This is a genomic window from Streptomyces inhibens, from assembly GCF_003389455.1.
GTDB classification, from domain to species: domain Bacteria; phylum Actinomycetota; class Actinomycetes; order Streptomycetales; family Streptomycetaceae; genus Streptomyces; species Streptomyces inhibens.
This window is the reverse complement of the sequence record NZ_QUAC01000486.1, coordinates 1-56561: the sequence shown is the minus strand read 5'-3', so window position 1 is coordinate 56561 and position 56561 is coordinate 1. Positions and strand designations below refer to the sequence as shown.

Annotated in this window: 50 protein-coding genes and 7 pseudogenes (1 of these 57 running past the window's edge); 22 read left to right on the top strand and 35 right to left on the bottom strand. The window is 70.2% G+C overall.

The features are described from left to right. Window positions 1-101 carry the 5' end (the start) of a Gfo/Idh/MocA family protein gene (locus tag DY245_RS43795; protein ID WP_128512691.1) on the bottom strand. The gene continues 808 nt to the left of window position 1, outside the view, so 101 of the gene's 909 nt are visible here — the first part of the coding sequence; its start codon is at window positions 99-101; its stop codon lies off the left edge, out of view. Further along, window positions 98-1396, bottom strand: coding sequence for an FAD-dependent monooxygenase (locus tag DY245_RS43790; protein ID WP_128512690.1), 1299 nt, complete (start codon window positions 1394-1396; stop codon window positions 98-100). Before DY245_RS43790 ends, DY245_RS43795 begins: the two co-directional genes overlap by 4 nt. A gap of 116 nt (window positions 1397-1512) precedes the next feature. On the opposite strand from DY245_RS43790, the gene DY245_RS43785 reads away from it, so the two are divergent. Then, entirely contained in the window at window positions 1513-2157 is a 645-nt protein-coding gene (locus DY245_RS43785; RefSeq protein ID WP_128512689.1) for a TetR/AcrR family transcriptional regulator, read from the top strand. A gap of 44 nt (window positions 2158-2201) precedes the next feature. Here the strand turns inward: DY245_RS43785 and DY245_RS43780 are convergent, their stop codons facing one another. The 9 genes and pseudogenes from DY245_RS43780 to DY245_RS47415 all read right to left on the bottom strand — a co-directional run. Then, complete coding sequence (locus DY245_RS43780; RefSeq protein WP_128512723.1) at window positions 2202-2741, bottom strand: hypothetical protein; 540 nt, start codon at window positions 2739-2741, stop codon at window positions 2202-2204. Between the two features lie 164 nt (window positions 2742-2905). Then, entirely contained in the window at window positions 2906-3574 is a 669-nt protein-coding gene (locus tag DY245_RS43775; RefSeq protein ID WP_128512722.1) for a uracil-DNA glycosylase, read from the bottom strand. A gap of 123 nt (window positions 3575-3697) precedes the next feature. After that, entirely contained in the window at window positions 3698-4663 is a 966-nt protein-coding gene (locus DY245_RS43770) for an aldo/keto reductase (RefSeq protein ID WP_128512688.1), read from the bottom strand. 140 nt (window positions 4664-4803) lie between these two features. Continuing rightward, entirely contained in the window at window positions 4804-5574 is a 771-nt protein-coding gene (locus tag DY245_RS43765) for an SDR family oxidoreductase (RefSeq protein WP_128512687.1), read from the bottom strand. A gap of 29 nt (window positions 5575-5603) precedes the next feature. Further along, window positions 5604-6365 carry a 3-oxoacyl-ACP reductase FabG gene (fabG, locus tag DY245_RS43760; protein WP_128512686.1) on the bottom strand — a complete coding sequence of 254 codons (762 nt, stop codon included), beginning with the start codon at window positions 6363-6365 and terminating at the stop codon, window positions 5604-5606. A gap of 253 nt (window positions 6366-6618) precedes the next feature. Then, window positions 6619-7014, bottom strand: coding sequence for a DUF3037 domain-containing protein (locus DY245_RS43755; RefSeq protein WP_128512685.1), 396 nt, complete (start codon window positions 7012-7014; stop codon window positions 6619-6621). After that, entirely contained in the window at window positions 7011-7835 is an 825-nt protein-coding gene (locus DY245_RS43750) for a HipA family kinase (protein WP_128512684.1), read from the bottom strand. Before DY245_RS43750 ends, DY245_RS43755 begins: the two co-directional genes overlap by 4 nt. Before the next feature lie 107 nt (window positions 7836-7942). Then, entirely contained in the window at window positions 7943-8494 is a 552-nt protein-coding gene (locus DY245_RS47420) for a tyrosine-type recombinase/integrase (protein ID WP_244943651.1), read from the bottom strand. Window positions 8495-8727: 233 nt separating this feature from the next. Further along, a pseudogene (locus tag DY245_RS47415) lies at window positions 8728-8873 on the bottom strand (IS5/IS1182 family transposase); the annotation flags it as partial. 183 nt (window positions 8874-9056) lie between these two features. Between DY245_RS47415 and DY245_RS43735 the strand changes: the two are divergent. After that, window positions 9057-9239, top strand: coding sequence for a hypothetical protein (locus DY245_RS43735; protein WP_128512683.1), 183 nt, complete (start codon window positions 9057-9059; stop codon window positions 9237-9239). Between the two features lie 96 nt (window positions 9240-9335). Here the strand turns inward: DY245_RS43735 and DY245_RS43730 are convergent, their stop codons facing one another. Next, on the bottom strand, window positions 9336-11345 hold the full coding sequence (locus DY245_RS43730; RefSeq protein ID WP_128512682.1) for an NACHT domain-containing protein: 2010 nt from the start codon (window positions 11343-11345) through the stop codon (window positions 9336-9338). A 237-nt stretch (window positions 11346-11582) separates the two neighbouring features. Between DY245_RS43730 and DY245_RS43725 the strand changes: the two genes are divergently transcribed. Continuing rightward, a complete protein-coding gene (locus DY245_RS43725) occupies window positions 11583-12359 on the top strand; it encodes a 2OG-Fe dioxygenase family protein (protein ID WP_181924123.1) in 777 nt (258 codons plus the stop codon). A gap of 171 nt (window positions 12360-12530) precedes the next feature. Continuing rightward, window positions 12531-12806 carry a hypothetical protein gene (locus DY245_RS43720; protein ID WP_244943650.1) on the top strand — a complete coding sequence of 92 codons (276 nt, stop codon included), beginning with the start codon at window positions 12531-12533 and terminating at the stop codon, window positions 12804-12806. A gap of 190 nt (window positions 12807-12996) precedes the next feature. Here the strand turns inward: DY245_RS43720 and DY245_RS43715 are convergent, their stop codons facing one another. The 4 genes from DY245_RS43715 to DY245_RS43700 all read right to left on the bottom strand — a co-directional run bounded on the left by DY245_RS43715 (window position 12997) and on the right by DY245_RS43700 (window position 18007). Next, entirely contained in the window at window positions 12997-13944 is a 948-nt protein-coding gene (locus DY245_RS43715; protein WP_244943649.1) for an erythromycin esterase family protein, read from the bottom strand. A gap of 15 nt (window positions 13945-13959) precedes the next feature. Then, on the bottom strand, window positions 13960-14274 hold the full coding sequence (locus DY245_RS47410; RefSeq protein WP_244943648.1) for a hypothetical protein: 315 nt from the start codon (window positions 14272-14274) through the stop codon (window positions 13960-13962). Window positions 14275-14843: 569 nt separating this feature from the next. Further along, the gene (locus DY245_RS43710; RefSeq protein WP_128512679.1) at window positions 14844-15503 is read right to left on the bottom strand and encodes a YceI family protein; all 660 of its coding nucleotides are present in this window, start codon (window positions 15501-15503) and stop codon (window positions 14844-14846) included. 1559 nt (window positions 15504-17062) lie between these two features. Next, the gene (locus DY245_RS43700) at window positions 17063-18007 is read right to left on the bottom strand and encodes a DMT family transporter (RefSeq protein ID WP_128512678.1); all 945 of its coding nucleotides are present in this window, start codon (window positions 18005-18007) and stop codon (window positions 17063-17065) included. Between the two features lie 81 nt (window positions 18008-18088). Here DY245_RS43700 and DY245_RS43695 point away from each other — a divergent pair, with 81 nt between their 5' ends. The 5 genes and pseudogenes from DY245_RS43695 (at window position 18089) to DY245_RS43675 (ending at window position 21405) form a co-directional block, all read left to right on the top strand. Then, on the top strand, window positions 18089-19003 hold the full coding sequence (locus DY245_RS43695; RefSeq protein ID WP_128512677.1) for a LysR family transcriptional regulator: 915 nt from the start codon (window positions 18089-18091) through the stop codon (window positions 19001-19003). After that, window positions 18952-19612 (top strand): annotated as a pseudogene (locus DY245_RS43690) (transposase); the annotation flags it as partial. The gene DY245_RS43695 and the pseudogene DY245_RS43690, both read left to right, overlap by 52 nt. Window positions 19613-19663: 51 nt before the next feature. Then, window positions 19664-20146 carry a WapI family immunity protein gene (locus tag DY245_RS43685; protein WP_128512675.1) on the top strand — a complete coding sequence of 161 codons (483 nt, stop codon included), beginning with the start codon at window positions 19664-19666 and terminating at the stop codon, window positions 20144-20146. Between the two features lie 414 nt (window positions 20147-20560). Next, window positions 20561-20923 (top strand): annotated as a pseudogene (locus tag DY245_RS47400) (transposase); the annotation flags it as partial. Between the two features lie 122 nt (window positions 20924-21045). Beyond that, window positions 21046-21405, top strand: coding sequence for a transposase (locus tag DY245_RS43675; RefSeq protein ID WP_244943647.1), 360 nt, complete (start codon window positions 21046-21048; stop codon window positions 21403-21405). A 455-nt stretch (window positions 21406-21860) separates the two neighbouring features. On the opposite strand, the gene DY245_RS43665 is transcribed toward DY245_RS43675, so the two are convergent. Together DY245_RS43665 and DY245_RS43660 are read right to left on the bottom strand one after the other, a co-directional pair. Continuing rightward, window positions 21861-22295 carry a hypothetical protein gene (locus DY245_RS43665; RefSeq protein WP_128512673.1) on the bottom strand — a complete coding sequence of 145 codons (435 nt, stop codon included), beginning with the start codon at window positions 22293-22295 and terminating at the stop codon, window positions 21861-21863. 83 nt (window positions 22296-22378) lie between these two features. After that, a pseudogene (locus tag DY245_RS43660) lies at window positions 22379-23104 on the bottom strand (citrate/2-methylcitrate synthase); the annotation flags it as partial. Window positions 23105-23247: 143 nt separating this feature from the next. Between DY245_RS43660 and DY245_RS43655 the strand changes: the two are divergent. Beyond that, complete coding sequence (locus tag DY245_RS43655) at window positions 23248-24150, top strand: aminoglycoside phosphotransferase family protein (RefSeq protein WP_128512672.1); 903 nt, start codon at window positions 23248-23250, stop codon at window positions 24148-24150. A 113-nt stretch (window positions 24151-24263) separates the two neighbouring features. On the opposite strand, the gene DY245_RS43650 is transcribed toward DY245_RS43655, so the two are convergent. The 4 genes from DY245_RS43650 to DY245_RS43635 all read right to left on the bottom strand — a co-directional run bounded on the left by DY245_RS43650 (window position 24264) and on the right by DY245_RS43635 (window position 27297). Continuing rightward, complete coding sequence (locus DY245_RS43650; protein ID WP_181924122.1) at window positions 24264-24926, bottom strand: transposase; 663 nt, start codon at window positions 24924-24926, stop codon at window positions 24264-24266. Further along, on the bottom strand, window positions 24923-25918 hold the full coding sequence (locus DY245_RS43645) for an ISL3 family transposase (protein ID WP_280525063.1): 996 nt from the start codon (window positions 25916-25918) through the stop codon (window positions 24923-24925). The genes DY245_RS43650 and DY245_RS43645 overlap by 4 nt, the downstream gene beginning before the upstream one ends. Window positions 25919-26127: 209 nt before the next feature. Further along, window positions 26128-26487 (bottom strand): nuclear transport factor 2-like protein, encoded by a 360-nt coding sequence (locus tag DY245_RS43640; protein ID WP_128512669.1) that lies wholly within the window; start codon window positions 26485-26487, stop codon window positions 26128-26130. Between the two features lie 24 nt (window positions 26488-26511). Then, a complete protein-coding gene (locus DY245_RS43635; protein WP_128512668.1) occupies window positions 26512-27297 on the bottom strand; it encodes an SDR family oxidoreductase in 786 nt (261 codons plus the stop codon). A gap of 99 nt (window positions 27298-27396) precedes the next feature. On the opposite strand from DY245_RS43635, the gene DY245_RS43630 reads away from it, so the two are divergent. Further along, the gene (locus tag DY245_RS43630) at window positions 27397-27912 is read left to right on the top strand and encodes a winged helix-turn-helix transcriptional regulator (protein ID WP_181924120.1); all 516 of its coding nucleotides are present in this window, start codon (window positions 27397-27399) and stop codon (window positions 27910-27912) included. A gap of 181 nt (window positions 27913-28093) precedes the next feature. Next, a pseudogene (locus tag DY245_RS43625) lies at window positions 28094-28246 on the top strand (IS5/IS1182 family transposase); the annotation flags it as partial. Between the two features lie 20 nt (window positions 28247-28266). Here the strand turns inward: DY245_RS43625 and DY245_RS43620 are convergent. Both DY245_RS43620 and DY245_RS43615 read right to left on the bottom strand, forming a co-directional pair. Beyond that, a pseudogene (locus DY245_RS43620) lies at window positions 28267-29270 on the bottom strand (IS5 family transposase). Between the two features lie 72 nt (window positions 29271-29342). Next, a complete protein-coding gene (locus DY245_RS43615) occupies window positions 29343-30209 on the bottom strand; it encodes a GNAT family N-acetyltransferase (protein WP_128512667.1) in 867 nt (288 codons plus the stop codon). 675 nt (window positions 30210-30884) lie between these two features. Between DY245_RS43615 and DY245_RS47395 the strand changes: the two genes are divergently transcribed. The 4 genes from DY245_RS47395 (at window position 30885) to DY245_RS43600 (ending at window position 34805) form a co-directional block, all read left to right on the top strand. Further along, entirely contained in the window at window positions 30885-31754 is an 870-nt protein-coding gene (locus DY245_RS47395; RefSeq protein WP_244943645.1) for a P-loop NTPase family protein, read from the top strand. Then, on the top strand, window positions 31711-33126 hold the full coding sequence (locus tag DY245_RS43610) for a M16 family metallopeptidase (RefSeq protein WP_244943653.1): 1416 nt from the start codon (window positions 31711-31713) through the stop codon (window positions 33124-33126). Before DY245_RS47395 ends, DY245_RS43610 begins: the two co-directional genes overlap by 44 nt. Further along, window positions 33119-34027, top strand: coding sequence for a nucleoside-diphosphate kinase (locus DY245_RS43605; RefSeq protein WP_128512665.1), 909 nt, complete (start codon window positions 33119-33121; stop codon window positions 34025-34027). The genes DY245_RS43610 and DY245_RS43605 overlap by 8 nt, the downstream gene beginning before the upstream one ends. A 91-nt stretch (window positions 34028-34118) precedes the next feature. Then, window positions 34119-34805, top strand: coding sequence for a sulfotransferase family protein (locus DY245_RS43600; protein WP_181924119.1), 687 nt, complete (start codon window positions 34119-34121; stop codon window positions 34803-34805). Window positions 34806-34843: 38 nt separating this feature from the next. On the opposite strand, the gene DY245_RS43595 is transcribed toward DY245_RS43600, so the two are convergent. From DY245_RS43595 to DY245_RS43550, 10 genes are all read right to left on the bottom strand, one after another. Beyond that, a complete protein-coding gene (locus tag DY245_RS43595; protein WP_128512663.1) occupies window positions 34844-35863 on the bottom strand; it encodes an alcohol dehydrogenase catalytic domain-containing protein in 1020 nt (339 codons plus the stop codon). Beyond that, window positions 35856-36932: an MDR/zinc-dependent alcohol dehydrogenase-like family protein gene (locus DY245_RS43590; RefSeq protein WP_128512662.1), complete on the bottom strand. Its 1077-nt coding sequence runs from the start codon at window positions 36930-36932 to the stop codon at window positions 35856-35858. The genes DY245_RS43595 and DY245_RS43590 overlap by 8 nt, the downstream gene beginning before the upstream one ends. Then, window positions 36929-39079 carry an ROK family protein gene (locus tag DY245_RS43585; protein ID WP_128512661.1) on the bottom strand — a complete coding sequence of 717 codons (2151 nt, stop codon included), beginning with the start codon at window positions 39077-39079 and terminating at the stop codon, window positions 36929-36931. Before DY245_RS43585 ends, DY245_RS43590 begins: the two co-directional genes overlap by 4 nt. Then, window positions 39076-40359, bottom strand: a complete 1284-nt coding sequence (locus tag DY245_RS43580; RefSeq protein WP_128512660.1) for an aspartate aminotransferase family protein — start codon at window positions 40357-40359, stop codon at window positions 39076-39078. The genes DY245_RS43585 and DY245_RS43580 overlap by 4 nt, the downstream gene beginning before the upstream one ends. 67 nt (window positions 40360-40426) lie before the next feature. Further along, window positions 40427-41239, bottom strand: coding sequence for an ABC transporter permease (locus DY245_RS43575; RefSeq protein ID WP_128512659.1), 813 nt, complete (start codon window positions 41237-41239; stop codon window positions 40427-40429). After that, window positions 41232-41987, bottom strand: coding sequence for an ABC transporter permease (locus tag DY245_RS43570; protein ID WP_128512658.1), 756 nt, complete (start codon window positions 41985-41987; stop codon window positions 41232-41234). Before DY245_RS43570 ends, DY245_RS43575 begins: the two co-directional genes overlap by 8 nt. Then, window positions 41987-42928 (bottom strand): ABC transporter ATP-binding protein, encoded by a 942-nt coding sequence (locus DY245_RS43565; protein WP_128512657.1) that lies wholly within the window; start codon window positions 42926-42928, stop codon window positions 41987-41989. The genes DY245_RS43570 and DY245_RS43565 overlap by 1 nt, the downstream gene beginning before the upstream one ends. A gap of 14 nt (window positions 42929-42942) precedes the next feature. Then, window positions 42943-44061, bottom strand: coding sequence for a hypothetical protein (locus DY245_RS43560; protein WP_128512656.1), 1119 nt, complete (start codon window positions 44059-44061; stop codon window positions 42943-42945). Beyond that, on the bottom strand, window positions 44058-44906 hold the full coding sequence (locus tag DY245_RS43555; protein ID WP_128512655.1) for a hypothetical protein: 849 nt from the start codon (window positions 44904-44906) through the stop codon (window positions 44058-44060). Before DY245_RS43555 ends, DY245_RS43560 begins: the two co-directional genes overlap by 4 nt. Further along, window positions 44903-46105 carry a M16 family metallopeptidase gene (locus DY245_RS43550; RefSeq protein WP_128512654.1) on the bottom strand — a complete coding sequence of 401 codons (1203 nt, stop codon included), beginning with the start codon at window positions 46103-46105 and terminating at the stop codon, window positions 44903-44905. Before DY245_RS43550 ends, DY245_RS43555 begins: the two co-directional genes overlap by 4 nt. A 280-nt stretch (window positions 46106-46385) precedes the next feature. Here DY245_RS43550 and DY245_RS43545 point away from each other — a divergent pair, with 280 nt between their 5' ends. From DY245_RS43545 to DY245_RS43525, 5 genes are all read left to right on the top strand, one after another. Beyond that, window positions 46386-46727, top strand: coding sequence for a hypothetical protein (locus DY245_RS43545; RefSeq protein WP_128512653.1), 342 nt, complete (start codon window positions 46386-46388; stop codon window positions 46725-46727). Further along, complete coding sequence (locus tag DY245_RS43540) at window positions 46728-49727, top strand: AfsR/SARP family transcriptional regulator (RefSeq protein WP_128512652.1); 3000 nt, start codon at window positions 46728-46730, stop codon at window positions 49725-49727. A 77-nt stretch (window positions 49728-49804) separates the two neighbouring features. Then, window positions 49805-50740: a sulfate adenylyltransferase subunit CysD gene (gene cysD, locus DY245_RS43535; protein WP_128512651.1), complete on the top strand. Its 936-nt coding sequence runs from the start codon at window positions 49805-49807 to the stop codon at window positions 50738-50740. 2 nt (window positions 50741-50742) lie between these two features. Beyond that, window positions 50743-52026 (top strand): sulfate adenylyltransferase subunit 1, encoded by a 1284-nt coding sequence (locus DY245_RS43530; RefSeq protein WP_128512650.1) that lies wholly within the window; start codon window positions 50743-50745, stop codon window positions 52024-52026. Then, on the top strand, window positions 52019-53464 hold the full coding sequence (locus tag DY245_RS43525; protein WP_128512649.1) for an FAD/NAD(P)-binding protein: 1446 nt from the start codon (window positions 52019-52021) through the stop codon (window positions 53462-53464). The genes DY245_RS43530 and DY245_RS43525 overlap by 8 nt, the downstream gene beginning before the upstream one ends. A gap of 291 nt (window positions 53465-53755) precedes the next feature. Here DY245_RS43525 and DY245_RS48605 read toward each other — a convergent pair. Next, window positions 53756-53860: pseudogene (locus DY245_RS48605) on the bottom strand (HipA family kinase); the annotation flags it as partial. A 263-nt stretch (window positions 53861-54123) separates the two neighbouring features. On the opposite strand from DY245_RS48605, the gene DY245_RS43520 reads away from it, so the two are divergent. Then, window positions 54124-56286 carry a S9 family peptidase gene (locus DY245_RS43520; RefSeq protein ID WP_128512648.1) on the top strand — a complete coding sequence of 721 codons (2163 nt, stop codon included), beginning with the start codon at window positions 54124-54126 and terminating at the stop codon, window positions 56284-56286. The last annotated feature ends 275 nt before the right edge of the window (window positions 56287-56561 follow it).

Below are 56561 nucleotides of genomic sequence, written 5' to 3'. Positions count from 1 at the left end.
GTGCGGGTGTGCAGATGCAGTTCGAGCCCCGGTTGCGCGCCCAGTACGGGGAGGTACGCCTTCTGGGCGATGTCGCCGAGTCCGATGCAGCCGACCTTCACTCATGCTCCTTGGGTAGCGCCGCGGCCCCGGTGCCCCGCGCCCGGGCAGCATACGTGGCGCCCGGCGGCCGCCAGTCGGCGATACCGTCCAGCGCTCGTAGCGCGAGATCCGGTGCGAGACAGGCGGTGGTGGCCATCAGAACGGCGCGCAGCGCACAGGCCGGCCGGGAGCGCCAGGTGGTGAGCCGGCCGATCCGCTCGGCCCGGCGTACGACGTCCATGGTGCGCGGCAGCCGCTGCCGGGTGTACGCGGTGAGCGCGGCGGCGAGATGGGCATCCGGCGCGGCGATGTCCGCCAGCACGACGGCGTCCTCGACGGCCTGGCAGCCGCCCTGTCCGAGGTTGGGGGTCATGGGGTGGACGGCGTCGCCGAGCAGGGCGACCCGGCCGCGGTGGAAGGCGGGCGGCGCGGCGGCCGCGGTGTGGACGTCGTTGCGGAGCACGGCGGCGGGGTCGGCGGCGGCGAGGAGGGCGGGGACGGGGTGGTGCCAGGTGCCGAAGCGGCGCAGCAGTTCGGACCGCTCGTCGTCGGCGGCCCGCCCGCCGGGCGGTACGGCCGCGGTGGCGTAGGCGTACACCCGCCCGTCGTGCAGCGGCACGGTGCCCCACAGGCCACCGGGGCCCCAGGTCTCGTGTGCGACGTAGGGGCGGGCGGGGGCCGGGACGACGAGACGCCAGGCGGTGAAGCCGGCGTAGCGGGGTTCGGGGTGGCCGGGGAAGAGCGTGCGGCGGACGGCGGAGTGGATGCCGTCGGCGGCGACCACGAGGTCGGCGGTCAACTCCTCTTCACGGCCGTCGGCGGCCCCTTCGATCCGTACGCGGGCCGGGCGGCCGGCCGCGCGCGGGTCGCCCGCGTCGACGAGCGAGGCCGCGGCCCGGGTGCGTACCGCGCCTTCGGGCAGCCGGGCGGCGAGCAGGGCGACCAGCTCAGCGCGGTGCGCGACCACGACCGGGCCGCCGAAGCGCCGGACGGCGGCGGCGTTGTCCGTACGGGCCAGTCGGCGGCCGCCGGGGAGGCGGATCTCGCCGGTGGCCTGCCAGGCGGCCATGGCGCGTACGGCGTCGCCCACGTCGAGGGTGTCCAGGGCGCGCTGGGCGTTGGGCGCGAGGCCGATGCCCGCGCCGCTCGGCTGCGCTCCGCCTCCGCCTTTTGCCGGGTAACCGGATGCGGAGCCCGGCTCCAGCCCGGATGCGCGCTCCAGGACGGTGACCGACCAGCCGCGGCGGTCCAGTGCCACCGCGGCGGTGAGTCCGCCGATCCCGCCGCCGATCACGATCGCGGTGCGCTGCCGCATGACGCCTCCCACCTTCCCCAGGATGCGACCACAGGCGCGGCCGCGGGCAACTACAGGTGTAGTTGCCCTGGAGATCTGAGACTACACCTGTAGTCGGCGCGATAGGCTCACCTGCCATGACCGTCCGCAATGGCCGCACCCCGGCGCCCGCCCCCGCTCCTCGCCATGAGCTGATCGCCGATGCGGCGCTGAAGCTGCTCGCCGAGCGCGGTATGCGCGGCCTGACCCACCGGGCCGTCGACGAGGCGGCCGGGTTGCCCCAGGGCTCCACGTCGAATCTCGCGCGCACCCGGGCGGCGCTGCTGGAGACGGCGGTACGCCGGCTGGCCGAGCGGGAGGCGGCGGTGCTGTCACCGGGCGAGATGCCGGCGGCCCCGGCGGCCCTCACGGAGGGGGCGGGGTCCGCGGCCGATGAGGCTGTGGGGGCGGTCGCCGATGCGCTGTCCCTGGCGTTGCACCGCTATCTCTCCCGGCACCGGCAGCTGCTCATCGCCCGTTACGAACTGGCCCTGGAGGCCACCCGCAGGCCCGAGCTGCGGGCGGTCTACGACCGGGCCGGCCGGGCCTTCCGGGAGCCGATGGTGGCGATGCTGGCGGCGGCCGGCTCCGCCGAGCCCGAGCGGCATGCGCTCAGCATGGTCGCCTGGTGCGACGGCGTGCTCTTCTCCTGCACCGCGGGACAGTTCCATGCGGCCGTCCCCGGCCGCGCCGCGCTGCGCGCCTCCTGCGCGGAGCTCCTCACCGGGATGCTGCGGCGGTGAGACCGCCGCTCAGCGGCCTGTCCCCGAGGTGTGCCGCGACCGTGCTACGACGCATGTCCCGCGGCGCCGTCGATCCGCAGCTGCAGACGGTCGATCGCATCCCTGAGCCCTTGGCGGTACTCGCCGTCGGCGAGCGCGTTGACCGACGCCCGGGCCCGCCGCAGCTGGGCGCGCGCATCGGCCGGACGGTCGAGAGCGGCGTAGTCGGCCGCGATGTTGAGATGCAGTGAGGGGAAGAACGCCCGCAGCGCGACGAGGGGGTGGCGGGGGCCGGGGCCGTCGGCGACGGCCGACTCCGCGGGGGCGGTTCCGGGGCCCTCGGGCCGCTCGGTGACAAAGCCCTCGGCCGCCTCCAGGGCTCTGAGGTCCCAGTCGAGTTCGTCCCTGGGGTCGTCCTGGGTGTCGGCCATGTAGTGGGCGAGGGTGCAGCGGTGGAAGGCGTCTCCCTGTGGCCCGATCTCGTGCCACAGCGCCGAGAGACGGTTGCGGGCCTCTTCCCGGTCACCGGCGCGATGCAACATGATCGCTTGGCCGATCCGGGTCAGCACACCGTCCTCGGGCGTTGCCTTCCGCCGCTTCTCCACCACCGCGCACTCCCCGTATTCGCTCACCACCGTCACTGCTGTTCCCTCGACGCTAACCGCCGCAGGGGACCTTCGCTCGGTGTGCGCGACGCGCCGGTCGGCCGGGCCCGTCCCGCGGATCGCGCCGCGGACCCGGGCCCGATCCGCCGGCCGGACCCTCCGGCTCAGCCCAGGTCAGGGATGCGCCAGTCGATCGGGGCATGGCCCTGAGCGGCGATCGCCGCGTTGATCTGGGTGAAGGGCCGGGAGCCGAAGAACTTCTTCGCCGACAGCGGTGAGGGGTGCGCGCCCTGCACCACGGCATGCCGCTCCTCGTCGATCAGCGGCAGCTTCTTCTTGGCGTAATTCCCCCACAGCACAAAGACGGCCGGGTCGGGCCGGGAGGCCACCGCGCGGATCACCGCGTCGGTCACCTTCTCCCACCCCTTGCCCTTGTGCGAATTGGCCTCGGCCTCGCGGACCGTGAGGACCGCGTTCAGCAGCAGAACACCCTGCTGGGCCCAGGGCATGAGATAGCCGTTGTCCGGGACCGGGTGGCCCAGCTCCTCCTTCATCTCCTTGTAGATGTTCCGCAGCGACGGCGGCGTCTTCACCCCGGGCTGCACGGAGAAGCACAGGCCGTGGCCCTGCCCCGCGCCGTGATACGGGTCCTGGCCGAGGATGAGCACCTTCACCTGGTCGTAGGGCGTCGCCTCCAGCGCCGCGAAGACCTGCTCGCGGGGCGGGTAGACCGGGCCGTCGGCCCGCTCCTGCTCGACGAAGTCGGTCAGCTCCTTGAAGTAGGGCTTCTCCAACTCGTCGCCGAGTACCCCGCGCCAGGACTCGGGCAGCATGTCGGTCACCACGTCAACAACCTCCGGTGTGTGTTGCGTTCTCCGTCACAAAACCTACCGGCGACCACTGACAACGCCGTCCGCGGGCCGATTTCCCGGGCCCGGAGCGCGCCACCGCCCCGCTCAGGCGGTGTCGAGCCGGGCACGCTGGACGGGATCCAGCCGCAGATCCAGCGCCGCCAGACTCTCGTCCAGCTGCCCCACCGAGCTCACGCCGAGCACAGGCACGACCGGTACCGGGCCGCCCATCAGCCAGGCCAGCACCACCTGGTTCACGGTGGCCCCGCACTCCGCCGCGACCTCCGCCAGCACCCGCAGCCGCGCCACCGAGCCGGGATGGTCGTAGCGCTCCGGCAGCGGCCGGTCCGCACGCGAGTAGGCGCCCCCCATCAGTGTCCCGTAGCCGACCGGCGTCAGATCGGGGTGCGCCGCCGCGTAGTCGAGGAGCTCCTCGTCGGTCTCCACCTGGAGGTCGGGCGGCAGGCCCCGGCGCGGCCGCAGATAGGTGTGCCGCTGCTGTACGGCGCGGAAGCCGGGCAGCCCGCGCCCGGCGGCGGTGTGCCGGGCCTCGGCGAGCCGCCAGGTCCGGTGGTTACCGGCCCCGAGCGTGCCCACCACGCCGTCCTGGACGAGTCCGGCCAGCGCCTCGACGGTCTCCTCCAGGGGGATGCCGCGGTCCTCGATATGTGCGTAGTAGAGGTCCACCCGGTCGGTGCCCAGGCGGCGCAGGCTGCCCTGGAGGGCGGCGCGTACGGTCGGCGCGCCCAGGCCCTCGGCATTGGCGGGCCATTCGGGGCCGCGGGCCGGGTCGGGCCGGGCGCCGACCTTGGTGGCCAGGACCGTGCGGCCGGCCGCGCCCCGGCTGCGCAGCCAGCGGCCGAGCAGCAGCTCGCTCTCGTCGCCGGTGGCGCCGGGCACCCAGCAGGCGTAGGTGTTCGCGGTGTCGAGGAAGGTGCCGCCGGCCTCGGCGAAGCGGTCCAGGATGGCGAACGAGGTCCGTTCGTCAACCGTGGTGCCGAACGGCAGCGCCCCCAGGCACACGGCGCTGATCCGGGGCCCCTGACCGCCGCCGAGTATGCGGTAGTGCATGGCGTGTCTCCCTCTCTTCTGGCAGTCCGCCGACGCGGGTGGTGCCGGCCCCCTGGGGACCGGCACCACGGACTCTGCCTCTTGGAGCGCACACCAAGGCAAGGCCCTCAGGGCCCCGCCCGGCCGTCGGACCCCGGCGTTCAGACCCCGGCGTTGAGGAACAGACCGCCGTCGACGACCAGCGTCTGGCCGGTGATCCAGCCCGAGGCGTCGGACAGCAGGAAGGCCGCGGCCCCGCCGATGTCCTCCGGGACGCCGAGCCGCGCCATCGGGTAGGCGGCCGCCGCCTCCTCCTCGCGGTTCTCGTACAGCGCTGCCGCGAACTTGGTCTTGATCACCGCGGGCGCGATGGAGTTGACCCGTACCACCGGGGCGAACTCGTGGGCGAGCTGCAGCGTCAGGTTCACCATCGCGGCCTTGCTCATCCCGTACGCACCGATGAAGGGCGAGGGTGCGAGGCCGGCGATCGAGGCGATGTTGACGATCGCGCCGCCGTTGTCCTTCTGCCATGCGTGCCAGGTGCGCTGCGCGAAGCCGAGCGCCGAGACGACGTTGGTCTCGAACACCTTGCGCGCGACGCCCAGGTCGAGGTCGGCGATGGGGCCGAACACCGGGTTCGTACCGGCGTTGTTGACGAGGTAGTCGACCCGGCCGAAGGCCTCCATCGCCCGCTCGACGGCGACGGCCTGGTGGGCCTCGTCGTGCGCCTTGCCGGCGACGCCGATCACCCGGTCCGCGCCCAGCTTCTCGGCGGCCTCCTTGAGGGCTTCCTCGTTGCGGCCGGTGATGACGACCCGGTCGCCGCGGGCGACCAGGGCCTCGGCGATGCCGTAGCCGATGCCGCGGCTGGCGCCGGTGACCAGCGCCACCTTGCCGGTGAGCTCGGGGAGCCCGCTGTCCTGCTCGGTCATGTCTGGTACTCCTGGAGTCGGTGGGGCGGTCAGTTGAGCGGGCCGCCGGCGACGTACATGACCTGGCCGGAGACGAAGCCGGCCGCCTCGCCGGTGAAGAAGGCGATGGCGTTGGCGATGTCCTCGGGGCGGCCGACGCGCTGCACCGGGATCTGGGTGGCGGCCGCGGCCTGGAACTCCTCGAAGCCCATGCCCACGCGCTCGGCGGTGGCGGCGGTCATGTCGGTGACGATGAAGCCGGGGGCGACGGCGTTGGCGGTGACGCCGAACTTGCCGAGCTCGATGGCGAGGGTCTTGGTGAAGCCCTGCAGACCGGCCTTGGCGGCCGAGTAGTTGACCTGGCCGCGGTTGCCGAGCGCCGAGCTGGAGGAGAGGTTGACGATCCGGCCGAACTTGGCGTCCACCATGTGCTTCTGGCAGGCGCGGGACATCAGGAACGCACCCCGCAGATGCACGTTCATGACCGTGTCCCAGTCACTTTCGCTCATCTTGAACAGCAGGTTGTCGCGGAGCACACCGGCGTTGTTGACGAGGACGGTCGGCGCGCCGAGCTCGGAGGCGATCCGGGTGACCGCCGCCTCCACCTGCTCCGCGTCCGAGACGTCACAGCCGACCGCGATGGCCGTGCCGCCGGCCGCGGTGATCTTCTCGACGGTGTCCTTGCACGCCGCCTCGTCGAGGTCGAGTACGGCGACGGCGCGGCCCTCGGCGGCCAGGCGTACGGCGGTGGCCGCGCCGATACCGCGGGCCGCGCCCGTCACAATGGCGACGCGCTGCTCGGTGGTGGACATGCGGGTTCTCCTCACCCTCGAAACCTCGACAAGCGGTCCGCCGCACCGATCCCGTGGGTGAGCAACCGCTTAGTAGCCTGAGCAGGGCTGACGCTAGAAGCCCGGCAACCCGCTGTCAACGCCCCACCACCGCGCGGTCGCCGACCTCACCTGCGGTGCGCGCCGGAACTGGCGCGATCGCATCGCACGAAGGGGCGCCCGTCCACGGCCGACGGCCAGGACGGGCGCCCCTTCGGCCGGTCGGGTCCCGGCCTCAGCGCACCAGCAGTTCCAGCAACCGCTCCGCCTCCGCGGCGGGATCGGCGGTCAGACCGGTGTGTACCGGTCCCGGCTGGACGATGGTGCTGCGCGGCGCGATCAGCCAGCGGAACCGGCGCCCCGCGTCGTCCCCCGCGGCCTGTCCGGCCCGTTCGCCGCCCTCGCAGATGCCCTCCACGGCGCCGAGCGCGGCCCGTACGCCGGCCACGTCGACCGTCGGGTCCAGGGCCAGCAGCCGGGCCTCGTCCAGATACGTCCTGGCCTCGACGAAGCGGCGGGCGTGGCAGTACACGACCACACCGGCATTGATCATCTCGCCGCGCTCGACCCGGGGCACGACCTTCAGCAGGGCGTACTCGAAGACATCGCGCCCGTTGTGCAGACCGGTCACTTCACTGCCCTCCGCGGCGGCTTGCCCGCCAGCCACTGCGGTGCCTGCGAAGGCTTGTCCTTGGTGGGCTCACCGATGGTGATCTGGTCACTGATCGTCCGGGCGCGGGCCAGCAGCGTGTTCACATACGCCTGGCGCAGCGTGTCCGGCGAGTCGAAGCCGGGCTCGTCGGCCAGCCATTCATCCGGGACCTCGGCCGCGATCTCGGTCAGCAGCTCCTCCGTGATCAGCGGCGCGAACTCCTCGGCCGCCGCCGCGAGATCCGGCCCGAAGGTGGCGAGCACATGGTCGGAGGCGTTGTACGGCCTGACCGAGGCCTTCTCCGCACTCGGCCAGTTGTGGTGCCAGATCATCGCTGCGCCATGGTCGATCAGCCACAGTTCGCCGTGCCAGACCAGCAGATTGGGGTTGCGCCAGGACCGGTCGACGTTGTTGATCAGCGCGTCGAACCACACCACACGGCCCGCCTCACGGGCACCCACCTCGAAGGCGAGCGGGTCGAAGCCCAGCGATCCGGGGAGGTAATCCATCCCGAGATTCAGCCCGCCGCTGGACTTCAGCAACTCCTGGACCTCCTGGTCGGGCTCGCTCAGCCCGATGACGGGGTCGAGCTGCATCTGCACCAGCTCCGGCACCCGCAGCCCGAGCCGACGCCCCAGCAGTCCGCAGATGATCTCGGCGACGAGGGTCTTGCGGCCCTGTCCGGCGCCGGTGAACTTCATGATATAAGTACCGAGATCGTCCGCTTCCACGATTCCCGGGAGCGAGCCGCCCTCACGCAAGGGCGTGACATAGCGGGTCGCGGTGACTTCAGTCAGCATTTTCCCAGGCTATCTAACCCAGTGGCCTTACAAACAACGATTAAATCGAGACGCGCACAAGCTGGGAATTCCGCCGCGATCAGCCCTGGAGAGAATCTGGGGAGTTTCTACCGGCACGGTGGATCCCCCATCCGCTCAAGCAGTCCGTCAATGGCGGTGCGCCCCTTGCTTCCGGCCTCCGGCATGAAGTGAGCATAGTAACCGAGCGTGACAGCCGGCGAGGAGTGCCCGAGCCACCGCGCCACAGCCACCACGGACTCCCCCGCCTCCAGCATGATCGAGGCGTAGGTGTGCCGCAGCGCGTGGAATCCGTCCTTTGGGCGCCGCCTCCCACCGCCACTTCTTCGCCCCCTTGGCCGCGGAGGGATGATGCCGGCCTCGGCCAGCGCCGGTTTCCAGGTGTAGGTGTTCCATGTGTTCACGGCCACGGCGTTACCGAACCGCGCGGTAAGCAGAAAGGAGAACTTCCTCCGCGACCTGTCCGGCCCCGGTTTCTCCCACGGAAGCTCCACCTCCACCGGCGAGAACATGCCGACATGGCGCTTCAGCTCCTCGGCCACCGAGGAGGGCATGTCGGCGGTACGCGTCTTCGCCCCTTTCGGAAGGGCAAAGGACAATTTCCCGTTGATCGCCCGGACTTGACGACGGACGTGCAGCACGCCTCTCGCATAGTCGATGCCCTCCGGACTCTCAATCCGAACACTTCACCCTGACGAAGCCCGCAGCCCAGACCGAGCACGACAGCCACCCGGTTTCGTGGACTGATCACGTCTCGGACTTGGAGCGCCGTCTCCAACGACCACGCCTCTCGGCGCTCCCGCGGCGCCTTGGGCCACCTCACGGACTTCGCATGCAGGATGCCGCGCCGGTAATCGACCGAGGAGACGGTGGACAAGGGCAGACTCCACGGCCGGCCCCGGCGGACCGGGTCCGCGCCCTCGCGGCGCAAGGCGGTGATCAGCCTGCCGAACTGCCGCGGGCTCAGCCGGTGAACGGGGCTATCCAGGACGGCTCCGACGCCGTGATCACACCAGCCACAGCAAGACCATCCAACCCGCGACCAGCAGTTACGGGACAGCCCTTAAAGAGCGTCTTGTCCCGGTGATGGTGTTTGGTTGGGGCGGTTTCTTGCCTGCGACGGCTGGGCGCTGAGGGCGAGCGGCTGCGCCGGACGGGGACGCTGCCATGAGGTTCAGGCTGCTCGGCAGGTTCCATGCGTGGATGGACGATTCTCTGTGGGGCCGGCTCCCGACCGAGGCGCCATCAGAAGTGGACCGCCTTGTTTCCTTCGGGCACAACGTGCAGGCCATCGTGGTGATGCGTGAGCACGCCTGTCTGCCGCAACCCGGTCTCAGAGAGTGCGTCGACCTCCTCAATCGGCGTTTCGCCGCCCTGCGGGAGTAACCGGTAGCGCGCGATGGTGCCGCAATGTTGATCAGATGCCGCGTCAGTTTTGGGTGGAGTCTCGGGTGAGGCGTATGGGGTGACGTGTCGGCACGTTCACCGGGCCGACGGCCCGGCAGGTGCCGAGCCATTCACGGCACGGGCGTGCAGAGCCGCGAAGTGGTCGAGGAACAGGCCGTGAACGAACATGTAGCCGCCGCCGACCCGGCGGAGCAGGATACGGTCGCTCGCGTACTGCAGGAACCGCACCCACCTCAGCGGGATGCGGCTCTGTAGCGCCAGCATCGCCCGCAGGGTGTAGTGGTGCAGCCACGCACGTCCTCCGGTGTGCAACGCCGTCAGAACGAACACGGAAATGCCGCACGTCAGCCCATCGATCAAGCCGAACAGCAACGTCATCCGTGCCCCGAACGCCACTCCTGCCAGGACGCCGATGGCCGTTCCTCCGGGCAGACCGACGGCGACAGCGTTCATCAGAGAGCGGCGCATTCCTTCGTTCGGACTGATGCGGGCCTCTCGAAGCTGCGGCGACACCCCACCGACCACCACGTAGAAGGTGATCGGCAAGACCATGAAGAAGGCCGCAAAGACCACGGTGGTGGTCAGGCCCCACACGTGCATGATGGTCCCAACGATGGCTGAGAGCGCAACGCCCCAGGGCAGGGCCGAGCGCAGTTGCCGGCCGGCGTTCTGCCGCAGGGAGTGCAACGACCAAGAGATGATCTCGGCTGGACGGATCGCTCTGTCGAACGCAAAGACGCAGACCAGCCCCCCGATCGCTGCACCTGTGAGCCAGCCCGTCGACATGCCCGCCACATAGACGTCGTTCCCCAAGCCGAAGAGCCTGGCACCGAGGGTGTTGGCGTGGTCGATTGCGTACCCGGTCGCCAGAGCCATCGCCACCCCGAGGAGAAGAGGGGAGAAACACGCCGTCATGATCCTCAGCAGCGGGCTCGACAACCACACAGGCTGCATCCACTCCACGTGGAACACAGTCTGGTCGTCCTGGCTCATCTGATACGCGAGTTCACCGAGCCAGCGAACGACGCGTTCGTCATCGTAGGTACGGCCGGTCGGCCTGCGGCGCAGCGTGTGCTGGATATAGCTGTCGATCAGGTGTGAACGTCGGTCCGCAACCCGGCCATCGGCCTCCAGTTCCTCTGCGGACAAGCCCCGATAGACCAGGGAGGCCACATTCAGCAGCAGCGGAGAGGACAGCAGTGACAGCAGCTGATCGTCATGCTCAATAGCCGTGTGTAGCCCAGCGAGCTGAGCTCCGGCGCCGGCAAGGTGGGTGAGCACCTGGCTTTGCGTCAGGTCCCGAATCAGGACAGCCCTGTTCAGGCGGAGCCGCGAGCCGATGGCGTCGTAGTCCGCGACCCGCGAGCAGACGACGATTTGCAGTGGGCCGTTCGCGCCAAGGAAGTCATTGATCGCCCTGACGCAGCCATCGCGGCGGTCGACTCTGACCTCGTCGAGACCGTCCAGAAGGGGCAGGATCATCTCGTCGTGGAGCCACTGCCGGGCCAGTTTTCGCGGAACGGTGTACCGGCGATGCAGCTCGTCCTCGAGCCATTGGTCGAGCGGGCTTTCGGACTTCCCCCACGAGGAGAGGTTGAAGACGACGGGCATCGGCTGTTCGCAGTCGGACTGCGCCCGCTGAAGCAGCTCCGCGGCTGTCTCAAGCAATAACGTCGTCTTGCCGGACCCGGGCATGCCAAGGATCAGCAGGGAGCCTCCGGACTGGTCGAAAACATCGATGGCGGATGTTCCCGGCGGAAGTGCACGCGGCCGGTCCGGATCGTCATACACCACTACGTTCCACGGGCGCTCGACGGCGTCCGAGCGGGTCTCCAGCCCCAGCTCGAGCCTCGTCACCACCTCCAGTGACTGGTTCAGGACCCCGTCGATCCAAAAGTCCCGCTGGCGCTGGAGCATCAGTCTCCGGTGCTGCTGCTGAACCGGAGCAACGGGTGCGGGATCCTCCTGCGGCTCGATCCATGCCTGCCATGCCGCGACCCCGAGACACAGCAGTGCCGTGATGCTGAAGGCGGCCCAGGCGAGCGCGGAGTTCTTCACCAGCCAGTCCGGCAGTTGATCGGGCACGAGCTCGGTGGCAACCCCCGAGCTGGCACTGGCGCAAGCCAGCGCAATCGCAGCTACAACCCTCGTCCTGCGCGCGGCCACGACAGGCCTACCTGGTGTCCGGCATGTCGAACATCCCCCAGAAGGTACGGTGTCGGGGAGCGGATAGGCATGAGCGACTTCCGATGCCGCCGCGCCAACTTCTACACTTGTATCTCTCGCACTTACAGAGCGTCAATTCCCCAAAGGTGTGACGCCATGGCCATTCGGCGCGATCCGTTTAGCCCGTGCACGGCGATCCCCACGCCACCCGCTGCCGCCGTCGGTGAGCTGTGTCGGAAGCTCGACCGGGACAACGCGTGCATCCTGCCCGGAGAATGGGCTCAGTCGCTGCTGTTGTCCCGGAATCCCCGCTCGCTCTCGGACTGGGACGCGTTCCAGCAGAGCTGGTCCCGAATGCCGCTCGACGGCTTCATGAACGATGGTGGCCGCTACCGGCGCCGCCGATTCTCAACACTGCGCGCATGCGCCTCCAGTTACACGTTCAATGTCAATCCACCCCAGGCCCACTATCAGCATCTCCAGCACAACTGGTTGAACGGCGGATTCCCCCGTTTCTTCGCTCCGGTCCGTGACGAGATCTTGTACAGCCAGACGATGAACGGCCTGTTGGAGCTGGGAGCCGAGGTGTTCGGCCATCTGTCCCCCGACGACGACTGGCATGTCGAGGTCCACCAGTTCCGCATCACGGCGGAGGGCACCGCGAGCGCCTCACCGACCCCGGAGGGCCGGCACCGTGACGGGGTCAGATTCGTGATGATGGTCCTGGTGCGGCGGGAGAACGTCAGCGGCGGGACGACGATCCTTTACGACCTGGACGATCAGCGCCAGGCCGAGGTGACACTGGGGGATCCGCTGGATCTGGTGCTCGTCAACGACGAGCGTGTCCGGCACGAAGTCACCCCGCTGGCCCAGGCCGATCCTCACCTGCCCGGCCTGCGCGACGTGCTGGTAGTGACGTTCAGTTCCGGATGACAATCTGCTCCAACTGCGGCGCGGCCACCCGGATGTGGTCCTCGAATCGAGGCTCGGCAGCGGCCGATCCGCGAGACCGCCGAGCGGCTGCGTGAGCAGATCATCGAGCTCAGCGGCCAACTCGACGCCGCCGAATGCACCCTGGAGCAGCTGGAGATCACCCACGCGACCGTGCTGGAGCCGGCTGCCGAGGACGGCACCCCCACCCCAGAGCGGCTGCCGTCCGGATACCGCGGGATCCTCGCCCTGTTCGAGGAAGCCGCGAGCGGACTCCTCGTCAAGGACGTCTGCCAGGCACTGGACACCGGGCTGGAGCCACGGCACATCGAGAGTACGCGCGCCAAGCTGGAACGCTTGGTCCGCCGCGGCATCCTCACCGAGCCCGAGCCCGGCCTATTCACCCTCACCAAGCACACACCGGGCACGCCAGAGGCTAACCCGAGCTGAAAAACCGGGGTCCATGGAACGCCCTGTAATAAGGAAGTTGAAGTTTTCAGTGAAGACTTGGTGAGCCCGGTTGGCTTCATCGCGAGTTGCGTATCCCGCGTTCGGTATGGGCACCACCGAGCCCGCCGCTTTGCGTCGTAGGCAGGCGGGGCCTTGGTCCGGAGGCCCCGCCTCCTCGGGTCCAGGCCGGTCAGAAGCGCACTGTGCGGTCCCGGGTGACCGTCGGGACTGCGATTACGGCATCGAACGCCTCAGGGACCGGGGTGCTCAGATGGGAGCTCTGGAACCGGATCCCGTTGAGTAATGGTGCTCCCTGGGCGTCGCGCGGTGTGTGGCGCAGGTCGGTCAAGGTGATCCGGTCGGCGAGTCCGGCGTCGGTGAGGGCGGCCTCGACGCCGCCGGGCTCGGCAGGCTCAAGGTGGGCTTCGGTGAGGGTGAACCCCACCGCGGCGCTCTGGTCGGGGTACATTTCCGGCACATGGTCCGCGGTGTGGACGAGGGCCACGGTGCGGTAGTCCTGGCCGAGCATCCGCTGCAGGTGCTGGCCCATCGGGAGCGTGGTGAGTCCGCCGGCGTACTCCAAAGAAAACGCTGTCTTGTGGATGTGGTTGTTGTGTGCCGCGAGGACGATCCGGGTCCCCGGTTCGGTGTGGCTCAGGTGCCAGCGTACGGATTCGGCCATGTAGACCTCGCGTACCGACAGGTCCGCTGTCAGGCCCCGGCCGGACAGCAGGGCGTTCATCGCCTGGAACATGTAGTCGGTGTGGCAAGCCGCTTCCACTCGGCGCCGGGCGATGTCGAAGCGGCTCTGGCTGCTGCGGGAGACGTAGAGCGGTTCGGCGGCGCGCAGCCGCAGCAACAGCCGCGCCAGTACGGCAGTCAGTTCGTTCTGCTCGGCGGCCGGAAGGCCGGCCCAAGCAGGCCCTGCCGCAGCGCCGGAGCCGCAGCCCTTGAAGAACCGGTCGCTCACCTCCAGGACCGTATCGCCGAGGCGGAGCGCGTCGGGGTCGACCTCGCGCAAGTAGTCGGCCACCGGCTCCAGGGCAGGCCGTAGCGCCCCGCCGGCCTCGGGGACGTCGATGCCGGCGAAACGCAACGGGTGCTTCCTGGTGCGGTTGTGGTGGCGGAGCCAGTGCATGAGGTCCGCGGCGCCTCACTCGGCGGCGGCCCGGCTCACTGACGTCAGGTCGCCGTCGTCCCCCTCGCCTTGCAGCCACCGGTCGAGCGGGAAGGCTTCGCTGAAGCCGAACTCCATGGCAAAGACGGTGAATCCGCAGCGTTCGGCGAGAAAGCGCAGCACCCGCTGGCGTGCGCGGGAGAACTCTTCGACGAAGTGGGCGCCCTCGCCGATCGCGACAACGCGGGCATCGCCGATGATCTCCCGGAGCCCTTCGAGGTCGTCGAGGGGCTGCTGCGGATCAAGGGTGGTCAGGGGGGTGGAGTGTTCGCGAAACCAATCGGCGAGCACGGTCCGGGCTGAAGGCTTGACAGGCACAGCTGTAGCTCATTTCTCGGCTTGGAGTTCAGGACACAGCGGCTCGTCCGCATGCGGCGGACAAGCGACGTGACGATGCGCAGACGCAACCGGCGCCGGGCCACTGGGCCAACGGCGCGCCGCATCTGTCGACGAACCCCGTCAGAGAAAGTTGCTGAAGATTGCCGTGATCGAAAACTAGCACCGAGTGCCGCACACGCGTACGCGAATAATTCGGCGCTTGATCGCGAGGCGGGTGGTGCCCTTGGAGAGCTTATGCGAATTGATTCCTGTTACGGGGGTTGGTGTTGGGCCGAGCCCGCTGACTGAGGTTCGGTGCCGGGTTACGGGCGCGGCTGGGTGAACAGGCCAGCCCCGGTCTCGGTGAGTTCGGCCGGCTGACCAGCCGAGCACTCCCCTTCCAAGTGGCGAAAAGCACCCATCAAGCTATATAGCGCCCTCTCACGACAGCGTGCCGTGAGCGGGTTGCGTGTCAGACCAGTTCCGTGTGACGGCTCGCAGCTCGCCTCGTCGTACGGAACGCAGGGGACCTTCCGGGGCAACTACGCCAGGGGTATGGACCGGATCGCGGAGATATCGAACTGCAGCCGAACTTTCTCGCTCACCATGGCGCCGCCCGCTTCCAGGCGTTGGTTGTAGACCAAGCCCCAATCGGTGCGGTCGATGGTGGTGGTGGCGTCAAAGCCGGCCCGCTCATAGCCGAACGGGTCCAAGACCGAGCCGAGGTAGTCGAGTTGTAGCTCGACCGGCCGGGTGATGCCGCGGATAGTCAGATCCCCTGTCATACGGAAGCTCTCTGCGCCCTCGTGGATCGTGGAGGTGCTGCGGAACACCATCTCCGGGTAGCGGCGCGCGTCGAAGAAGTCGGTGCCGATGAGGTGTGCGTCCCGCTGTTCTACGCCCGTGTCGACGCTGGCGACCCGAATGACGAGTTCGGCCCGGGATTGGGAGGGCCGAGCTCCGTCGAAATACAGCGTGCTGTCGTAATCGGCGAAAGCACCCCGCACCGTCGTGACCATCGCGTGCCGCACGGAGAAGCCGATGCGACTGTGCGGGCGGTCGATGGTCCATTGCCCGGTCAGCGCACGAAGTGCGGGGTCGAGCGCGACTCCGGTGGCGTCGGCCGCCGGGAAAGGCGTACGGGGGCCAACAGCCTGCGTCTGCTCGATAGTCGCGCTCTGGCGACGGCTGAAGATACCCATGCGGTCGTAGCCTCCCTCGAATCGGATTACTCCGTGCTATCACGGCATAGACAGGCGCTACACGGCGAGATGGGCAGCCTCGTCCGGATTCCATGCCCTCGACTGCAAAGATGCACAGGATCGACACGAATACGGATGCACTGACGGACAGTCCATGATCCGCAGGATGTCCTCCCAGCGCCGCTCGATCCTCACGAGGTCGCTCCGGCCGCGGGCCGCGTCCTGGAAGGCGCCGTAGTCGGCGGTGCGGTCGGCTCACCCCCGCCCGGACCCGCCGGGGGTTCAGGAACCTCCGCCCGAACTTGCCCTGTCCGGCCCCTCGCACCGAAACCCAACCGGCCCGGTCCCGGCAGGCATGGAGACCGCACACCCCCACCGACCACGCCGCCGTCCTCGCCGAGGTGGTCAAGGGCGTGACCGCCGGTGTGCTGTCCGCCGAAACCGGAGTCCGGATGCTCATGGACGTCGGTACCCAATCGACGACGCCCAAGCGGAGATCGAGCGAATCCAGGCCCGCGCCTTCGACAGCGCCGCACGCCTCGCGGACGCCACTGGGGACAACGCCGCGGTGCGTGACTATCTCGGGCTGCCCGAAGCGCAGCCCGAGATACCAGCTGCACCGCTCTTGGACGCCAGGCACTGAGCGGTGATCGAACTCGCCACGGCAGCCTCCCGCGGCATGGCGTGGGTATCGCAGGGCGAGTTGGATCATGCGAGGTTGCAAACACCTCAGCCCACAAAACTCCTCCACAGCGGATTGGAGACGATGGTGCCTGCCGCGCCGATGATCCAGGACAGTAGAACCGGTGACACCGATACGCGCAGGTGTCGACCTCCACGGACTTCCAATCCTGCGCCCGACGGTCACGCTCCAAGCGGGCGCGGTTACGTCTTCGTCCGTCATGTTTCTTCCCCTCATGAGGGGAGGGCCAGGTCCGGCGGGCACTTGAGTGGGCCCGGCCGCTGAGACCAGTCAGAGCGGTGCCCACCATCTCCGGGCCAGGCAGACGAACAGAGTCGCAAGTCGCCGGACACACCGGCCAAGGCGCCGAACAAGCCCGCGAAGGTGACTGCCTGGCGGCATGTATCGCGGATCAGGCCGAGCGGGGGGCGGCGAAAGGTGCGATGCGCGGTTCGGCGAGCTGCTGGTAATCCTTCGCCGAGATGTCCAGCGACTGGTCGAGACGTGCGGCTTGAAGTAGAGCTCAGGCTGGGCGATGACCTCCGGGTCGGCGACGAGATCAAGCTGAGGGTCAAAGCTGAACGGCAGAACCGTGCCGGGGACGGCATGGCCAGACGTTCAGCACTGGCGGCATCGCTGACGCCGACGTAGCGGGCTGCGAACAATGCGCGGACAGCGTCGAGGCCGACGCGCCGGTCCCCCGGCACGACGGCGAGTACGTGACGGGTGGTGCGGCGGTCGAGCTTGGCCCTGAGAATCAGGCACTTGGCCGCCTGGGAGACGGGATGTCCACGTAGCGCGCTGACGGCCTCGGTGACGCCCTCGGGCTCGTGGCCGATGAGCCGCTACGCAATCGCGGTGCGATCAAGCAGGGACATCAGGCGCTGGTAGGTACCGTGGTCGGGCATGTGCTGCTCTCTTTCGACTCTGTCATGGAGTGACGGTGGGCACGTTCGATGGCCTGGCCCCAATACGTCCCAGCGACCATCAGCCCCGCGCCGAGCGCCGCGAGTGCGGTCAGCCGCTCGCCTCCGAGGACGATTCCGACGGCGACCGCCCAGACGGGTTCGGTACCCAGGACGAGACTGGCTCTGCTCGCGGAGGTGCGCTGGATGGCCCAGGTCTGGGCAAGGAAGGCGAACACGCTGCAGAACAGGGCGAGATAAACCAACTGGGACCAAGTGCCAGCGGTGGCGTGAGCCAGAATCGGCAGACCGCCCGCGGCGGACGGTGCGAGGCACAGCATCGTCCCGACGACGGTCTGCACAGTCGTCAGCTGCAGCGGCCGAAGTGCACGACCCGCGGTGAGCCGTCCGACCAAGGCCACGTGGCCGGCCCGGACCACAGCAGCGGCCAGCATCAGGCCGTCGCCTATCCCGGGAGCGTGCAGACCGTGTCCCGAAGTGAGCAGGCCGATGGCTACTACGCACACGCCGGCAGCGAGGAAGAACCGCGGCGGCACCCTGCTGCGGCCGCCCGAGCGGTCCAGCAGCGGGGTGATCACCAGGGTCAGGCTGATGAGCAGCCCCGCGTTTGCAGCGCTGGTCTGCGCCACGCCATACATCTCCAGCACCAGGACCGCCGTCTGGGTCAGGCCCAGAACCGATCCGATGCGGACCTCCTCCGGCGTCCAGCGGCCCCGCCGTCGGCGCGCGGTGGCCAGGACGAGGACGATGCTCGCCACTGCCGACAGCAGGTAGCGCATGAAGAGCACCACCAGGATCGGGGCGGCGTCCGCAGCTGTCTTCGCCGTCAGATAGCTGGAACCCCAGACCAAAGCGACCATCAGGAGCACCAGATCGGTGCGGCGTGTGTCGGGCATGCGTTCTACGGTCTCCGACCGGAACAATGAAGCCAAGGGCCACTTTCTCAACCAGATCTTTAGTAGCACTAAAGTATTGGCGTGGATGAGAGACAACTACGGGTCCTGCGTGAGCTGGGCGAGCTGGGCAGCGTCACGGCCGCGGCCGAGGCGCTGATGGTTACCCCCTCGGCGATCTCTCAGCAGCTGCGGCTGCTGCAGCGCTCGGTCCCGGTCCCGCTCACCGAGCGCGAGGGCCGGCGACTCGTGCTCACCCCCGCCGGACGGGCTCTGGCCGACGCCGCGATCGAGGTCGAGACCGCCCTGGCCCGAGCCCACCACAGCGTTGAGGAGTTCCTCGGCCAAACCGACGCCCTGGTGTCAGTGGCGGCCTTCCACAGCGCCGCCGCAGCCTTCCTGCCCCGCCTGCTACAGGCCCTGGCCGCACCCGGCTCCCCTCAGCTCGCGTTCGCCGACGAGGACGTCGCCCAGGGCGACTTCCCGCCCCTGACCCGCGAGTACGACATCGTCCTCGCTCATCGGCTCGACCATGCCGCGCCATGGCCGCGGACCGTGTCCGCCACCGCCCTACTGCACGAACCCCTCGACGTCGCGCTGCCCTCCGGCCACCCCCTGACCGCCAAGACACAGCTGACCCCCCGCGACGTGGCCGACGAGCCCTGGATCACCGTCCACGACGGCTTCCCGCTCATGGCCACCATCGAGGCCATCGCCGCCGCGGCCGGCCGCCGACTTCACCTCGCCCACCGCATCAACGAATTCTCCGTGGTCGCCGACGTCGTGGCGGCCGGCGCCGGAATCGCCCTGATGCCACGCTGGACCGCCCGCCCGCACCCTGAGGTGACCCTCAGACCGCTGGCCGGCGTCCACGCAAGGCGCCACATCGACGCACTCCACCGCCCCGAACGTACCGCGCGCACAGCCGTCCAGACGGTCCTCACCGAGCTGCAACACGCCGCAGCGGCCATCAGCAGCCAAGCCCCGACGACAAAGTGACGCGCTGGCTCCGAGCCCGTGGCGTCCGCAGCCCCGAGGAACTCGCGGCGACGGCGGTCGGTGCCGCCAAGCAGCAGCACACCGCAGTACCCGGCGAAGCGGTCATCGCACAGCTGGTGCGGACCCTTGCCGAGGACGTACGGGTGCTGAACGAGAAGGTCGCGGCGATCGACCGGCTCATCGAGGACCGCTTCCGAGCCCACGACCGTGCAGAGGTCATCACGAGCATGCCGGGCATCGGACCGCTCCTCGGTGCAGAGTTCCTCGCAGGGGTCGGCAGCGGCATCGCCTTCTTCGCGACCCCGGACCGGCTTGCTGCTTTTGCCGGACTAGCGCCGGCACCGTACGACTCAGGAAATGAGCGGCAACCTCCACCGGCCCCGGCATTACCACCGCGGTCTCCAGCGCGTCTTCTACATATCCGCCCTGATGAACATCCGCTACGACCCCAATTCGCGAATCTTCTACGAACCCAAGCGGAGCGAAGGCAAGCGACACGTCCAAGCTGTCCTCGCCCTCGCCCGCCGCCGCGTCAACGTCCTTTGGGCCCTGATCCGTGACCGGCGCCTATACGAGGTCATACCACCGCCGGTCACGGCGTCGCCGTGACCGTTGGCCCGCGCTGGGCGGAGCCGGGAAGGCCCGTGACATCCTTTGGCAGTGCTATTGAGCGATCACGCAGGCAGTGTCGAACTCCACCCGCTGCGCTATCAATTCCCCGCAGCCCAGGGCGACCGTTACGACGACAACTGGCTAGTCATCGGCGGCACAGTGACAACTCCCGAGGGCAGCTGGTCCTTTACAGATCCGTGTCTGCTGACCGATGAGGCGCGCGAGGTGGCCGACTGGCTGCGAGCGGTGGCATCGGGGAAGGTGGCTGTGAACAGACCTGACGCCGAAGGCGAGTTGTCTCCGGACACATGGTTCGTCGAGCCGGTCCTGGCCTTTAGCCTCGCCGACCACAGTGAGGGTGGAGCGGCAATTCGCGTTCACCTGTCCTTGGAAGCGGCACCCCCATGGCGGCAGGGTGATGGCGGAGGGGACATTTACCAGTACGTCGTGGAGGTGCGGCAGGATAAGGCTGCCCTCCTTCACGCAGCTGACCAGTGGGATCTTGCTCTCGCTTCCTTCCCGACCCGCTGATCAACGCCAGCCCTGCCCGGACGCGGTTCACTGGAGCTCAGCACAGGCTCAGCGGCTTGACTTCTCCATTGGGAAACCACTTCAGTGCTCAGACACTGGCGTCCTGCGCATATGCGGCAAGAGGGGTCGAGCAGGCTGTCATGCGGATCCGCCCGGCCCCCGCCGTCCGGCGGCCGCTTTGAGCAAGCAGGCGCGCAGGCCGCGCAGGGCGGGCGACGCTGAGCTTTTCGACGATCAGCCTCCAGGGCGTTGGTCGTGGTGGCAAGCTCGCGTGGTTGCCTCAATAGGAGTTCGACCGTCCTCCGGCACGTGGTCAAAGCCGGTGCCGTCCTCTGAGAAGCCTTCCACCTACCGGTCAGCGCAGTTGTCTGATGCAACAGGGTTCTGGATCGGGTGATCGTGCGGGGCCGGGGCATGCGAGGAGGGCCCCTTGGTAGCTCGGGGTTGCGAAGCCAATCGAGCGCCAAGGAGGCCCTGTTGCTGAAGTCTTGCGTGAGCCTGCCCACCGCGTCCAACTCCCGCGTGTCGCTGTGCGGTTGTCTCGCGCACAGATTCGGCAACGCCGCGGACCACCCGGACCGGATCCCGTGCTACGGCTCCGACATCACGGAAGCGGAGTGGCAGGTCGTCCGGGCGGTGTTGCCGCTGCCGGCATGGCTGGAGGGGCGGGGTGGCTGGCCGGAGGGGTACTGCCACCGTGTCATGCTCGACGCGGTCCGCCATGTCGTGGACAACGGAGTCAAGTGGGCCAACCTGCCCGCGGACTTCCCGCCGTATCGGCGCGTGCATGCTTTCGCCCGCCGCAGGCAGGTGACGGGTCTGCTCGCCGAGCTCCACAACCGGCTGCGTGGCAAGGTCCAGGAGAAGGAAGGCCGCTCACCGGACCGACGGCCGCGATCGTGGACTCGCAATCGGTGCGGGCGGCGGCGAACATCCCCCGCCCGCCATCCGGGTGGGACGGCGGGAAGAAGGCGGGCGGCCGCAAGCGGCACGTCGTGGTGGACTGCCTCGGCCTGGTCCTGGCCGTGCTCGTGACCGCGGCAAGCGTGCAGGACCGCGACGCCGCCGCCCAGCTGCTGGAGCGGCTGCGCAAGACGTGCTTCTCCATCCGCCTGGTGCGGGCGGACGGCGGCTATACCGGGCGCCTGGCGACTGGGCGGCCGAGAAACTCCGGCTCACCCTTCAGATCGTCAAACGCACCGACGACACGACGGGGTTCGTGGTGCTTCCGCGCAGGTGGGTGGTGGAAAGAACGCTGAGCTGGCTGATGTGCTCGCGCGGCCTGGTGCGCGACTACGAGACGCTGCCCGCCATGCACGAGGCCATGGTGCTGTGGTCGATGACCATGCTCATGAGCGGCCGCCTGGCCGGACGCCGCCGTGCCCTCGGCCCGCCACGGCACCGGCGACCCTGTCACCGCGCCCGGCGCCGACTCCGCGACTGCAAAAGGCGGCTCGGCCAGTACCTCGACCACCGTTGCACGGGCGTCTGCCAGCCGCTGAAGCGCGCGTTCCGCGTCGCCGAGCGCGGCCTGCACCCGCTCGGCCTCCTCCCGCAACCGCACGATCTCTTCCCGGACCCACTCCTCCCGAGCCTCCAGCAAACCAGCCACCGATGGCACCAGCCACCTCCACGAGCGAGACGAGCGAACGAACCACGCCCATCTCTCCCGCCGCCGACCGGAGTTCATGCCCACCCACCCCGAACTAGTCTTCTAGGGCCTGTCCGATGGGTCATGGCCGGCTGCCGTCCGCACATGCTGGCGGAACTGCTCCGGCGTCACGATCCCCGGCGATGGGTACCCGGACGGGTAAAACACGCCCTGGCAGGTGTAGCAGAAGCGCGCCTCGGCGGTGAGTGCGGCCGCACGGGCCGCTCCGTCCTGAGCCCGCCGTGCGTCCCGGGTCTCGCCACGGACGATGGCGATCGTGGCCACCACGATGAGCACCGCGACGACGACGCCAACGGCCGTGAGCCACGGCAGGTCCCGTTCGTCGGCAAAATACTTCCCGGCGAGGCCGGCCACCAAGGCGAGCACGATGCCCTCGACGACGTGTATGCAGCCGTTACCGGTGTCCTTCGGTGCCGACGCGAGCTTGATCGTCAGGTCCTCGCGCCGTTCCCCTCTGTCTGTACGTGCCTCGCCCACTGGCACGTTCTCCCGCGTCTGGCATCCGGGACACGCCACCGGGCCGTTCGCCTCTCCGTTCCTCATGCCCCCATGATCGCGCTTCACGAAGTGTCCACATCAACTGGGGTGGCCGTTGGACGGCTGCCTAGGACCCTGTCGGGAGCTCCCGCTGTTGCACCCGTGTACGAGGCCAGGGGCCGGATGAGCGCGTTGTGGTCGAGCTGCTCGGTGATGTGGGCGGTCCAGCCGGTGATGCGGCTCATCACGAAGAGCGGGGTGAGGGAGGGAGTGTCGAAGCCCATGAGGTGGTACGCGAAGCCCGCCGGGTGGTCGAGGTTCGGTTCGATGCCCTTGCGGGAGGCCATCGCCTCGCGCAACGCCGTATGCAGGGCGGCGAGCCGCTTGGCCTCGGGGTCGGCGGCCTGCGCGACGAGCCGGTCCGTGGCCTCCTGCATGATCGCCACGCGGAAGTCCCCATGCTTGTAGACACAGTGGCCGAAGCCCACGGTCTTGCACTTGGCGGCGAGGGCCTCGTCCAGCCAATGTCCGGCCCGGCCGGGGTCGCCGATCTCCTGGAGCATGTGCATCACGGCTTCGTTGGCACCACCGTGCAGAGGTCCCTTCAGCGCGCCGATCGCCGCCGTCACCCCGCTGTAGAGGTCGGAGAGAGTGGAGGCGACCACCCGGGCGGTGAACGTCGAGGCGTTGTGTTCGGCGTAGGGGATCAGCGAGGCCTCGAAGCAGCGCACCACCTCGGGGGCAGGAACGTCGCCGAAGCACATGTGGAAGAAGTTCTCGGCGTAGCCGAGGGACGGGTTGATGGGGATGTTTGAATCTGGCTCTGTCCGCAGTTCCGTGAGGCTTGACCTCTCGCAGCGAAGGTTGAGTGGCTTTTGGGGTCTGGCTGTCTGGGGAGACGGTCTCCCGGAGAGCGAGAGCCGCTTCGCCTGCCCCAGTACTGTGGCTTCGTATGACCGACTCCGAGATCGAGATCACCGCAGACCTGGTCCACGACCTGCTGCAGGAGCAGCATCCGGATCTTGCAGGGCTGGCCATCCGTGAGGTAGCGGGCGGATGGGACAACCAACAGTGGCGCCTTGGTGACAAGTTGGCCGTGCGCACGCCGCGTACAGAACGTGCCCCGGATCTCCAACGCAAGGAGTGCCGATGGCTGCCCGTCCTGGCCCCGCGCCTGCCGCTCCCGGTCCCGAGCCCTGTGCGGACCGGTGAACCGTCCGCACGCTTCCCGAGGCCCTGGACCATCATGACGTGGGTTCCTGGCGAGCCACTGGACCACACCTCGATCAGCCGCGGCGACCATGCCGCCGACACGCTGGCGGGCTTCCTCAGGGCGCTCCATGTGGAGGCACCCGCCGAGGCGCCGACCAGTTCGGACCGCGGCGCTCACCCCAAGAAGTGCACGGACGGCTTCGACCACTTCTTTCAAGCCGTTGCCCCCGGCGGCATTGCCGACGAGGTCCGGGCCGTCTGGGATGATGCCGTTGCGGCCCCCGAGTGGGAGGGCCCGCCGGTATGGGTGCACGGTGACCTTCATCCCGCGAACGTCGTCGTCTCGGACGGCACACTGTCGGGCGTGATCGACTTCGGTGACATGTTCGCCGGCGATCCGGCGTGGGACCTCGCGGCCGCATGGGTGGTCCTTCCCGCAGGCGCCGCCCCACGGTTCTTCGACGTGTACGCGCATGCGGACGAGGCGACGATCCGGCGCGCCCGCGGGCTGGCTGCTCTGAAAAGCTTGTTCCTCATGCTTATGGGCCAGAACGGAGATCGGGGTCTTCCTGGCGGCAAGCCGACATGGGGACCCGCAGGCCAGGCGGCGCTCGATCGTGTTCTGAGAGGCGATTTCATGTAGACACGGAGCGACGAGCCTCAGAAGCCCACCCGACCCCCATCCGTTCGGTCTCGCGCGACTCGGTGCTCAATCTTCGGTGAGAAGGCTCAACCTTCGCTGCGACAGGTCAAAGCTCATGGCTGGGTGAGGATCCGGGTCCGGAGGAGTTCGAACGAGGCTCGGCCGGACATGGCTCGCTTGAGCGTTTTAATCCGGTTTACGTGTCCTTCGACGACCCCGGAACTCCAGGGCAGGGCCAGCCCAGCGGTAGCGGCGTCGAGGTCTTGGCGGAGGAAGCCGGCGAAGCCCTTCATAGGCTTCGGAGTATCCTGCTCGGCCTGCCGGATCCACTCCTGCAACAGGTATCCGCGTTGGTGACGGACCAGATCGGCGAACGCCCGAGCGAGATCGCAGGCCCGGGTGATGTCCGGACAGGCAAGCCGGACCTGAAGCAACCGCTCGTCCTGGCTCTCGGTGAGAGTCTCACGGGGCCACATGATCCACGAGGTGATCTTGCGAGGGCTCGGGATGTCGGCCCGAACCGGTTCGGCGGTGCCCGCGCGGAGGGCGGCGAGGTGTTTGCGGACGACCTGGCGGCTGCCGCGGTAGCCGCGGGCCTGGATCTCCAGGAACAGTCGGGTGCCGCTGACCTGGCCTTGGGCTTCGGCGAAGCGGCCATTGAGATACGCCTTGAACGGCTCCAGGATGCCGTTGGGGCAGCGGTCGCGGGTGGAGGCCAGCAGCTCGTCGAGGTCGGTGTCGCGGAAGCGGCGCACGGTCTTGCGGTCAAGGTTCAAACGGCGGGCAATGGCGCTGACGGTCCAGTGTTTCTCCAGCAGGCGGTGATGTCTTCGTAGCGGTGGCGGGTGCGTTCGATGATCTGGGCGCGGGGCAGTTCCGCGGGCGGTAACAGCATCGGGGGCGGCTCCGGCACCTCGGTCACCGTCTCCTCCTCGGCACGTTTGCGCAGGCAGTCGCGGTGCTGGTGACAGGTCTTCTCCACCGCGGCGGACAGGTTCTGCAACAGGTGCCAGCGATCAGCGAGTTCCAGGGCGTCCGGGGCGGCTTCCTTGACCGCCTTGGTGTAGGCGGTGGCCCGGTCCCGACAGATGATCTCGGCTCCGGGATGGCCCTTGAGCCAGGCCGCGAACGTTTCGGAGGTGCGATCGGGCAGCACGTCCACGACCCGGCCGGCCTCGACGTCGACCAGCACGGTGCCGTAGGTGCAGCCCTTGCGGAAGGCGAACTCATCCACCCCCAGCACCCGCGGCGCACGGTCCGACACCGTCGGCGCCGTCAACAGCCTGAGCAGCTGGGTCTTGCCCGCGGCCAGTCTCAGGCGGCGGCACAGCCGCGCGGCTGGACGTCCGCCGAGCTCGATCGCGATTGACCGCAGCCAGCCTGTCAGCCCGGTGCTGGAGCGGCGGTGCCGTTCGGACAGGCCCGGCACCTGCTCGACGAACGTCTTGCGGGAACAGCTCTTCCGGTCGCAGAAGTATTGGCGGACCCTTAGCCGGACCATGACCCGGCGCGAGCCCAACGGCCTTTCTTCCACGCTTCGTTGGTACGTGCTGTGTATGCGCCTCGCCTGTTTCCGACAGTCCGGGCACCGGGGCCCGGCCAAGCGGTGGACACCGCCTCCGCCACCAGGACGTCGGAGGAGTCTCTGACGCGCTCCACTCGCACATCGATCCCGGGAAACAGCACAGCCTCGAACGTCTTGCTCGCCATGGCAGGAAACACTCTGCCGAAACGACCCCTCGTTCCCCTCGCTGACCTGGGGATTCACGGAACTGCGGACAGAGCCTTGAATCTCCTCACCCTGTGCTGAGGATGACCTCGGAGTTGCTCACCTTGATTCCTCAGGCGTGTACGTGCTGATCCCAAACTGGAGGGCTGGCCCGGTGGTTGAGTGGCTGGGCGCGACGGCCTGGAACGGTGGTCCGGGGTGAGCGGGGTTTCTCGCGTGAGGCGTCAACGTGTGGTGTGGGAGGGGGCTCAGGGTTCGATGACGAGGCGTTCGATGAGGTCGTCGCGGAGTGTGAACTGGTAGCGCAGATCGATGGTGCCGCCGGGGAAGTTGCCTTCGAGGTGGTGGGTGGCGATGTAGCGGGTTGCGTCGGTCTGCTGGGTGCCGGTGAGGTGGATGGTGTAGGTGAATTCGGTGGCGGATCGGTCGAGCCATTCCCCGATCGCCTCGGTGCCCTGGTAGGTGTTGCCGTCGTCGATCACTGTGGCTTCGCGGGTGAACGCCGTGATTGCGGTGGCGGTGTCGTGGGCGCGGTGCGCTGTCAGGTAGCGGGTGATCACCTCGGGCAGGGTGTTCGGGGTGCTGGTTCGGGGCTGGTTGTCGTGCATGACGCTCCTTGGGTGGTGGCGGGTTCAGACGGTGGGGGTGGTGCCGCCGTCGATGACGTGTTCGGCGCCGACGATGGCCGAGGCGCGGTCGGAGACGAGGAAGGCGACGAGTTCGGCGACTTCCTCGGGCCGGTTGGGGCGGCCGAGCGGGATGCCGCCCAGGGAGTCCATGAGCCGGCCCAGCGCCGCTTGCTGGGTAATGTCTGCGTCGTGGGCGATCCGGGCGACGAGGTTGTCGGCGGCCGAGGTCTGCACGAAGCCGGGTGAGACGGTGTTGACGCGGACGCCGTGGGGGGCGACCTCGTTGGCCAGGCCCTTGCTGTAGGTGGTCAGGGCGGCTTTGGCGGCGGCGTAGGCCAGGGTTCCGTTCCACAGCGGCATGCGGCGCTGGATCGAGGTGACGTGCACGATCACGCCCTTGCCCGTGGCGATCATGTGCGGCAGGAGTGCGCGGTCCAGGCGGACGGCGGCCAGCAGGTTCGTGTTCAGCTCCCTGGCCCAGTCGTCCTCGCCGAGCGCTGCGAAGCCTCCAGCCGGCGACTCGGACCCGCCGAGGGTGTTGACCAGGATGTCGACGCCTCCCACGCGGGCGTCCGCCTCGGCGGCTACGTGGGCTGCGCCCTGGGCGGTGGACAGGTCGGCGGTGATGAACGCCTTCTCCTCGACGTCGTCGGGGCGGCTGCGGGCGGTGACCAGGACGATTGCGCCGGCCTGGGCGAGGCGTCGGGCGATGGCGGCTCCGGTGCCCTTGGTGCCGCCGGTGACCAGAGCGCGTCGGCCTTCGAGGGATTCGCTGAGGGATGTGGTCACGGTGTGCTCCGTTCCCGGGTGCGGGCGCAGAAGGCACCGCCCCCGTCTTTACTGCTAAAATAGAAGCTACTAACTTCGACTTTAGCAGTAACTGAGGGGATGGTCGCCGTGGCAAGCCGGATCAGGCTGGAGGACCGGGAGTGCCCGCTGTCCACGACGGTGGAACACGTCGGCGAGTGGTGGACACTGCTGATCCTCCACGACGCCTTTGACGGCTACACACGCTTCGACCAGTTCCAGGAGAGCCTGGGCATCTCCTCCAGCATGCTCACCACTCGGCTGAAAACCCTCATCGCGGACGGACTCCTGGAGCGCCGGCCCTACCAGACCAACCCCGTACGCCACGAGTACGTCCTCACCGAACTCGGGCACTCCCTGCGACCGGTGATCGTCGCCCTGGCCGCGTGGGGCAACTCCCGCCTCACACCGGCCGAACGCAGCATGATCCTCATCGACGCGCAAAGCGGCGAGGAAGTCGAGCCCGTCGTCGTCGACGCCAAGACCGGCCGCCGACTCGACGACAGCGCCACCTACGTCTTCACCGCAGGCCCCGCAGCCAGCGACGCCATGCGCCACCGCTACGCGATACGACCGGCCACCCCCGCGGAGGCGTAAGGCTGCCCCGGACAAGCACCGAACGACCTTGAGCAGGGCCGGGACGCACAGGTCGTACCTGATCGACCAGGCAACACCGGCTCGCCGGCAGCATCACGCATGCCAATCATCCCGAGCCGTTGAAAGCTAAGGGGTGTCCCGTAACTGTTGGTCACGGGTGAGATGATCTTGCCGTGGTGGTGTGATCACGGCGGCGGAGTCGTGCTGGATAGCCCCGTTCGCCGGGTTGAGCCCGCGCGCCTTCGGGGAACTGATGACTGTTCTGTGGCGCGAGGGTGCGGACGCGGTCTGTAACGGCCGGCCGTGGAGCCTCGTTGAGGGCCGGGCACTGCTAGGACGCGTATCGAGTCGTGATCAATGGGTGGTCTGGGTGAGGTCTTTGATCCAGATCATTGAGGCGCGAAGGTGGAGGCCGGCGAGGTAGCTGTCTGGGGTCTTGTCGTATCGGGTGGCGATGCCTCGCCAGGCCTTCAGCTTGTTGATCAGGCGCTCGACGGTGTTCCGCTCCTTGTAGACGTCGGCGTCGTGGCTGACGGGCCGGCCGCCCCCGGAGCCCTTCTTCTTCCGGTTGGCTGCCTGGTCCTTCTTTTCCGGGATCACAGCCTTGATACCGCGTCCGTGCAGGTGGGCCCGGTTGCCACGGGATGAGTAGGCCTTATCGGCGGCGACTGCGTCCGGCCGGGTGCGGGGGCGGCCGACGGGGCCGCGGACCCGTATCTTCCCCAGCACGGGGATGAACTGCGGGCTGTCCTCGGCCTGGCCCGCAGTCAGGACGAACGCCAGCGGGCGGCAATTGCGGTCGGCGGCAAGATGGACCTTGCTGGTCTGCCCGCCCCTGGAGCGTCCGAGGAGAGCGGCCTTCAGCCGCAGTTTTCGTCGACGCCGGATGCGTCGCCGCTCCTCTCGCTCGGAATCAGCTTCTGCGTCCCGCCCGTTTTGTTCTTCGAGGCCGCCCCTTTTGCTCTGGCCTTCTCCTCTTCAGCGGCAGCCTTCTCCAGGGCGGTGATGACGTCCTGGCCCAGGTGCATCCCGGCAGCGTCGTGGTGAGCGCGCGCGGTGGTGGAGTCGATGCTTACCAGGGACAAGTCCACCTCACCCTGCTTCGCGGCTTCCGCGATCAGGCCCTCCAGCAGGGCCTCGAAGACGCCGGCGTCACGCCACTGCCGGAAGCGGTTGTGGACGGTCGACCAGGCGCCGAATTCCTGTGGCATCTCCCGCCACTGTCCGCCAGTCTTGAACCGCCAGATCGCGCCCGCGAACTGCTGTCGCAGCCGCTCAGGGTATGGGCCGTACTCGCCGATCGGCAGGTACGGCTCGATGAACTCCCACTCCTCGTCGGCCAGTTGCATTCGCGTCACGCAAGAAGATCTACCGGTCCAGGCCCCGCCGCGACGGCGAATCCCGCAATTGATCACGACTCGATACGCGCCCTAGGCGTCCCGGTATTGGTCCCGGACCTCGGGGCGTTGCTGGAAGCCGGCTGACTTGTAGGTGGCGACGGCGCCGACATTGGAGCTCGGGGTGCTGACGATCGCGCTCGACGAGCCCAGCTCCTGGAGTGCGGCCGCCGCGGCGACGGCGATCGCCTCGCCGTAGCCGTGACGGCGATGTTCCCGGTGCACGCCCATCGGTTCGAGCAACCCGGGCCTACCCGGACCGGCCGACCACACCGTCACCGCCGCCACCGCGTTGCCCTGGTCGTCGTACGCGACCAGACACCGGGCGTCGGCGTACGGCAATCCGGCCGCCATCGCGTGCCAGCGCTCGCCCGTGAACCTCGACCCGTCGAACGCTGCCCGTTGTACGGCGGCAAACACGTGCGCCTGCTCCGGCCCGACCACCTCGATCCGCACGCCTGGGTCCTTCACCGGCTCCGTGAGGTCACGGCGCAGCGGTGTCCACGGCTCGGCGGCGTTCCAGCCGTCCTCGAACAGCAGACCTTGGACCAGTGCACCCATCGGCGCATCGATGTTCACCTTCCCCTCGGGCAGTACGCCGCGCTCCGGCTCGGTCACGTCCTCAATCAACTGCTGCGCCAGCTCCTCGTCCCGCTGAGCGACTGGCGCGATCGTCAGCCGCAACAGCCCGGGACCGTCCAGCAGCCCGACGGCGAGAATCTGTCCGTCCCGGCTCCACGTCCTGACCGCCGCGGCAGTCTCTTCCGCACCGAACCGCCAGAACCAGCCCAGGTCCCCCGGATGCAGTTGCATCGGCGCCCCGTCGTACTGCCAATCCCGCAGCACGCCCACAGCCTTGCTCAGCCCGTCGACTCCCGGCTTGCCCAACACAATCGCCATACCCCCGATCACACACCACCGGGCCAGGAGTTCGCACCCGGTTTCCAACTGGCCGACGCGGTGCGGGGTTTGAGGACTCGGGAAGGCAACCGATGATCGAAGAGACACGGCCCAGTAGCGATACCGGCCCATCTCATCGACGTCAACCTCAGCGCGCGATGAGAGCCGCATTCTTTCGCAGCTTCAAACCGTATCGACTGCGCGTAAACAGCACCGTTCTTGAACCGGAGAATCCCAAAATGCACGGACAGACCAACGTGGTTCAGGCGCCGTCGCCCCATGGTCAGCCGTCGCACACGCCTTCAAGCTTGCGATCCTGGCGGTGGCCCTACTCAATGTCGGCACGCTCGTGCACGTGGCCCAGTTCTTCTGGAACAACCCTCCCGGCTCGGACAGGGAACGTCACCTTCCGCCGAGAGATCAGCGGACGCGAGGATTTCGCGAATGGCCGGCCCGTGGGGCGGACGGGTGGTCCGGCGCGGCAGGGCACGGGTGGCCGACCCTCGGGCGGACGTGTGGGTCATCTGCCGATCAATCGTCTGTTGATCAGTCGTTGATCCTGCTCTGCTGTGATGACAACGAACGCTCGGGACATCCGGCGTGACGGTGCGACAAGGAGACGGGCGTGAGCCGAGCAGCCGCGGTCCGGGGCCCGGGAACGAGGGAAGCGACAGCATGACGGATACGCCGTTGCCACGTGGCGTCACGCTCATCGCTCCTGGTTCCGGTACCGGCAAGACGGCGGTGGCGGTCGGGATCACCCGCGCGCTTCGTCGCCGGAACATCGCGGTCGACCCGTTCAAGGCCACCAGCGTCGTGAAGACAACGGACCGGCCGGGCCCTCCGCTCAAGGTGTACGAGCACGGTGTCTTCCACAACTGTGGTGCGGCCGGAGTCCCGGTGCGGTGGTGGAACAACCCCGTGGTGGCCGTGACGGACGGGAACGGCCGCGGTCAGCTGTACGTGTGCGGAGAGCCGCTCGGCGAGGTGCCGGTCTTCGGCCAGGACAGTCTGGACCTGCGCACGTTCCCCCGTGACCTGCGCCTGAGGTGTCTGGACGCCGTGGGGCACGCCCTGGCCGTTCTGGCCGATCGCGGTTCCTTCGTCGTCATCGAGGGGTCCGGCGGTGCCGGGAACCAGCCGTCCCGGGCGGATCTGGCCAACGACGTCGTGCCCCTGCGGGCGGGACTGCCGGTGGTGCTCGTCGGCAACGTCAATCAGGAGGGGCACCTGGCGGCCCTGGCGGGCCTGCCGGGTGTGCTGGGCGAGCCCTACCGCCGGCTGATGATCGGGTACGTGCTGAACGGCGTCCGGGACGACGGCCGTCTCGCCGATGCCCGGGAGCGGCTGGCGCAGGCCATGCCGATACCAGAACTGGCGGCCGTGCCCAGCTACGCACCGCCCGACGGGTACGAGGACTCGCCGCAGGAGTGCGAGGTCGTCTACGAGAGGCGCGCCGACCACGTCGCGTCCTCCGGCCTCCTGGACGCAATCGCCTCCCCTGGCCTGGCGCCCCCGCTGGTGTCGGCCCTGGAAGAGTCCTGACACCGTTCTCCGTCCCGTACCCGTATCTCACATCCCGGAGGGTTCCCTTGCCCGACGCAGTGCTGCGCCACCGGGACGCAGCGGGACCAGCGACCGGACGACCTGTGCAGGTGACGTCATAACCGGCCAGACCTCAACAACGCGCGTCGCGCAGCTCGACGGCGGCCTGCCGCTGCTGCTGACCCCGACGGACGGCGGGCACACCGCCGGCATCGCGCTCTCGCTCGGCTTCGGCAGCCGCGACGACCCTGCGGGCATGAGTGGCGCCGCACACCTGCTGGGGCGCCTCATCATGTCGGTGCCGCTGGAGGGCGGCCCCTCGCTGGGCGAGCGCGTCGAGCAGTTCGGCGGGACGTGGGGAGCCGTGACCGGAGCGGAGTCGCTGACGGTCCACGCCCGGGTGCCGGCCGATGACGCTCCCGTGGTCGCCGGCTGGATGCTCGACGCGCTGACCCGGCCGGCGCTGTCGGACGCGGCGCTCGGCCGGGAGCAGCGGAACGTCACCCGGGAGCCGGCGGCGGCCGAGGCGGACCCCGCCGCCCCCCTGGCCGATGCCCTGCAGGCGGCGTTCCTCGCCGCCGTCTTCCCCGGCCATCCGCTGGGCGCGGCGGTGGACGGCACGCCGGGCGGTGCCGGGCGGATCGCCCTCGGCCCGCTGTTGCAGGTGCATCAGCGGGCGCTGGCGACGGTTCCGCTGGCCCTGGCGTGCGACGGCAACGTGAGGGAGGCGGCGCTGCGCAGCCGGATGTCCCCCCTGGCGATGGCCAGGGCGGGCGGCGTCCGGCCGCGGCGTTCCCCCCACGCCCCCGCCGGTCGTCCCGTCCCGCCGGATCCCGCCTGGCTGGACGGGCCCTGCCAGCTCCTCGCCGGCGCGCCGGCCCCGACCGCCACGGACCCGCGGCGTGACGCGTTCGTCCTCCTCGGCCATGTGCTCGGCGCGGGCCCGGCGTCCCAGATGCACCGGCGCCTTCGCGCCGAGCACGGCCTCGCGCCCGTGTTCCGGGCGTGGGCCCGCGCGTACAGCGATGCGGGTGTCTGGTGCTTCCTGGCCGGTACCGACGGCGCCGACGGCCCTGCGGTGGTCCGGACGCTCCGCGCGGAACTCGCCCGGCTGGCGCAGCACGGTCCCGCGCCGGCGGACTTGGACGCCGCGGTCCGCCAGGCGCGGACGGAGCTGCTCCGGACGGCGGAGAACGGCTACGCGGCCGTCGTGGCGAGCCACCACTGCGTCACGGGTGCCGTCTGGTCCCCGGAGGCGGAGCGGGCGCGGCTCGCCCGCGTCACGGCGGCGGACGTCGCCGGCGCCGCCGCGGCGGTGGCGGAGGGCCTCCGTGTCGTCGTGCGCCCGGACGGGCGGGCCCGCGATGAGTGAGCGCGCCCCGGGCCGTGACGACGGGGCAACCCTGCTGGTCACGCCGGACACCCGTCGTCACGACGGCGCCGGACCGACGGAACGCGGTTTCCTGCTGTTCAAGCCGGACACTCTCGAACGGCGCCTCCTGCAGGACTGCGTGGCGGACATCGCCCGGGCGGGCCTGCGGGTGCTGGAGCAGCACCCCCTGCGCCTGACGGAGGCCCAGATCGCGGCCGTGTGGTCCGGCATCGACCCCGGCCGCAGGCCGCTGACCGCGGGCCTCATGCGGCGCTACCTGTCCGCGGGGCCGAGCCGGCTGGTCCTGGTCGACGGGCCCGGGGCCACCGCCCGGCTGCTGGCCCTCAAATCGGCGATCCGCCGCCGGCACGGCGCCGTCTACTACGCCAACCTCGTCCACAGCCCGGACTCGGCCGAGGAGGCCCGCCGGGAGCTCGCGGCCCTCCTCGACGGCCGGTACGACCCGGACGCGCGCTTCCGTCCCACCACCGCGACCTGGCACGGCTGGAGCATGGAGACCGTCGAGGCGGCGCTCGACAGGTGGTGGGCGTCCGTCCCAGAACAGCGCGGCCGCCGGCCGACCCACTGGAGTCCGCCGCTGCCGGCCGCGAGCCATCGCGTCTGCATCTACGCCAAGCGCCACTGGGCGGTGGCGTTCGACGACATGGCGTGCTTCCTGGCCGAGACGGCGGGCGTCGGTGAGCCGGAATTCGCCGTGCGGGCCGGATTCGCGGCGCTGTACGACGGCGAGGGATTCGTTCTTCCGATGGCGTCGGCGAAGGCCGCGCACGACACGTGCCGGACGGTTCGCGCCTTCGGCCTGATCGCCCGCGGGCCCGGCGACAGCGGGCAGTCCGGCCATGGCACCGGAACCGACCGCCGGCCGGACCCGCGGGAGTAGGAGCGGGTGCGCGAGGTCTTCGCCGTACCGGGCCGGCCGCCCGGAACCCATCTGCTGTACGACCTGTACGACACAACTCCGAGGTGGCTCCATGCAATTGCTCATCTGCGGTATACACCGTTCCGGCACGAGCGCTGTGGCGCACATGCTCTCCGAGTCGTGCCGGCGGACCTTGCTGGAGGATCCCGACTGGGCCATGACGGGCCGTCTGGTCGACGTCACGGCCCCCGCGGAGGAGCTGGCACGGTGGGACATCCTGAAGTGCCCGCGGATGACCGAAGTGCTGCCCGCCGCGCTGGACGCCTACCCGCAGGCCCGTGCCGCCGTGATGGTCCGTGACCCCCGTGACGTGCTGTGCTCGATCCTGGAGAAGGTGAACGCCGGAATGCCCACCCGGATGCTCGAATTCTCCCGCCTGGGCGTTTCGGAGACCGGCGCGGCCGGCTTCGCGCAGGCGTACGTCACCTACGCCCGCACCATCCTCAGCGCACGTGCCGCCGCGGGCGCCGAGCGCGTGCACCTCATCCGCTACGAGCAGTTCTGGACCGACCGGCCGGCCGGGATCGCCGCCCTGGCCGCCTGGCTCGGCTGGACGTCCGACCGCGAGGTCTGTGAGTCGATCCAGTCCCGTCAGCTCGGCCCGTTCCACACCAAGCACCCAGGCGATCAGTCGATCAAGGGGGCGGGCCGGTGGCGCACCGAGCTGAGCGGGGCCGACCAGGCCGCCCTCGGACCCGCCCTGGATGCCTACACGAGCCTGTGCGAAGCGGCCCGGTAGAGCGGTCGTGAGGGCGGGCCCGGCAGGGCGGCAGGCCGCTACCGGCGGATGTCCACCACGTGCTTCCCGGCCGGGTCCACGCCCGTCCTGGCCGCGTCGTTGAGCAGCTCGGCCAGGACGGGCAGAGTCACCCGGCCGACGATGAGCTCCTCGACATGGCTGGTGGTCCAGGGAAGCGGCGCCGCCAGCACCGCGCCGGCCGTGGTGAAGTCGGCGCCGGTGGCGCCGTGCGTCCCCACCACCAGGGCGCGGCGCCCGCCCCGATCCAGCTCCAGCGTCTGCTCGCCGCGGCGGATGCCGTCCAGCAGCAGCCGCGTGCCCGGCACCTGCCAGTCCGGCCTGATGCCGCCGAACAGGACGAGACGTCCGCCATGCGCCGGCAGCAGGTTCCAGGCGCTGTCGAAGGTGCTGCTGTCAAGCGACGCCGTGGTCACGACCACGGTGCCGAAGGTGCGCGTTCCCACCTCACGGCGGGGGATCTTCGGCACGTCCCGCAGCAGCGCCGTCGGGGAGAGGGCGGCCAGCCGCTCGGGACTCCTGTTGATCAGGGTGACCCGGCATCCGTTGAGCCTCAGCAGCACTGCCAGAAGGACTCCCGCGGTTCCTGCCCCGATGATCGCGACATCGGAACCGGGGAGGACGTTGGCCGCGCAGTGGACGGTGCACGCGAGGGGCTCGGTGAAGACCGCCCGGTCGTCCGGCGTGCCGTCGGGCACGGCCGGCAGGGCGGCGCGCAGCTGCTCGGGCGGTCCGGTCAGAAGTGCCGTCTCTCCGAACGCGGTTGTCCGGGTCACCGGGACGTGGGGGTCCAGGCACACCCGCAGGCCGGGCGGGAAGTCGTCCGAGCTGCTGCTGTGCACCAGGGCGACCATTTCGTGGCCGAAGTCGGCCCGCACGTCGCGGCTGCGGCGGACCTCCTTGAGGTCCGAGCTGCACAGGCCCACGGTGTGCGGGCGGACCAGCACCCATGACGGGGACGCCGGGCGCGGCCACGGGCGGGTGGTGAGCCGGACCCCGCCGGGCACCAGCTCCAGGCTCCTGCTCCGGCGTTCACCCATGGCGGCCGCCGTCGGGGAAGCGGACGACGACCTTGACGATCTCGGAGCCGTCGGCGGCCCGGAACTGCCCGTCGAGCCGGCGGTTGATCACGTCCACCGCGTCCTCGGGGCCCAGCTCGTGGGTGATGAGGCCGCCGTACCCGCCGGGATCCGCGCGGAGGACCGATTCCGCCGCGCGCAGCTGGGCCGACGAGGTGCCCCGGTGGCCGGTGAGCACCAGCGGTTTGCCCTCGTGCGAGACCGCTTTGAGCAGGCCCAGTTCAGGATCGATCCCGCCGCAGACGTTGTGCCGGCGCACCCGGCCGACCGTGGCGTCGGTGAAGGTGGGAGCCGCTGCCGCCGCGTCGAGCGCCGTGACGAGCACCATCGTCCCGCCGGACCGCAGTGTGTCCGCCGCCTCCCGGACGGCGCTCGCCATCGACGGCCGTGGGGCGCAGACGACCGCCACGTCGAGTGGCCGCGGCGCGCGGTGGCCGGTCACGGAGAGGCGGACGGGCGCGAGGCGGGCGTGGTTCTCCACCCAGGCCAGGCGTTCCGGCCGCGCCTCGACCAGTTCGACGTCGTGTCCCTGGTCAGTCGCCCTCCGCGCATGGAGCAGCCCGATCGGGCCGGCGCCCCAGATGCCGACGGACAGGGGGCCGGCCGGGGCCGAACGCCCGATCAGCTCCCACGAGTAGAGGACGGTGCCGAGCGGCTCGCACAGCGTGAGCACGGCCGTCGGGTCCAGCGGCCGGACCTCCTGCAGCGCGCCGGGCGGCAGCTCCGGTCCCAGGGGGACCCAGCTGCGGAGCAGGCCGTCGAAGCTGTGGCCGAGTACCGAATCCTGGTTGCGCACGTCGACGGGGTTGAACACGACCATCCGGTCGCCGCCGGGAACGCCGTGCAGGATCCCGATGCCTTCGTGGCCGAGCACCCCGGCCACGTCCCCCCGGTGACCGGCGCCGATCTGGACGTCGGTGCCGCAGAGTCCCACGGCAAGCATCGACACGTACGGCCGGTCGCCGGGTGGCCTTTCCATCGGTTCGATCCGGACCCGGTGCCCGGAGCGGACCAGTTGCCACCCGGTCACGACACCACCTGCCACTGCCGGGCCTGCAGGGCCGCCAGGGCCTCGCCCAGTTCCGCCTCGGTCACGTCGTCGACGAACACGGCGCGGCCGATGTCCTGCAGCAGGGGCAGGCGTTGGCGGCCGTCGCGGTGCAGGCTGGTGTTGGCCAATGCCTCGACCAGCAGGTCGAGGGTCATCTCCCGGTGGGTCATCGGCAGGCCCAGGTCGGCCAGGACGCGGATGATGCGGTCGGCGACGGCCGGCGGCAGGAGGCCCCGGTTCCGCGAGAGCATGACGGTGACGGCGAGGTCGATGGCGACGGCCTCACCGTGCAGGAGCGCGGGCCGAAGGCGCATCTCCAGGGCGCCGGAGAACGAGTGCCCGATGTCGGCGAGCCGCTCCAGCCGGTCCTCGCAGAGGTTTCCGACGAGTTCGCCGAGCATGGCCGCGATGCTGCGCTCGATGACCTCGGACTCCACCTGCGGGTCCGGCGTGCCCGCCGCCAGAGCGCGGCTGTGCGTGTCGAGGAGCTCAAAGAGCGCCGCGTCGGCCACGAGCGCTATCTTGACCGATTCGCCGAGGCCGCAGCGGTACTCGCGGGGGTCCAGCGTGCGCAGGAACCCCGGGTCGATGACGACCCGGCTCGGACGGGAGTAGGTGCCCAGCCGGCTCTTGTTCCCGCCGTAGTTGATCGCCGTCTTGACCCCGATGCCCGCGTCGATCATGCCCAGCAGGGTGGTGGGGACCTTGACGTACGGAGCGCCCCGCCGGTAGACGCTGGCGGTGAAGCTCACGAGGTCGAGCAGCACGCCGCCGCCCACCGCGATGACCGGTTCCGACCGGCGCAGCAGACCGAACCGGTCGAAGGCGTCGACCAGGTCGGACACCGCCGCCAGGCTCTTGCTCGACTCGTCCACGTCGAGCACCAGCGTTTCGAGGGCGACGTTCCCCGCTCCGGCCGTCAGCGCGTCCGTCAGCGCGTCCCCGTAGAGCTCCCACACCCGTTTGTCGGCCACGACGAGCCGGCGTGCGGCGCCGTGCGTGCCCAGGCCCGCCGCTTCCCGCAGCCGACTCCGACCGGAGGCGAGCATGTCCGGGGCCATGACGACGCTGTAGGACTTCGGGTTGTCGCCCGGCACGGTCCAGCTGCGCGCCCCGACGGCGCCGGAGCGGGCGAGCCTCCCAGCTCCTCGCAGTGCGGGCTCGGCTCCGGGTGGGGCGACCTGGATCCTGTCGGCCAGTGAGCCCGGCCGTCCGTAGAGTCCCGCCGCGTCCATCCGGGCGGTCAGGCACTCCAGGTAGTCACCGCCTAGGCCAGCGGCCACGCCGCCGGTGAGGACCACTCGGTCGATCTCGGCGTCGGTGCTGAGAACCGACAGCAGCGCGTGCGCGAGCGGCCGTGTCACGGCTTCGAGCACGGCGCGCGCCCCTTGCTCACCGCCGGCCACCGCCTGGGCGAACTGGCTGGTGAGCGAGGCGTCGGCGGCCAGCCAGGGCGTGCCTTCGGCGGCGAGCAGCCGGAGGATCCGGTCGATGCCGCGGCCCGATGCGTACGAGCTGAGGTGCCCGGTCGCACCGCAGTCGCAGGGCAGCACGATCTCCCGTGTGCCGATGCGGAATTCGGCCGGCAGGTGCCCGATCTCCCCCTGCAGGCCGGTGTCCGCGTTCGTGGGGACCCTGCCGGTGCCGACCTCGATGGTCCGCAGCCCGATGCCGCTGCCGACGACGACCGCGGCCAGCCGCCGCAGGTTCTGCGCGTGCGGCTGCGCCGCCAGCGCCACCGCGGTCGCCGTGACGTCGTTGGCGACCGTCCACCGGAACTCGGGCGCTGCTTCCCGCAGCGCCCCGACGGTGTCGAACCTGTGCCCGGCCCCGTCGCCCCAGAGGGGGCCGGATCCCACCGTCATGCCGGTGCGCGCGTCGATCGCCACGCCCAGCGAGACGCCGACCGCGCTCACCGCATGGCGGCGGGCCAGCCGGCGCGCATCGGCGACGATGAGGTCCACGAGACGCCGGTGCAGCGCGGCCGCCCCCTCCCCCGGGCAGCTGGCCCAGGACGGCGCCGTCCGCACGGCGAGGTCGTGCAGGCGGTCGTCGCCGTCCAGCACCGCCGAGCGCGCGTGGGTGCCGCCGACGTCGAAGACCGCCACGGTGTCGTTGGTCGTCATGAGCGCACCCGCATCATTTCCAGTGCCTCCCCGAAGCGTTCGGCCACGAGCTTGGCGTCCTCGTGGGTCAGGATCAGGGGCGGGCGCAGTTCGATGGTGTTCCCCTCGCTGTGCTCGGACACCCGGGTGATGACCCCGCGCTCCATCAGCGCCGCGTGCAGCGCCCGGGCCAGGCGCGGCGAGCGCGACCCGTCCGGTTCCGACAGTTCGATGCCGAGCATCAGCCCCAGGCCGCGTACGTCACCGATCTCCGGGTACGTGCGGCCGAGGTCGAGCAGGGCGGCCTTGAGGGCGGAGCCGACGGTGCGGACGTTCTCCAGGAACTCCGGCCGGCGGACCTGCGACAGCGTGGCGATGGTGGCCGCGGCGGCGATCGGGTGGCCGCCCGAGGTGAAGCCGTGCAGAGACCGGTCCATGCCGATGAGCCGTTCCTCGGTGATGATCGCCGCCAGCGGCAGACCGGACCCGCTCAGCCCCTTCGACACGGTCATCATGTGCGGCTCGACGCCGAACGCCTCGGCCGCCGTCAGGTAACCGGTGCGTCCGAACGACGTCTGGGTCTCGTCGAAGATGAGGACGATGTCCCGCTCGTCGCAGAACTCCCGGAGCCGCTGCAGGTATCCGGGCGGGGGGACGATGTTGCCGCCGGCGCCGCTGATCGGCTCGATCAGCATGGCCGCGGTGCTGCCCGTACCGGCGTACCTGATGAAGTCGTCGATGCGGTCGATGCAGAGGTAGCCGCAACTGTCGGGCTCCTGCCGGTAGAAGCAGCGCAGACAGTAGGGGTCCGGGACGTTGACCGCCCTCGGGTAGACCGCCGGGAACGGCGCCCGCAGCTGGGACATGCCGTTCAGCCCGCTGGCCGCGAGCGTCTGCCCGACGTGTCCGCGGAACGGCACGATGACGTCGCGGCGCCCCGTGTGCAGCTGGGCGATCTTCACCGCCCCTTCCGTGGCGGTCGAGCCGCCGCTGCTGCGGAGGTTGACCCGGGTGAGGTTCGCCGGGCTCAGCTCGACGAGCAGTTCCATCACCCGGTTGGAGACGTCGGTCTGGAACATGGAGCTTGCGAAGAGCAGCTCGTCGGTCTGCCCCTTGATGGCGGCCACCACGTCCGGGTGGTTGTGCCCGAGGGAGAGGTTGAAGGTTCCTGCCGCGCAGTCCAGATACTCACGCCCGTCGGCGTCCCAGACCCGCAGGCCACTCCCGCCGACCAGCCGGGCAGTGCCCTGCTTGTAGTAGGCGGGCGGAGGCGGGGGTGATTCTTCGAACGCGTCACTCATCGGGAATCTTTCTTTCTCGGGTGAACAGGCAGGTGACTTGACGGCGGATCGCGTCTGATCAGCTGCGTCATGAGAGCGAGAGCGCGCCGGAGCGCGTGTTGCGCCGAAGGGTCAGCGTCAGGCCCGTGTAGGCGAGGACCGCCCAGCCGAGTGCCACGGCGAGCTCGCCCGCCACGAGTCCCACGGGCAGCGGCCGGCCGGCCGCCAGTTCCCGGATCGCCTGCAGGCCGTGGCGGACCGGCAGTAGCTGACCGATGACGCCCCAGGGTCCGCCGGCCGGCGGCGGCGTGTTCACCCCGGCGAGGGCCAGGATGATGATCGTGGTGCTCGCGGTGAGGTACATGCGGCTGCCCGGCCTGCGCAGGCTCAGGCTCGCGAGCGCCAGGGACATCGCGTAGGCGCAGAGCGCGAGCAGCACCTCTATGGCGAGGATCCCCGGCAGTGCGCCCGAGTGCACGGTGCCCGGGATCAGCACCGACATGATCGTCAGCACGGCGCACGAGGTGATGATGCCGTCCGCCACCCAGTACAGCCCCCGGGAGGCGATGACCAGCAGGGGGTTCGCCCGGCTGACGAGGAGGTACTGGAGGGTGCCCGACCTGCGTTCACCGACGCTGGACGAGACGACCCCGAGCGTCCCGAGCGGGCCCAGGACGGCGGCGTTGCCGAGCGCGATGTACGCCTCCGCCCCCGGATCGGCCATGAGCTTGCCCAGGGTGGCGAAGAACAGCACCTGGCAGGTGAGCCTCAGCAGCCAGCCCCCGACCCAGGACCGCCAGGTGAACATCGCCCGATAGTCGTGATAGCTGCTGATCACCCCGTACCCGATCTGCCGGGCCGCTGCGGAGAGCCTGGCCGAAGTCCGTTCCTGGCTAGTCATACAGCGACACCCCTCCCGCCCTGACAGTCGTCAGGACCCTTCGCAACGCCAGGAATCCCACCAGCACTTGGGCCGCCACCAGTACGGTGAGCACGCCCAGCGAGCCGAGCGGGGCCGGTGCACCGGCGACCTGCAGGGCCCGCAGCACATCGGCGCTCCATGACAGGAAGAAGCCACGGGCGATCCACCGGAGCGGCTCGGGCAGCGTGCTGGCCGGCAGGATGAGGCCGCCGAGGAGGTAGACCGGGTAGGTGAGGGCGTTCTGCAGTGTCCTGGCTCCCCGGACGAGGACCATGAGACAGCTCACCAGCAGCGCGGCGCCGGCGACGCCCACGGTGGTCAGGACGACCGTCACCAGGCTCAGCGGCACCGAGCCGAGTGTGACCGGGAACCCGAAGGCGAAGCGGGCGATGAGCAGGGCCTCGGCGAGAACGGGGATCGCCAGGGCGGTGGTGGAGAACACCCGGACCGAGAGCGCGGCGGTGTAGGCGCCGGGCGTGAGCATGGATGGCTCCAGCGTCCCCTCGTGGCGGTCGTCGTCCACCACTTCGGCCGCGACGAAGACGGCGTGCGCCCACATGCTCATGAGGAACGCGCCGATCGCGGTCTGCGTGGCGAGTTCCTCGTGGTGATGGTGCCGGAGCACGGTGAAGAACACGACGCAGTACAGCGGCAGCACGGCCAGCGGCGCGAGCAGGTTGGGGTCACGGAACAACAGCGTGAGGTGGGTTCTGGCGTACACGAGCATCAGACGGCGAACTCCCGGTCCGCGATGATCGTCCGGTACACGTCCGCGAGGTTCGGCGGGGCCATCGCGAGCTGCCGGACCCCGGCACCGGCGAGAGCCAGGAGCACCTGGTTCGCCTCCTCCTCGCCCACGACCCTGAGGGTGAGGTCGCCGTCGGTCCCGTCGATGCCGGACACGCCGGGGAACGCCGCCAGGCGGGAGCGCAGATCCTCCGGGACGCCGGAGGCGGTCACCATGCGCGGCGCGTGGAGATCGGCGAACAGCTCCTCCGTGGCTCCGGCGCGGACGATCCGTCCCCCGTCGACGAGGGCCACCCGTGCGCACAACTCCTGGGCTTCCAGCATGTCGTGTGTGGTCAGCAGGATCGTGACGCCCGAACCCTGCAGCTCCCGGACCAGCCGCAGGAATCCCGCGCGGGCGTGCGGGTCCATCCCGTTGGTCGGCTCGTCCATGATGAGCACCTGGGGATCGGAGACCAGGGCGCGGGCAAGGTGGACGCGTTGCACCATGCCGCGGGAGAAGGTCTCCACCCGGTCGTCGACGCGCGCCACCAGGCCCAGGCGCTCGATCACCTCGTCGGTCCTGCGGTCGGCCTCCTTCCGGCGCAGCCCTTGCAGGGCCGCCCAGTAGCGCAGGTTCTGCCGTGCGGTGAGCCGCCGGTACAGACCCCGCTCGCCGCCGAGGACCAGTCCGACAGCGCGCCGTACCTGTTTGGCCTGACGTGCCACGTCCCATCCGGCCACCTGGGCCGTGCCCCGGGTGGGCAGCAGGAGCGTCGCGAGGATCCGGGCCAGTGTCGTCTTCCCCGCCCCGTTGGGGCCGAGCAGGCCCACGGTCTCACCTTCGGCGATGGAGAAGGTGACCCGGTCGAGCGCGGTGACCTCCTGACCCCGCCGGGTCCGGAAGGTCCGGGTCAGCTCGTGCGCGGTGACAATCGCCATGCTGTCCCAGCCTCTCAGTCGGTGTCCGCCGTCGAAGCCGGCCACGGGGCGAGCGTGGCCAGTTCGCCGCGAGCGGCCTCGTAGCGCTCGGGGTCGACAAGCTCCGATGGCACCAGCAGGAAGTCGGCGATCGGTGTGCGCAGCAGGACGTCGGCGTCGACGTGGTGCTCGACGGCCTGCCTCAGGTCGCCGAGGCGCAGCCGCTCGGCCAGCTGCATCCCGTAGAGGGGCAGCCCCGCCGCGCGCCGGGCCCCGAGTTCGTCCTCCACGTGCGGCACCCCGGGGCCGTCGGCCCTGCGGGCCGACTCGGTCTGCGCGGCCGGCCACAGCAACTCCGCCAGCTGCCGGGGAAGGCCGCCCGCCAGTGCCGCGTGACGTTGCGCCAGCTCGCACAGCTCCAGCAATTCGGGAGCGAGCAGGTACGCCTCCGCGGCGGCCGCCACGAGTCCCGGTGCCGGTGCCGTCGGCGAGTTGAGCGCGCAGGTGAGGTCGAGGAGGTCCTTGGGGTCGAACTCCCGCTGGAACCGCTCCTCGGTGATCGCCAGGAGATCGGCCAGCCACTGGTCCGCGGGCTGGGCGGGCCGCATCGGCACGACGCCGGGCTCGCCGCCGTAGGCGAAGGTGGTCACCTCGACCCGGAAGTTGGGGGTGAACTGCGGATCGGCGGCGGGCCACCCCACGGAGACGTAGAGATGCCGCTCGTCGCCATGCTGGAGGAGCGACAGCATGGGATCTTCCACGGGGAAGCGCCGCGCCACGCTGCCGATCACCTGCCAGAGCGTGTCCTCGTCCTCCGCGACCACGTCGAGGTCGCCGGACGGGCGCAGCCAGCCCTCGGGGTAGTGCCGCGCCAGGGAGGGCCCCTTGTGCACGGTGACGCCGCGCATGGCACACAGCTCACCGCCCAGTTGCCGGTAGCCGGCCGCCCTGCGGCGGGCGCGGTGCAGTTCCTCCGCGTGCCCGGGGCCGAGCGGGATGCCTTCCGTCTCGGCGGCCGACAGCACGATGTTGGCGAACCCGCCCCGGAGCGCGCGGGAGGCGTGGACGGCGTCCGCGAGCGACGCGTCCCGTTCCACGCCGAGCAGGTCGTACAGCACACCGAGGGTGGGTTCGTGCGGGGCGTGAGCCGTCATCGCTGTCCTCCTACGCCAACGTTGATTCGTGCCCGGGAGGCGACCTGGTACCGGAAGACCGGCTGCCAGCCGCGGGCCTGCAGTGAGGCGACGACCTTCACGCCGGGGTCGGTCTGCGAGCCCGGTGAATGGACCACGTTGCCGATCAGGGGGAGGCTTTGCGCGGCGGCCTCGGCGGCGATGACACGTACGAGCCGCTCGGTGGCCGCCGCCCGGTGCTCCGCGTGGTCGATCAGGATGTCCACGAGCTCGACGAACGGTGTGCCGCTGACCTCGTCCGTCTCGTCTGCCAGCACGGTGCCGTGCCCGATCGGCTCCTGCATGTCGTCCGCCCATGCGAGGTAGGAGCGGCGGCTCGGGGCCCGCATGATCTCCTGCGTGCTCAGCTCGACGGCCGGCTCGACCACCACGCGGCCGAGGTCGGCCGATCCGTCACGAAGGGCGCGGGAGATCCAGGACGCGACCCGGCCGTCGTGTTCGCCGCTGTCGCTGCGGGTCACCCTGACGCCGCCCGCGACCGGAGATGCCGGAGCGGCGGGAGCGTCGTAGCGCAGATAGGTGAGCATGGGCTCGAACAAGGGGCCCGGTTCCTGCTCGCCTGCCGTGCGGACCACCACGCTCCGGCAGTCCGGGAAGCGGCTGACCAGTGTGCGCAGCAGCGGTGAGGGATGGCGCAGCAGTTCCGGGGCGGCGAAGGCGACCAGGCACTGCTGCGCACCGGACACCGGATCCGTGGACATGCCTGCGACGTAGGGCGAGCCGTCGAGTTCGAAGAGGCACCCGGCCTCGTCGGCCTCCGCCAGGTACTGCTCGCTCGCGGAGAACGGTACGGCCGGCGCGTTCACGATGCCTCCGGGCGGACGACGGCGACCAGCCCGTCCGACAGCTCCGCGGCTGCCGCGGCGACCTGGTCGGCGCGCACCTGCCGCAGCGCCTCCAGTTCATCGGCGGGATCCCAGGGCCGCCCGGTGAGGGTCTGCCATTCCACCAGTTTCGTGGCGTGTTCCAGCGGGTCCTCGGCCGTGGTCACCACCTCGAAGCCGGCGAGCCGGACGGCCGAGGCCAGGTCGGATTCGCGGGGGCCGTCCTGGGCCACGGTCCGCAGCAGCTGCCGGATGATGTCGAGCACCTCCGGTGCGTTGGCGGGCTCGCATCCGACGAGCATTCGCCACGCGCCGCTGTCCTTGTAGGAACGGGACCACGTGTGGAACGAGTACGCCAGGCCGCGTTCGTTGCGCAGCTGGTCGTAGAGCAGTGATGCGGGGCTGGAGCCCAGCAGGTGGCTGAGGACGGTGTACGCCGGGCTGTCCGGGTCGTCGGCGCGCGGAGCCCGGCCGCCGACCATCAACCAGCAGAATTCGGTGGGCCAGTGGGCCGGCGCCGTCGGGCTGACCGGTCCCGGCGCCGGCTGTGGTGCGGCCGCGGTTCCCGCCCGCCGTAGGTCCGCCAGACCGGCCTCCTCCAGCGCGGGCAGCAGCGTCTCGGCCGTGAGTCCGCCGACGCACGACACGCTCAGCGGGTGTGTGGACAGCGCCCGCGCGTGCGCGTCGCGCACGGCCTGCACGGTCAGGCTCTCGATGCCCTCCGGCGTCCCGCCCACGGCGGAGCCGAGCGGGTGTCCGTGGAACAGCTCCGCCAGGAACGTCTCCTGCACCGTGTCGGCCGGGTCCGCCGTGGCGGCGGCCAACTCCTGCAGCACGACCCGGCGTTCGGCGTCCAGCGCCGCTTGGCTCAGCGCGGGCCGGAGCAGCGCCTGACACATCAGCGCCGCGATCTGCGCCGCGTCCTCGGTGAGCACCCTGGCGTGCAGGACGAGCGAGCCCGGAGCGGTCGTGGCATTGCACTCGCCGCCCAGGCGCTCGATCCGCTCGCTCAGCGACGGCCCGTCGCCCAGAGGAGCCGCCATCAGCAGGTGTTCCAGCATGTGGGCCGTGCCCCGCCGGTCATGGCGGCCCCCGAACCCCAGCCCGATCGCGATTGCGGTCGTGCGGCGCCCGGGCTCATTGCGCACGAGCACGGGCACGTCGCCGCACAGAAGTCCCATGCGTGAATCTGTCACAATCGCACCTGTCGTTCACGGCCACACGGGCTTGTCGAATCCATTTCCACGCGACTGGGGCCGCGGGCGTAATGCCCGCGGCGCCCAGCCTGGCGTCACTTCGCCTTGTTGGCCTTCACCTTGTCCAGAGTCGGACGAAGACCGCTCTTGTGATTGCGGGTCATGTTTTTTCACCTCCCTTTCCCTTCTGCGCAATGGGCTTCACTCGGACCGGCGCGACGGTCCGACACCGTCCCGGGGTTGCGGCAGCTACCCCGATCGGCCAGTGGAATCACAACAGAGGATGATTCACAGGGCGTTGACAGGTGATAAACAAACGATTGATCAGCAGGTGATCAAGCTGCCGGCGCCGCGGATCGGGTCGTGCACACTCATCGCCGACCTGCCCGTCCGGGCCTGCGACGATAAGGAGACCGCCACCGCCGCGGCGCCGGCCGGACGCCCGTGGATCTTTCTGACTGTCCACCAACTACATTTCGCAAGGCTGGAAATGATTGGAGTTATGGATATTCTGGGGGCGGGAGACGATCGGGCACCGACTTCACTTGTGCTCATCAGCGTCCTTATGGCAGCAGTCCACAGCCACAGCAACAAAAGAGTGGTGTGAATGAGTCAGTGTTCCGAGGTGCTGGGAGAAACAGGCACCGGCCCATCCCACGATCCGGACGACGCTGCGCGGCGCATACGGTTCAGCGTTCTCGGGCCGTTCCGTGCGTGGCGCGGGGAAACCGAACTGGACCTGGGCCCCGCCCAGCAACGGGCGATGCTGGCGGCACTCGTCCTGCAGGCGGGCCGGACGGTCTCGGTTGACGAGCTGGTCGACTCCCTGTGGGGCGAGGAGCCCCCGACCAGGTCGGTGGGCGTGCTGCGCACCTACGCCTCACGGCTGCGGCGCGTGCTGGAGGCCGACCGTTCGCACCCGGAGGTCCTCGTGTCGGCGAGGGGCGGCTACCTGCTCCGGCTGCCGTCGAGCTGCCTGGACGCCGACCGTTTCCAGGAGCAGGTCACTGCCGCCGAACAGGCCCGTGCGGCGGGTGACACCTCCGGCGCAGAGACGTTCTTGCGGAACGCGTGCGCCATGTGGGAGGGAGTCCCACTGGCCGGTCTTCCCGGCCCGCTCGCGCAGATGCACCGGGCCCGGCTGACCGAGCAGCGGCTGGCCGCGGTACGGGTCCGCCTGGAGGTGGAACTGGAGCTGGGGCGGCACGATGCGATCGTCGGCGAACTGACCGCGCTGGTCAGCGAACACCCCCTGCAGGAGTCGCTGCGCGAACTGCTGATGCTGGCGCTGTACCGCAGCGGGCGGAAGAGCGAAGCCCTGGGCGTGTTCGCCGATCTCCGGCAGGCGCTGGCCAACGAACTGGGCATCGACCCGGGCCCCCAACTGCGCGACCTCCAGCAACGCATTCTGCAGGGCGATCCGGGCCTGTCGGCGCCCCTCACCTCGGTATCCAGGAAGGCGGGCAAGCAGACGGGCCGCACGCGTACCCGCCCGGCGCAACTTCCCGCCGATATCACCGACTTCACCGGCCGGGAGGAAACGGCCCGGCTTTTGCGCACCGACCTGACCACCGACGGCGCGGGCATGCCGCTGGCGCTGGTGTCGGGTATGGGCGGGGTCGGCAAGTCCGCCCTCGCCGTTCATGTCGCCCAGGCCGTACGCGACCGTTTCCCGGACGGGCAGCTCTATGCCGATCTGCGGGGCGCCGGTGATTCCCCGGCCGATCCCGCCCAGGTCCTCGCCGGTTTTCTGGGCTCCCTCGGTATTGCCGAAGCGGCAATACCGGAGGGAATCGCGGAACGGTCGGCCCTGTTGCGCTCGCGCCTGGCCGACCTCCGGGTGCTGATACTGCTGGACGATGCCCGCGACAGCGCCCAGATCCGTCCGCTGCTCCCCGGCTCGTCGTCCTGCGCGGTCCTGGTGACCAGCCGGGCCTGGCTCACCGGAATACCGCCGTCCCTGCTGGTGAAGCTCGAACCCTGGCCGTACGACGAGGCGGTGGCGCTGCTCACCCGCATCGTCGGGGACCAGCGCGTCGCAGCCGAACCCTCCGCGGCCCGGCAGATAGCGGAGGCATGCGGGTTCCTGCCCCTGGCGGTACGGACCGCGGCCTCCCGGCTGGCCTCCCGGCCCGCCTGGCGGCTGTCTCAGCTGGCCGGCCGGCTGGCCTCCGAACGCTACCGCCTGGCCACGCTGGAAGCCGGCGATCTGGCCGTCGAGGCGTCCTTCCGGCTCAGCTACGAACAGCTCGACGAGCAATCCGCGCGCGCCTTCCGGCTGTTAGCCCTCCCCGACGGCCCGGACGTCTCCTCGGCCGCCGCCGCGGCCCTGCTGCAGGTGCCCGAGCATGACGCCGAACGGCTGGCCGAGGCGCTGACCGACCTGGGCCTGCTGTCCTGTCCGCATCCCGGCCGTTACCGCTACCACGACCTGCTGCGGCTGTTCGCCGGCAAGCTGGCCGACGAAATCGACGGGCCCGCCGCGCAACACGCCGCCTTCGAACGGCTGCTGCGCCACTACCTGGCGACGGTGGCCGGCCTCTACCGGGTGATCAGGCCCGGCTACCCTTTCCCCGACCTGGTGTCGCCCGGGGTGCCCGAGCGGGTGTTCACCGACCCACTCGACGGAATCGACTGGGTGCAGGCGGAGATCGCCGCCGTGCTCGCGGTGGCCCGGCAGGCCCTGCGGGAAGCCGGCACCTCGATGCCGGTGCTGGCCGATCTGGTGCTGGTGCTGATCCAGCTGGTCGACCTCGGCAAAGAGATGCCGGCGCTGTGCACGCTGGCGCGGCGAATCGCCGAGGCCGCGCGGGCGGCCGGACTTCCCGACTGCGAGCTGCGCGCCCGGTACACCCTCTTCTGGGCCTTGCGGGAGACCTTCCGCACCCAGGAAGCACGGGCAGAGGCGGAGCAGGTGGTCGCACTCTGCCAGCGGGCCGGCCAGGACGCGCTGCTGGCCCCCGCGCTGGTGGGGCTGGCCCTGACGAACGTGCACCACAGTCCCGACGAGAAGGTCGCGGCCTGGTGCGACGAGGCCGTGGCACGGGCCGCCGCACTCGACAACCGGTCGAGCCAGGCATTCGTCGAGGGCATGGCGGCCATGGTCGACATCGCGATCGGACGACCGGAACAGGCCCGTCACCGGACCGAGCGGAGCCTTCAGGTGTTCCGTGAACTCGGTGATTTCCTCGGCCAGATCCACATGCTCTACGCACGGGCCATGGCGCTGCACGGCCTGGGCCGCCTCGGTGAGGCGTACCTGGACTACGAGGAGTGCCTGGACGCCCTGAACGCGCTCGGGTCCCACGACAGGATCCCCGGCGTGATGGTCGCCCTGGCACAACTGCACCGCGCCGCCGGGCGGCCCGCACAGGCGGTGAGCGTGGCGGAAGCAGCACTGGCCGCAGCCAAGGAGGTGGGGCTGGACCAGCGCGAGGCCAGGGCGCTGACGGTCCTCGGGCAGGCCCTCTGCGACCTGGGGCAGCGCGACTGCGGCCACGCCCACCTGCGGGACGCCCTCGCCATCTTCCACCGGCTCGGTACCGGTGAAGCCGTGCAGGTCCAGATGCTCCTCGCCGAGGAGAAGGTCCCCGGCACCGGTGAGTGAGCACCCGTCCGGGCCGGGCGCCGGACCGCCGGGTGCGCCGCCGACGCCCACACCCTGCTGACCGAAAGAGGACTCGCGTGACCATCGCCGCAACAGACACGGCACCGGCCGGCACCAGCCGGGCGCTGTCCTGCCTGGACGTCCTGGAGTCCGAGGCGGTGCACATCTTCCGCGAGGTGGCGGGTGAGTTCGAGCGGCCGGTGATCCTCTTCTCCGGCGGCAAGGACTCCATCGTCATGCTCCACCTGGCCCGGAAGGCGTTCACGCCCGCACCGGTGCCCTTCGCACTGCTGCACGTGGACACCGGGCACAACTTCCCGGAGGTCATCGCCTACCGCGACCGCACCGTCGCCCAGCACGGCCTCCGGCTGCACGTGGCCTCGGTGCAGGACTTCATCGACCGCGGTGTGCTGCGCGAGCGCCCGGACGGCACCCGCAACCCGCTGCAGACCGTCCCCCTGCTCGACGCGATCGAGAAGAACCGTTTCGACGCCGTCTTCGGCGGCGGCCGACGGGATGAGGAGAAGGCCCGCGCCAAGGAGCGGGTGTTCTCGCTGCGTGACGAGTTCGGTGCCTGGGACCCACGCCGCCAGCGTCCCGAGCTGTGGTCGCTCTACAACGGCCGCCACGCCCCCGGCGAGCACGTGCGGGTCTTCCCGCTGTCCAACTGGACCGAGCTGGATGTGTGGCAGTACATCGAGCGTGAGGGCATCGACCTGCCCGGGATCTACTACGCCCACGAGCGCGAGGTCTTCTCCCGGTCCGGGATGTGGCTGACCGCCGGCGAGTGGGGCGGCCCCAGGGACGGCGAGCAGGTCGAGACCCGCATGATCCGCTACCGCACCGTCGGCGACATGTCCTGCACCGGCGCCGTGGACTCCGACGCCACCACCATCCAGGCCGTCATCGCCGAGATCGCCACCAGCCGCCTCACCGAGCGCGGCGCCACCCGCGCCGACGACAAGCTGTCCGAGGCCGCGATGGAAGACCGCAAGCGCGAGGGGTACTTCTAGCCATGACCACCGCCCTGCTGCGCTTCGCCACCGCCGGCTCCGTCGACGACGGCAAGTCCACCCTCGTCGGCCGCCTCCTGCACGACTCCCGATCCGTGCTCGCCGACCAGCTCGAAGCCGTCGAACGCGTCTCCCTGGGCCGCGGCCGGACCGCACCCGACCTCGCCCTCCTCACCGACGGCCTGCGCGCCGAACGCGAGCAGGGCATCACCATCGACGTCGCCTACCGCTACTTCGCGACCCCGCGGCGCCGGTTCATCCTCGCCGACACCCCCGGCCACGTGCAGTACACCCGCAACATGGTCACCGGCGCCTCCACCGCCGACCTCGCCGTCGTCCTCGTCGACGCCCGCAAGGGCATTGTCGAACAGACCCGCCGCCACGCCGCCGTCGCCGCCCTCCTGCGCGTGCCCCACGTCGTCCTCGCCGTCAACAAAATGGACCTCGTCTGCTACGCCGAACCCGTCTTCGCCACCACCGCCGAGGAATTCATCGCCTACGCCACCGACTTGGGCATCCCCGATATCACCGCGATCCCGCTCTCCGCACTCACCGGCGACAACGTCGTCGAACCCGCCACCCACATGGACTGGTACGACGGCCCCACCCTCCTCAAGCACCTGGAAACCGTGCCCGTCAGCCACGACCTGACCACGCGCCCGGCCCGCCTCCCCGTCCAGTACGTCATCCGCCCGCAGAGCGCCGAGCACCCCGACTACCGCGGCTACGCCGGGCAGCTGGCCTCCGGCACCCTCCGCATCGGAGATTCCGTCACCGTGCTGCCCTCCGGCCGCACCACCACCATCACCGGTATCGACGCGCTCGGCGAACCCGTCGACACCGCCCGGGCCCCGCAGTCGGTGACCGTGCTGCTCGCCGACGATGTGGACGTCTCCCGCGGCGACCTCATCGCCGCCCACCCGCTTCCAGCGCTCACCCGCGATGTCGAGGCCGCTGTCTGCCACCTCAACGAGCGCCCGCTGCGCGCCGGGGACAAGGTGCTCCTCAAGCACACCACCCGCACGGTCCGGGCCCTGGTCAGGGAGGTCTCCCACCGGATCGACACCGACACGCTCGAACAGCGCTCCGGCGCCGACGGGCTGAACGTCAACGACATCGGCCGCGTCGTCCTGCGCACCGCCGAGCCGCTGGCCCTCGACTCCTACACCGACAACCGCCACACCGGGTCCTTCCTCCTGATCGACCCGGCCGACGGCACCACCCTTACCGCCGGCATGGCGGGCGGGCGGTGCTTCCCGTTCCGAGGTGACCGCACCGATGCCTGAGACCCCCCGCCGCATCGCCGTGGTCGGTGCCGGAGCCTCCGGCACCCTCACCGCAGCACAGCTTCTCCGCAGAGCCGCGGCGCTCCAGGCTGACCTGGAGGTGTGGCTGGTCGACCCGGCCCCCACCACCGGAGACGGCGTCGCCTACGCCACAACCGCCGCGCACCACCTGCTCAACGTCCCCGCCGGCCGGATGAGCGCCTACCCCGACGCACCGCACCACTTCGTCCGCTGGCTGGCCCGACGCGCCCCAGGCGCCCACACCGGTGACGACTACGTCCCCCGAGCCCTCTACGGCGAATACCTCGCCGACGTGCTGGCCACTGCGGTGTCCGGGCCCGGCCCCGGACACCTGCACCGCGTCCACGAACGGGTCGTGGGCGCACGTCGGACCGACCACGGCGTAACCCTCACCCTCGGCTCCGGCAAGGCCCTGCCCGCGGACGCGGCCGTCCTCGCCCTGGGCAACCCTCCCCCCTGCAATGTCTGGGTCCCGCCCGCCCTGCGCCATTCCCCGCGCTACCTGCCCGATCCCTGGACCCCAGGCGCCCTCGAACGCCTGCCGTGCGACGGCGACGTCCTCCTCGTCGGCACCGGACTGACCATGGTCGACATCGCCCTCACCCTCAGCCGCACAGGCCGCGCGGTCCAGGCGATCTCCCGGCACGGCCTGCTCCCCCAGCCCCACGCCGAATCGCCGCTGTCCGCGGCTCCCCCGCCGTCCATCGACCCGGGCGCGGACATCCGCCGGATTCGCCGGGCTCTGCTGAGCCACATCTCAGCCTGCCGCCGCACCCACGGCGACTGGCGGGTGGGAATCGACAGCCTCCGCCCCGTCACCACCGAACTCTGGCAACACCTCTCCCCGGCCGACCAGGCCCACTTCCTCCACCACGACCAAAGCCTCTGGAACACCCACCGCCACCGCATCCCACCCGCCAGCGCCCGAGCCCTGCGCGACGAAATCGACGCAGGCCGGATTCAGGTCGCCTCGGGCGAGATCACCGACGCCATTCCCACCCGGGATTCCGTCCAGATCCGTCTCCGCGACGGCCGCACGCTGAGCGTCGGTGCCGTCGTCAACTGCACCGGGCCCCAGGCAGATGTACGCCGCATGGACGACCCGCTCGTCGCCGGTCTCCTCACCACCGGCCTGGCCACCCCCGACCCCACCGGCCTCGGCCTCCACACCACCCCCTCCGGCCGCCTGAACCCAGCCGATGGCACCGCCCCGGCCGCCCTCTGGACCCTCGGACCGCTGCGCCGCGGCGCGTTGCTCGAATCCACCGCCGTCCCCGAGATCCGCGTCCAGGCCCACGCCCTCGCCGCCACCCTCCTCGCCTCCGAGAGTGGACTTCACATGTCCCTGCCGCACAGATCTGCCTTCGCCCCGTCCGGCCCGCCGGAGCATCAACTCGCTTCCGGCGAACCGGCATGACGGCTGCCCGGCGGCAGGGAGACCCGGCCGTGCGGCAGGCGTCGGCCCCGTAGGGCCGGGGCACCCACCCCTTCAGCAGCTCAGCGCCGCTCTGATTCCTGTACCACCAGCAGACGAAGAATCTGCTGGTGGTCCTCTGCCTGACCCACGGCAGTCACGCAACGTAGCTCGCAGCGCCTCAGATGATCTTGCTTCTGACGGTGCCCTCATCCCGCTGCATGTGCCTTTCCCTGGGGAGAATCTGGGGAGTTCAGGCGGCGCTGGGGAGCGCGTGGGCAGCTAGGTGGACGACTTCATGATATAAGTACCGAGATCGTCGGCCTCGACGATTCCCGGGAGCGAGCCGCCCTCACGCAAAGGCGTGACATAGCGCGTCGCAATGACTTCGGTCAACATCCCCACAGGCCACGGCAGCCACTCGCCGCTCGAAATTTCTTTTGTGTCCGGTCCTGTACCGGCACTCAGCGCTGCGCAAAAACTCTTCGCGGCAAGGCCTTTCCGATGAAGTGCGCGGCGTGAAGTCTCCGGCCCGAGTCACTGGCCTGAAGCCACTGGCCTGAAGCCACCGCCGTGGAATCCCGGCATGTCTGCATGGCATGCGGGGATCACCGCAACCGGGCCGTCGCAGCCCGGACCACACCGTCCTGGAGGACAGCACCATGACCAACTCCGCTGATTTTCCCCGTCAATTCGCGCGCAGCCGGCGTTTCTCCCTAGGGGTGCCGCGGCATTTCACCGTCTCGCCCGACGGCCGCCGTGTGCTCTTCGTCCGTACCGGCTCGGGCACCGATCCCGTGGGCCGGCTCTGGCAGTACGAGGACGGCAGGGAACGGCTGTTGGCCGATCCGGGCCTTCTGGTGGGCTCCGGCGCCGGGGCGGTTCCTGAGGAGGAGCGGCTGCGCCGGGAGCGGGCCCGCGAGCGGTCGGTGGGTGTGGTGTCGTACGCGACCGATGACGCCGCCCGCTTGGTGGCGTTCGCACTGTCGGGTGCCCTGTGGGCGGTGCGTACGGACGGTGGCGCGCCGTTCCCCGTCCCGGCGGCGGGCCCGGTGGTCGACCCCCGCCCCTCCCCCGACGGCCGGCACATCGTGTATGTGAGCCGCCGCTCCTTCCACATCGTCGACCTGGCCGGTGCCGACCGCCGGCTCGCCCACGCGGAGGGACCGGAGGTCTCCTACGGGCTCGCCGAATACGTGGCGGCCGAGTCCATGAACCGGCTGCGTGGCTACTGGTGGGCACCGGACAGCCGCCACCTCCTGGTGGCCAGGGTCGACACCAGCCCCGTGGAACGGCGTTACCTCGGCGATCCCGCCGACCCGGCGAAGCCGCCGCGGACGATTCCGTATCCGGCGGCTGGTACCCCCAACGCCGAGGTCTCCCTGCACCTGCTCGCTCTGGACGGGGAGCGCATCGCGGTGAACTGGGACCGCGAGGCCTATGAGTACGTCGTCGATGCGGGCTGGGACGCGCACGGCCCGTTCCTCGCCGTGCAGAGCCGCGACCAGCGCATAGTGCGGACCCTCGCGGTCGATCCGGCGACCGGCGCCACCGAGGTGCTGCACGAACGGACCGATCCCGCCTGGGTGGAGCTCGTACCCGGCACCCCGGCCCGTACCGCCTCCGGCGCGCTGGTGCTCCCCGAGGACGACGGCGACACCCGGTATCTGACCATCGGCGGCCGACGGGTCACCCCGGAGGGGCTGCAGCTGGACGCGGTCCTCGGGGTCGAGGGGGACGGGGTGCTGTTCACGGCGAGCGAGGACCCGTTGGAGACCCATGTGTGGCGCCACCGGCCCGGTCACGGCAACCGACGGCTGAGCCGGGGCCCGGGACGGTACACGGGCGTGGGACGGGGCGGCACGGTCGTGGTCGCGGGCCTGACACCGCGGGGTCATGAGGCGGGTGTGGTGCGCGATGCGGAGCCGGACCCGGCGACGGGCGCAGGGATGGACACGGCGACGGGCGCAGGGATGGACACGGCGTCGGACGCGGGCACGCCGTACGGGGTCATCACCTCGCTCGCCGAGGAGCCGGCGGTCACCCCACGGCCGGTCCATCTCACGCTCGGCGAACGGGAGTTGCGCGGCGCCCTGTATCTGCCGTCGTGGCACAAGGAGGGCACCGGGAAGCTGCCGGTGCTGCTCGACCCCTACGGCGGGCCCGGCCTCCAGCTGGTGGGGCGGGTTCGCGGGTGGTTCTCCTGTGTGTCGCAGTGGTTCGCCGAGCAGGGCTTCGCGGTGCTGGTCGTCGACGGGCGCGGGACGCCGGGGCGGGGACCTGCCTGGGAGAAGGCCGTGCACGGCGACCAGCTCACGCCGGCGCTGGAGGACCAGGTGGACGCGCTGCGGGCGGCCGGGGCACGCTGTGGCGATCTGGATCTGACGCGGGTGGCGATCCGCGGCTGGTCGTTCGGCGGCTTCCTGGCGGCGGCCGCGGTGCTGCATCGGCCCGATGTCTTCCACGCGGCGGTCGCCGGCGCCCCGCCCACCGACCAGCGGCTGTACGACACCCACTGGAAGGAGCGGTTCCTGGGCCACCCGGACAAGCAGCCGGAGAACTATGTGCGCTCCTCCCTGGTCGGGCACGGCCATCTGCTGAGCCGCCCGCTGCTGCTCGTCCATGGGCTCGCGGACGACAATGTGGCGGCCGCGCACACGCTGCGCTTCTCGGCGGAGCTGCTGGCGGCGGGCAAGCCGCACAGCGTGCTGCCGCTGCCCGGCGCCACGCATCTGCCGGCCGACGACGCCGTCAATGAGCAGCTGCTGCACTTCCAGCGGGACTTCCTGCTGGATGCCTTGGCGGAGCGCGCCGCCCGGGGCTGACCGCGCGGTTTTCCCTTCGTCGCAACGATCGCGACCGGTATTGAACGCGCCCGGCCGTCCCTCCGTATGGACCCTGTGCAACGTCCTTGGAACACCTCACGCACCGAAAGCACCAGGAACCGGAGGCACACCATGGCTCGACAGGCAGCGTCGGAGCGGACGGAGACCGAAGCGATGACGGCGACGGAGGAAGCGGACGCAGCGGAGCGGGCGGGGCGCGGGACGGCGCGGCGGACCGTCGTGGCCGCGGTCGGCGCGGCCGGGCTGACGGCGGC

Excerpts from the sequence above, each read along its gene's own strand:
- DY245_RS43640 (WP_128512669.1), bottom strand. The coding sequence starts at position 26,487 with ATGCACGACAACCAGCCCCGAACCAGCACCCCGAACACCCTGCCCGAG.
- DY245_RS43585 (WP_128512661.1), bottom strand. The coding sequence starts at position 39,079 with ATGACGACCAACGACACCGTGGCGGTCTTCGACGTCGGCGGCACCCAC.
- DY245_RS43580 (WP_128512660.1), bottom strand. The coding sequence starts at position 40,359 with ATGAGTGACGCGTTCGAAGAATCACCCCCGCCTCCGCCCGCCTACTAC.
- DY245_RS43570 (WP_128512658.1), bottom strand. The coding sequence starts at position 41,987 with ATGCTCGTGTACGCCAGAACCCACCTCACGCTGTTGTTCCGTGACCCC.
- DY245_RS43735 (WP_128512683.1), top strand. The coding sequence starts at position 9,057 with ATGGACGATTCTCTGTGGGGCCGGCTCCCGACCGAGGCGCCATCAGAA.
- DY245_RS43750 (WP_128512684.1), bottom strand. The coding sequence starts at position 7,835 with ATGCTGACTGAAGTCACCGCGACCCGCTATGTCACGCCCTTGCGTGAG.
- DY245_RS43725 (WP_181924123.1), top strand. The coding sequence starts at position 11,583 with ATGGCCATTCGGCGCGATCCGTTTAGCCCGTGCACGGCGATCCCCACG.
- DY245_RS43600 (WP_181924119.1), top strand. The coding sequence starts at position 34,119 with ATGCAATTGCTCATCTGCGGTATACACCGTTCCGGCACGAGCGCTGTG.
- DY245_RS43540 (WP_128512652.1), top strand. The coding sequence starts at position 46,728 with ATGAGTCAGTGTTCCGAGGTGCTGGGAGAAACAGGCACCGGCCCATCC.
- DY245_RS43700 (WP_128512678.1), bottom strand. The coding sequence starts at position 18,007 with ATGCCCGACACACGCCGCACCGATCTGGTGCTCCTGATGGTCGCTTTG.
- DY245_RS43560 (WP_128512656.1), bottom strand. The coding sequence starts at position 44,061 with ATGACGGCTCACGCCCCGCACGAACCCACCCTCGGTGTGCTGTACGAC.
- DY245_RS43785 (WP_128512689.1), top strand. The coding sequence starts at position 1,513 with ATGACCGTCCGCAATGGCCGCACCCCGGCGCCCGCCCCCGCTCCTCGC.
- DY245_RS43525 (WP_128512649.1), top strand. The coding sequence starts at position 52,019 with ATGCCTGAGACCCCCCGCCGCATCGCCGTGGTCGGTGCCGGAGCCTCC.
- DY245_RS43530 (WP_128512650.1), top strand. The coding sequence starts at position 50,743 with ATGACCACCGCCCTGCTGCGCTTCGCCACCGCCGGCTCCGTCGACGAC.
- fabG (WP_128512686.1), bottom strand. The coding sequence starts at position 6,365 with ATGTCCACCACCGAGCAGCGCGTCGCCATTGTGACGGGCGCGGCCCGC.
- DY245_RS43575 (WP_128512659.1), bottom strand. The coding sequence starts at position 41,239 with ATGACTAGCCAGGAACGGACTTCGGCCAGGCTCTCCGCAGCGGCCCGG.
- DY245_RS43710 (WP_128512679.1), bottom strand. The coding sequence starts at position 15,503 with ATGGGTATCTTCAGCCGTCGCCAGAGCGCGACTATCGAGCAGACGCAG.
- DY245_RS43565 (WP_128512657.1), bottom strand. The coding sequence starts at position 42,928 with ATGGCGATTGTCACCGCGCACGAGCTGACCCGGACCTTCCGGACCCGG.
- DY245_RS47395 (WP_244943645.1), top strand. The coding sequence starts at position 30,885 with ATGACGGATACGCCGTTGCCACGTGGCGTCACGCTCATCGCTCCTGGT.
- DY245_RS43550 (WP_128512654.1), bottom strand. The coding sequence starts at position 46,105 with ATGGGACTTCTGTGCGGCGACGTGCCCGTGCTCGTGCGCAATGAGCCC.
- DY245_RS43715 (WP_244943649.1), bottom strand. The coding sequence starts at position 13,944 with ATGCACTGGCTCCGCCACCACAACCGCACCAGGAAGCACCCGTTGCGT.
- DY245_RS43790 (WP_128512690.1), bottom strand. The coding sequence starts at position 1,396 with ATGCGGCAGCGCACCGCGATCGTGATCGGCGGCGGGATCGGCGGACTC.
- DY245_RS43605 (WP_128512665.1), top strand. The coding sequence starts at position 33,119 with ATGAGTGAGCGCGCCCCGGGCCGTGACGACGGGGCAACCCTGCTGGTC.
- DY245_RS43765 (WP_128512687.1), bottom strand. The coding sequence starts at position 5,574 with ATGACCGAGCAGGACAGCGGGCTCCCCGAGCTCACCGGCAAGGTGGCG.
- DY245_RS43615 (WP_128512667.1), bottom strand. The coding sequence starts at position 30,209 with ATGGCGATTGTGTTGGGCAAGCCGGGAGTCGACGGGCTGAGCAAGGCT.
- DY245_RS43520 (WP_128512648.1), top strand. The coding sequence starts at position 54,124 with ATGACCAACTCCGCTGATTTTCCCCGTCAATTCGCGCGCAGCCGGCGT.
- DY245_RS43655 (WP_128512672.1), top strand. The coding sequence starts at position 23,248 with ATGACCGACTCCGAGATCGAGATCACCGCAGACCTGGTCCACGACCTG.
- DY245_RS43595 (WP_128512663.1), bottom strand. The coding sequence starts at position 35,863 with ATGGGTGAACGCCGGAGCAGGAGCCTGGAGCTGGTGCCCGGCGGGGTC.
- DY245_RS43775 (WP_128512722.1), bottom strand. The coding sequence starts at position 3,574 with ATGCTGCCCGAGTCCTGGCGCGGGGTACTCGGCGACGAGTTGGAGAAG.
- DY245_RS43630 (WP_181924120.1), top strand. The coding sequence starts at position 27,397 with ATGGTCGCCGTGGCAAGCCGGATCAGGCTGGAGGACCGGGAGTGCCCG.
- DY245_RS43770 (WP_128512688.1), bottom strand. The coding sequence starts at position 4,663 with ATGCACTACCGCATACTCGGCGGCGGTCAGGGGCCCCGGATCAGCGCC.